58 protein-coding genes (1 of these 58 cut by a window edge) are annotated in these 53909 nt (G+C 64.7%); 34 read left to right on the top strand and 24 right to left on the bottom strand.

Annotation, left to right across the window (positions count from 1 at the left end; genetic code table 11):
• The 3 genes in view from E5675_RS15770 to E5675_RS15760 are tightly spaced (each overlapping or abutting the next) and all read left to right on the top strand, a layout consistent with a single transcriptional unit that may run on beyond the window.
• Window positions 1–760, top strand: partial view of a protein ImuA gene (locus E5675_RS15770; protein WP_210727547.1) — the 3' portion only. Its footprint begins 26 nt before the window's first position; the window shows 760 of its 786 coding nt (coding positions 27–786); the start codon falls outside the window, past its left edge; the stop codon is at window positions 758–760.
• Window positions 666–2468 carry a DUF6504 family protein gene (locus tag E5675_RS15765; protein ID WP_136175362.1) on the top strand — a complete coding sequence of 601 codons (1803 nt, stop codon included), beginning with the start codon at window positions 666–668 and terminating at the stop codon, window positions 2466–2468. Before E5675_RS15770 ends, E5675_RS15765 begins: the two co-directional genes overlap by 95 nt.
• Window positions 2465–5662, top strand: a complete 3198-nt coding sequence (locus E5675_RS15760) for an error-prone DNA polymerase (RefSeq protein ID WP_136175361.1) — start codon at window positions 2465–2467, stop codon at window positions 5660–5662. The genes E5675_RS15765 and E5675_RS15760 overlap by 4 nt, the downstream gene beginning before the upstream one ends.
• A 332-nt stretch (window positions 5663–5994) precedes the next feature.
• Here the strand turns inward: E5675_RS15760 and E5675_RS15755 are convergent, their stop codons facing one another.
• Window positions 5995–6252: a hypothetical protein gene (locus E5675_RS15755; protein WP_247594651.1), complete on the bottom strand. Its 258-nt coding sequence runs from the start codon at window positions 6250–6252 to the stop codon at window positions 5995–5997.
• 241 nt (window positions 6253–6493) lie between these two features.
• On the opposite strand from E5675_RS15755, the gene E5675_RS15750 reads away from it, so the two are divergent.
• The 3 genes from E5675_RS15750 (at window position 6494) to gntA (ending at window position 9223) form a co-directional block, all read left to right on the top strand.
• Entirely contained in the window at window positions 6494–7249 is a 756-nt protein-coding gene (locus tag E5675_RS15750; protein ID WP_136175360.1) for an SDR family oxidoreductase, read from the top strand.
• Between the two features lie 176 nt (window positions 7250–7425).
• A complete protein-coding gene (locus E5675_RS15745) occupies window positions 7426–8001 on the top strand; it encodes a DUF4142 domain-containing protein (protein WP_136175359.1) in 576 nt (191 codons plus the stop codon).
• Window positions 8002–8506: 505 nt separating this feature from the next.
• Window positions 8507–9223, top strand: coding sequence for a guanitoxin biosynthesis heme-dependent pre-guanitoxin N-hydroxylase GntA (gntA, locus tag E5675_RS15740; protein ID WP_136175358.1), 717 nt, complete (start codon window positions 8507–8509; stop codon window positions 9221–9223).
• A gap of 39 nt (window positions 9224–9262) precedes the next feature.
• Here gntA and E5675_RS15735 read toward each other — a convergent pair whose 3' ends face one another.
• Window positions 9263–11491, bottom strand: a complete 2229-nt coding sequence (locus E5675_RS15735; RefSeq protein ID WP_136175357.1) for a catalase — start codon at window positions 11489–11491, stop codon at window positions 9263–9265.
• 272 nt (window positions 11492–11763) lie between these two features.
• Here E5675_RS15735 and E5675_RS15730 point away from each other — a divergent pair, with 272 nt between their 5' ends.
• A complete protein-coding gene (locus tag E5675_RS15730) occupies window positions 11764–11961 on the top strand; it encodes a hypothetical protein (RefSeq protein ID WP_136175356.1) in 198 nt (65 codons plus the stop codon).
• On the opposite strand, the gene E5675_RS15725 is transcribed toward E5675_RS15730, so the two are convergent.
• Window positions 11958–12623, bottom strand: coding sequence for an urea carboxylase-associated family protein (locus E5675_RS15725; RefSeq protein WP_136175355.1), 666 nt, complete (start codon window positions 12621–12623; stop codon window positions 11958–11960). The genes E5675_RS15730 and E5675_RS15725 overlap by 4 nt on opposite strands.
• 204 nt (window positions 12624–12827) lie before the next feature.
• Between E5675_RS15725 and E5675_RS15720 the strand changes: the two genes are divergently transcribed.
• Complete coding sequence (locus E5675_RS15720; RefSeq protein ID WP_136175354.1) at window positions 12828–13946, top strand: glycosidase; 1119 nt, start codon at window positions 12828–12830, stop codon at window positions 13944–13946.
• An 18-nt stretch (window positions 13947–13964) separates the two neighbouring features.
• Here the strand turns inward: E5675_RS15720 and E5675_RS15715 are convergent, their stop codons facing one another.
• Both E5675_RS15715 and E5675_RS15710 read right to left on the bottom strand, forming a co-directional pair.
• Window positions 13965–14996: a sugar phosphate nucleotidyltransferase gene (locus tag E5675_RS15715; RefSeq protein WP_136176521.1), complete on the bottom strand. Its 1032-nt coding sequence runs from the start codon at window positions 14994–14996 to the stop codon at window positions 13965–13967.
• A 2-nt stretch (window positions 14997–14998) separates the two neighbouring features.
• Complete coding sequence (locus E5675_RS15710; protein WP_136175353.1) at window positions 14999–17344, bottom strand: glycosyltransferase family 4 protein; 2346 nt, start codon at window positions 17342–17344, stop codon at window positions 14999–15001.
• 421 nt (window positions 17345–17765) lie between these two features.
• On the opposite strand from E5675_RS15710, the gene E5675_RS15705 reads away from it, so the two are divergent.
• The 5 genes from E5675_RS15705 to E5675_RS15685 all read left to right on the top strand — a co-directional run bounded on the left by E5675_RS15705 (window position 17766) and on the right by E5675_RS15685 (window position 21639).
• Window positions 17766–18536 (top strand): class I mannose-6-phosphate isomerase, encoded by a 771-nt coding sequence (locus tag E5675_RS15705; protein ID WP_136175352.1) that lies wholly within the window; start codon window positions 17766–17768, stop codon window positions 18534–18536.
• 153 nt (window positions 18537–18689) lie between these two features.
• Window positions 18690–19967 carry a glycoside hydrolase family 130 protein gene (locus E5675_RS15700; protein ID WP_247594650.1) on the top strand — a complete coding sequence of 426 codons (1278 nt, stop codon included), beginning with the start codon at window positions 18690–18692 and terminating at the stop codon, window positions 19965–19967.
• A 226-nt stretch (window positions 19968–20193) separates the two neighbouring features.
• On the top strand, window positions 20194–20649 hold the full coding sequence (locus tag E5675_RS15695) for a hypothetical protein (RefSeq protein WP_136175350.1): 456 nt from the start codon (window positions 20194–20196) through the stop codon (window positions 20647–20649).
• On the top strand, window positions 20649–21128 hold the full coding sequence (locus E5675_RS15690) for a DUF421 domain-containing protein (protein WP_136175349.1): 480 nt from the start codon (window positions 20649–20651) through the stop codon (window positions 21126–21128). Before E5675_RS15695 ends, E5675_RS15690 begins: the two co-directional genes overlap by 1 nt.
• Complete coding sequence (locus E5675_RS15685; protein ID WP_168707891.1) at window positions 21109–21639, top strand: nicotinamide-nucleotide amidohydrolase family protein; 531 nt, start codon at window positions 21109–21111, stop codon at window positions 21637–21639. Before E5675_RS15690 ends, E5675_RS15685 begins: the two co-directional genes overlap by 20 nt.
• 29 nt (window positions 21640–21668) lie before the next feature.
• Here E5675_RS15685 and E5675_RS15680 read toward each other — a convergent pair whose 3' ends face one another.
• Window positions 21669–21932, bottom strand: coding sequence for a hypothetical protein (locus E5675_RS15680; protein WP_136175347.1), 264 nt, complete (start codon window positions 21930–21932; stop codon window positions 21669–21671).
• A gap of 437 nt (window positions 21933–22369) precedes the next feature.
• Here E5675_RS15680 and E5675_RS15675 point away from each other — a divergent pair, with 437 nt between their 5' ends.
• From E5675_RS15675 to E5675_RS15655, 5 genes are all read left to right on the top strand, one after another.
• Complete coding sequence (locus E5675_RS15675) at window positions 22370–23119, top strand: Crp/Fnr family transcriptional regulator (protein WP_136175346.1); 750 nt, start codon at window positions 22370–22372, stop codon at window positions 23117–23119.
• 78 nt (window positions 23120–23197) lie between these two features.
• On the top strand, window positions 23198–23818 hold the full coding sequence (locus E5675_RS15670) for a PRC-barrel domain-containing protein (protein WP_348769807.1): 621 nt from the start codon (window positions 23198–23200) through the stop codon (window positions 23816–23818).
• A gap of 65 nt (window positions 23819–23883) precedes the next feature.
• Window positions 23884–24798, top strand: a complete 915-nt coding sequence (locus E5675_RS15665; RefSeq protein ID WP_168707890.1) for an NAD(P)/FAD-dependent oxidoreductase — start codon at window positions 23884–23886, stop codon at window positions 24796–24798.
• A 145-nt stretch (window positions 24799–24943) separates the two neighbouring features.
• Window positions 24944–25447, top strand: coding sequence for a hemerythrin domain-containing protein (locus tag E5675_RS15660; protein ID WP_136175344.1), 504 nt, complete (start codon window positions 24944–24946; stop codon window positions 25445–25447).
• Between the two features lie 335 nt (window positions 25448–25782).
• Complete coding sequence (locus tag E5675_RS15655) at window positions 25783–26034, top strand: hypothetical protein (protein ID WP_136175343.1); 252 nt, start codon at window positions 25783–25785, stop codon at window positions 26032–26034.
• Window positions 26035–26064: 30 nt separating this feature from the next.
• Here E5675_RS15655 and E5675_RS15650 read toward each other — a convergent pair whose 3' ends face one another.
• Window positions 26065–26442, bottom strand: coding sequence for a response regulator (locus E5675_RS15650; protein WP_210727546.1), 378 nt, complete (start codon window positions 26440–26442; stop codon window positions 26065–26067).
• Between the two features lie 138 nt (window positions 26443–26580).
• Here E5675_RS15650 and E5675_RS15645 point away from each other — a divergent pair, with 138 nt between their 5' ends.
• Window positions 26581–28125, top strand: coding sequence for a PAS domain S-box protein (locus tag E5675_RS15645; protein WP_136175342.1), 1545 nt, complete (start codon window positions 26581–26583; stop codon window positions 28123–28125).
• A 255-nt stretch (window positions 28126–28380) separates the two neighbouring features.
• Here E5675_RS15645 and E5675_RS15635 read toward each other — a convergent pair whose 3' ends face one another.
• Both E5675_RS15635 and E5675_RS15630 read right to left on the bottom strand, forming a co-directional pair.
• Window positions 28381–28755, bottom strand: a complete 375-nt coding sequence (locus E5675_RS15635) for a PRC-barrel domain-containing protein (protein ID WP_136175341.1) — start codon at window positions 28753–28755, stop codon at window positions 28381–28383.
• A gap of 159 nt (window positions 28756–28914) precedes the next feature.
• On the bottom strand, window positions 28915–29178 hold the full coding sequence (locus E5675_RS15630; RefSeq protein WP_136175340.1) for a DUF2171 domain-containing protein: 264 nt from the start codon (window positions 29176–29178) through the stop codon (window positions 28915–28917).
• Window positions 29179–29362: 184 nt separating this feature from the next.
• On the opposite strand from E5675_RS15630, the gene E5675_RS15625 reads away from it, so the two are divergent.
• Complete coding sequence (locus E5675_RS15625; protein ID WP_247594649.1) at window positions 29363–31345, top strand: BCCT family transporter; 1983 nt, start codon at window positions 29363–29365, stop codon at window positions 31343–31345.
• 32 nt (window positions 31346–31377) lie between these two features.
• Here E5675_RS15625 and E5675_RS15620 read toward each other — a convergent pair whose 3' ends face one another.
• The gene (locus E5675_RS15620) at window positions 31378–31602 is read right to left on the bottom strand and encodes a hypothetical protein (RefSeq protein WP_168707760.1); all 225 of its coding nucleotides are present in this window, start codon (window positions 31600–31602) and stop codon (window positions 31378–31380) included.
• Between the two features lie 563 nt (window positions 31603–32165).
• Here E5675_RS15620 and E5675_RS21925 point away from each other — a divergent pair.
• Together E5675_RS21925 and E5675_RS15610 are read left to right on the top strand one after the other, a co-directional pair.
• The gene (locus tag E5675_RS21925) at window positions 32166–32297 is read left to right on the top strand and encodes a hypothetical protein (RefSeq protein ID WP_281727857.1); all 132 of its coding nucleotides are present in this window, start codon (window positions 32166–32168) and stop codon (window positions 32295–32297) included.
• Window positions 32298–32625: 328 nt separating this feature from the next.
• Window positions 32626–33648, top strand: a complete 1023-nt coding sequence (locus E5675_RS15610) for a YihY/virulence factor BrkB family protein (protein WP_247594648.1) — start codon at window positions 32626–32628, stop codon at window positions 33646–33648.
• A gap of 48 nt (window positions 33649–33696) precedes the next feature.
• Here the strand turns inward: E5675_RS15610 and E5675_RS15605 are convergent, their stop codons facing one another.
• Both E5675_RS15605 and E5675_RS15600 read right to left on the bottom strand, forming a co-directional pair.
• Window positions 33697–34059 (bottom strand): DUF202 domain-containing protein, encoded by a 363-nt coding sequence (locus E5675_RS15605; protein ID WP_136175338.1) that lies wholly within the window; start codon window positions 34057–34059, stop codon window positions 33697–33699.
• Window positions 34056–34568 carry a YetF domain-containing protein gene (locus tag E5675_RS15600; protein ID WP_136175337.1) on the bottom strand — a complete coding sequence of 171 codons (513 nt, stop codon included), beginning with the start codon at window positions 34566–34568 and terminating at the stop codon, window positions 34056–34058. Before E5675_RS15600 ends, E5675_RS15605 begins: the two co-directional genes overlap by 4 nt.
• A gap of 637 nt (window positions 34569–35205) precedes the next feature.
• On the opposite strand from E5675_RS15600, the gene E5675_RS15595 reads away from it, so the two are divergent.
• The 5 genes from E5675_RS15595 (at window position 35206) to E5675_RS15575 (ending at window position 39633) form a co-directional block, all read left to right on the top strand.
• Window positions 35206–35925: an SRPBCC family protein gene (locus E5675_RS15595; RefSeq protein ID WP_136175336.1), complete on the top strand. Its 720-nt coding sequence runs from the start codon at window positions 35206–35208 to the stop codon at window positions 35923–35925.
• Between the two features lie 10 nt (window positions 35926–35935).
• Complete coding sequence (locus E5675_RS15590) at window positions 35936–37153, top strand: zinc-dependent alcohol dehydrogenase (protein ID WP_136175335.1); 1218 nt, start codon at window positions 35936–35938, stop codon at window positions 37151–37153.
• Window positions 37146–37925 carry an SDR family NAD(P)-dependent oxidoreductase gene (locus E5675_RS15585; protein ID WP_136175334.1) on the top strand — a complete coding sequence of 260 codons (780 nt, stop codon included), beginning with the start codon at window positions 37146–37148 and terminating at the stop codon, window positions 37923–37925. Before E5675_RS15590 ends, E5675_RS15585 begins: the two co-directional genes overlap by 8 nt.
• Window positions 37926–38230: 305 nt before the next feature.
• Window positions 38231–38728, top strand: a complete 498-nt coding sequence (locus tag E5675_RS15580) for a DUF305 domain-containing protein (protein ID WP_247594647.1) — start codon at window positions 38231–38233, stop codon at window positions 38726–38728.
• A 410-nt stretch (window positions 38729–39138) separates the two neighbouring features.
• Window positions 39139–39633, top strand: a complete 495-nt coding sequence (locus E5675_RS15575) for a DUF4126 family protein (RefSeq protein WP_136175332.1) — start codon at window positions 39139–39141, stop codon at window positions 39631–39633.
• A 114-nt stretch (window positions 39634–39747) separates the two neighbouring features.
• Here the strand turns inward: E5675_RS15575 and E5675_RS15570 are convergent, their stop codons facing one another.
• From E5675_RS15570 to E5675_RS15555, 4 genes are all read right to left on the bottom strand, one after another.
• The gene (locus tag E5675_RS15570; protein WP_136175331.1) at window positions 39748–40248 is read right to left on the bottom strand and encodes a cupin; all 501 of its coding nucleotides are present in this window, start codon (window positions 40246–40248) and stop codon (window positions 39748–39750) included.
• Entirely contained in the window at window positions 40245–41054 is an 810-nt protein-coding gene (xth, locus tag E5675_RS15565; protein ID WP_136175330.1) for an exodeoxyribonuclease III, read from the bottom strand. The genes E5675_RS15570 and xth overlap by 4 nt, the downstream gene beginning before the upstream one ends.
• 114 nt (window positions 41055–41168) lie before the next feature.
• On the bottom strand, window positions 41169–43148 hold the full coding sequence (locus E5675_RS15560) for a protein-L-isoaspartate(D-aspartate) O-methyltransferase (RefSeq protein WP_136175329.1): 1980 nt from the start codon (window positions 43146–43148) through the stop codon (window positions 41169–41171).
• A gap of 16 nt (window positions 43149–43164) precedes the next feature.
• Window positions 43165–43461: a plasmid stabilization protein gene (locus E5675_RS15555; protein WP_136175328.1), complete on the bottom strand. Its 297-nt coding sequence runs from the start codon at window positions 43459–43461 to the stop codon at window positions 43165–43167.
• A 145-nt stretch (window positions 43462–43606) separates the two neighbouring features.
• On the opposite strand from E5675_RS15555, the gene E5675_RS15550 reads away from it, so the two are divergent.
• Both E5675_RS15550 and E5675_RS15545 read left to right on the top strand, forming a co-directional pair.
• Window positions 43607–43798 (top strand): hypothetical protein, encoded by a 192-nt coding sequence (locus E5675_RS15550; protein ID WP_136175327.1) that lies wholly within the window; start codon window positions 43607–43609, stop codon window positions 43796–43798.
• 45 nt (window positions 43799–43843) lie between these two features.
• The gene (locus tag E5675_RS15545; protein WP_136175326.1) at window positions 43844–44068 is read left to right on the top strand and encodes a hypothetical protein; all 225 of its coding nucleotides are present in this window, start codon (window positions 43844–43846) and stop codon (window positions 44066–44068) included.
• Between the two features lie 104 nt (window positions 44069–44172).
• Here E5675_RS15545 and E5675_RS15540 read toward each other — a convergent pair whose 3' ends face one another.
• Both E5675_RS15540 and E5675_RS15535 read right to left on the bottom strand, forming a co-directional pair.
• Window positions 44173–45138, bottom strand: a complete 966-nt coding sequence (locus tag E5675_RS15540) for a cation diffusion facilitator family transporter (RefSeq protein ID WP_136175325.1) — start codon at window positions 45136–45138, stop codon at window positions 44173–44175.
• Between the two features lie 76 nt (window positions 45139–45214).
• On the bottom strand, window positions 45215–45877 hold the full coding sequence (locus tag E5675_RS15535) for an MgtC/SapB family protein (RefSeq protein ID WP_247594646.1): 663 nt from the start codon (window positions 45875–45877) through the stop codon (window positions 45215–45217).
• On the opposite strand from E5675_RS15535, the gene E5675_RS15530 reads away from it, so the two are divergent.
• Genes E5675_RS15530 through E5675_RS15520 form a run of 3 tightly spaced genes read left to right on the top strand, consistent with a single transcriptional unit; the run spans window position 45788 to window position 49170 of the window.
• Window positions 45788–47671: a sensor histidine kinase gene (locus tag E5675_RS15530; RefSeq protein WP_247594645.1), complete on the top strand. Its 1884-nt coding sequence runs from the start codon at window positions 45788–45790 to the stop codon at window positions 47669–47671. The genes E5675_RS15535 and E5675_RS15530 overlap by 90 nt on opposite strands.
• Entirely contained in the window at window positions 47664–48110 is a 447-nt protein-coding gene (locus tag E5675_RS15525; RefSeq protein WP_136175322.1) for a response regulator, read from the top strand. The genes E5675_RS15530 and E5675_RS15525 overlap by 8 nt, the downstream gene beginning before the upstream one ends.
• Window positions 48111–48117: 7 nt before the next feature.
• Window positions 48118–49170: a response regulator gene (locus E5675_RS15520; protein ID WP_247594644.1), complete on the top strand. Its 1053-nt coding sequence runs from the start codon at window positions 48118–48120 to the stop codon at window positions 49168–49170.
• A 45-nt stretch (window positions 49171–49215) separates the two neighbouring features.
• Here the strand turns inward: E5675_RS15520 and E5675_RS15515 are convergent, their stop codons facing one another.
• The gene (locus E5675_RS15515) at window positions 49216–49752 is read right to left on the bottom strand and encodes a hypothetical protein (RefSeq protein ID WP_168707889.1); all 537 of its coding nucleotides are present in this window, start codon (window positions 49750–49752) and stop codon (window positions 49216–49218) included.
• 193 nt (window positions 49753–49945) lie between these two features.
• Between E5675_RS15515 and E5675_RS15510 the strand changes: the two genes are divergently transcribed.
• The gene (locus tag E5675_RS15510; RefSeq protein WP_136175319.1) at window positions 49946–50119 is read left to right on the top strand and encodes a DUF1328 domain-containing protein; all 174 of its coding nucleotides are present in this window, start codon (window positions 49946–49948) and stop codon (window positions 50117–50119) included.
• 213 nt (window positions 50120–50332) lie between these two features.
• Here E5675_RS15510 and E5675_RS21535 read toward each other — a convergent pair whose 3' ends face one another.
• Window positions 50333–50509, bottom strand: a complete 177-nt coding sequence (locus tag E5675_RS21535) for a hypothetical protein (RefSeq protein WP_168707888.1) — start codon at window positions 50507–50509, stop codon at window positions 50333–50335.
• Between the two features lie 198 nt (window positions 50510–50707).
• On the opposite strand from E5675_RS21535, the gene E5675_RS21530 reads away from it, so the two are divergent.
• Window positions 50708–50875, top strand: coding sequence for a hypothetical protein (locus E5675_RS21530; protein ID WP_168707887.1), 168 nt, complete (start codon window positions 50708–50710; stop codon window positions 50873–50875).
• Between the two features lie 237 nt (window positions 50876–51112).
• Here E5675_RS21530 and E5675_RS15505 read toward each other — a convergent pair whose 3' ends face one another.
• The 4 genes from E5675_RS15505 to E5675_RS15490 are packed head-to-tail and all read right to left on the bottom strand — an operon-like array spanning window position 51113 to window position 53834.
• A complete protein-coding gene (locus tag E5675_RS15505; protein WP_247594643.1) occupies window positions 51113–51997 on the bottom strand; it encodes an NAD(P)H-hydrate dehydratase in 885 nt (294 codons plus the stop codon).
• Window positions 51990–52751 (bottom strand): histidine phosphatase family protein, encoded by a 762-nt coding sequence (locus E5675_RS15500; protein ID WP_136175317.1) that lies wholly within the window; start codon window positions 52749–52751, stop codon window positions 51990–51992. The genes E5675_RS15505 and E5675_RS15500 overlap by 8 nt, the downstream gene beginning before the upstream one ends.
• A 19-nt stretch (window positions 52752–52770) precedes the next feature.
• Window positions 52771–53028: a hypothetical protein gene (locus E5675_RS15495; protein WP_136175316.1), complete on the bottom strand. Its 258-nt coding sequence runs from the start codon at window positions 53026–53028 to the stop codon at window positions 52771–52773.
• Window positions 53029–53063: 35 nt separating this feature from the next.
• The gene (locus tag E5675_RS15490) at window positions 53064–53834 is read right to left on the bottom strand and encodes a Crp/Fnr family transcriptional regulator (RefSeq protein WP_168707886.1); all 771 of its coding nucleotides are present in this window, start codon (window positions 53832–53834) and stop codon (window positions 53064–53066) included.
• Window positions 53835–53909 lie beyond the last annotated feature (75 nt).

The raw sequence follows: 53909 nt of genomic DNA, 5'->3' as shown, positions 1-53909 counted from the left end.
GCCAAGCGCCGAGGACCTTGCCGCGCTTCGCGAAGCGGTCGCGCGCGTCGCCGCGTCGCGCGGGCCCGTGCTGCCCTTTGGTATCGGACCGCTCGATCATTTTCTTGCCGGAGGTGGCCTCGACGGGGCAGGCCTCCACGAGGTTGCGGGCGCGTCGGCGAGCTGGAGCGACGATGCGGCCGCAACATTATTCACTGCCGGCATCGCCGCCCGCTTCGCGGCGGCGCCCGATGTCTCGGTCCTCTGGGCGCTGACGCGCTTCGATCTCTACGCGCCCGCGCTCGAACAAGCAGGGCTTGGCCCGGGCTCGATCCTTTATGCCCAAGGCAAGGACGATCGCGATCTCCTGATGATGTGCGAGGACGCACTGCGCGACGGTGCGCTCGCCTGCGTCGTCGCCGAGGTGAAGGCGGCCGACCAGACGGCGACGCGGCGGCTTCAGCTCGCCGCCTCGGAGGGCAGGACGCCAATGCTGCTCTATCGCCGGTACCGTCGATACGGCCAATGTCCGCTCGCCGACCCGTCGCTCGCGTGCACGCGCTGGCGCATCGCCACCCTGCCGTCGGGGCGCCTTGCAACGTCCGGCGTCGGGCGCGGGCGATGGAATGTCGAGCTTGTCCGCCAGCGCGGCGGGCCGCCTTTCTCCCTCGAACTGGAGGCGTGCGATGACCAGGGTCGCCTCGCTCTTCCTTCCGCAGCTCGCGATAGAGCGGCTGCGGATGGCAGAGCGGCATCCGTCGCGATCGAACGCGCCGCCTGACCGGGGGCGGGCTGCCCCGCGCTTTCCTGAACCCGTCGACGACAATCCCGGCACCTGCTCGGTGCCGCGCGGCGGCGGCTGGCGCCCCGGCGCGCGCTGGGCGCAGGACAGGGGACCGGCGGCTGCAATTGACTCGCTGCCGGCGCACCAGCGCCCGACGATGCGCGAGCTCGGTCGGCGCAGCGAAGCGGCGGCGCCGGTTTTCCGGAATGTGCGGTCGGACGATGGCGTCGGCGGCGGTTCTGTCGTGCCGCTGCCGCTGCTGTGGGGCGCGCGCCCGACGATCGTGATCGCGCGCACCGGGCAGCGCGAGCTCGTCACCGCGGCCTGTCCGCTCGCCTGCGACCTCGGCCTCGCCGTCGGCATGGCTGCGGCGCATGCGCGGGCGCTCGTCTCCGATCTCGACGTGCTCGATGCCGACCCGGCCGCCGACGCGGCATGGCTCGCGCGGCTCGCCTTGCACGCGGCGCGCCACTGGACGCCAAGTGCGGCGGTGTCGGGCAGTGATGGCGTGTGGCTCGATTTGACCGGGGCGAGCCATCTCTTCGGGGGAGAAGAGAGTTTCGCCGCGCGTCTGCGCGGCTTTCTCAAGCGCCTCGGCTTCAGCGCGCGTGTCGCGATCGCCGGAACAGCCGGCGCCGCACACGCGCTCGCGCGCTACGGCGGCCGCGAGGTTCAGGTCCTGCCGGAAGGGAGGGAAGGGGAGGCGCTGGCTCCTTTGCCGCTGGCGGCGCTCCGGCTGACGCCGGAGGCGCTCGCTGCCGCCGCGCGCTTCGGGATCGAGCGGGTCGCCGACCTTTATCCCATGCCGCGCGGGCCGCTTGCGCGGCGCCTCGGGCGCGCCGCGACCCTGCGGCTCGACCAGGCGCGCGGCTTTGTGCCCGAGCCGATCGTCCCGGTGGTCCCGTTCGATGTGCCACGCGCGGAGCGCGGACTCCTCGAGCCGATCGGGACCGCCGAGGCGATCGAGCAGGTGATCGCGGACCTGCTGGCCGATCTGGTGGTGCTGCTTGAGCAAAGTGGGCTCGGACTGCGATCGGCCGTGCTGACGTGCGAGCGGGTCGACGCAGCGAAGCAGATCGTGAGTGTCGGGACAGCGCGGGCGACGCGCGACGCGGCGCATCTGCTGCGCCTGTTCCGACTGCGGATCGACCGGATCGAACCGGGGCTCGGGATCGAGGCGATGACGCTCGCGGCGCCTGCGGTCGAACGCCTCGCGCCGGTGGCGCTTGGCGTTCCGCTCGATGGTGAGGCGCGCGCGCGCGACCTCGCGCCGCTCGTCGACCGGCTCGCGGGCCGCGCCGGCGCGGATGCGCTGTTCCGGCTGCGGCCGATCGAGAGCGACGTGCCCGAGCGCGCGATCGGCCGCGCCGGCCCGCTGGCCAAGCCTGCCGGCTGGCCAGCATGGCCGCGGCCCATCCGGATGCTCGCGCGGCCCGAGGCGCTGTCGGGCGTGGTCGCGCTGCTCCCCGATCATCCACCGCGCCGCTTCGCGTGGCGCGGGCGGAGCTATGCCGTAGTCGCGGGCGACGGACCCGAACGCATCCATGGCGAATGGTGGCGCCGTCCCGGCGAGATGTGGGCGGTGCGCGACTATTTTCGGGTCGAGGCGGAAAGCGGCGAGCGCTTCTGGCTGTTCCGGCGCGGCGACGCGATCGAAGACCAGACCGGCGATCTCAGTTGGTACATGCACGGCGTCTTCGGATGACGATCTATGTCGAACTCCAGGTAACGAGCCATTTTTCCTTCCTTCGGGGGGCGTCCTCGCCCGAAGAATTGTTCGCGGCCGCAGCCTGCCTGGGCCATACGGCCCTCGGCCTTTGCGACCGGGGCAGCGTCGCCGGCATGGTGCGGGGTCTTTCGGGGCAGGAGGCGACCGGCGTCCGGCTGATCGCCGGGACGCGCGTCGACCTGCGCGACGGCCGCGCGATCCTCCTCTATCCGACCGATCGGGCGGCCTGGTCGCGGCTGACGCGGCTGCTGTCCTTGGGCAAGGCGCGCGGCGGCAAGGGGCAATGCTGGCTCGACTGGCCCGACATCGCCGCCGGCTCGCAGGGCCTCGTCGCGATCCTCGTTCCGGACGCGGCGGATAACCGGACCCGGCTCGATCTCGCCGAATTGCGCGAGGCCTTCGGCCCGCGCGCGTTTCTGGCGCTCGGTCTCCGCCGGCGGCCCGGCGACTTCGCGCGGCTTCGCGCGCTCGACGATCTCGCGCGCGATGTCGGGGTGCGAGCCGTCGCCTGCGGCGACATCCTCTATCACGCGCCCGAGCGCCGGCCATTGCAGGACGTGCTGACGGCGATCCGCGAGAAGACAACGGTCGATGCGCTCGGGTTCAAGCGCGAGCGTTTCGCGGACCGGGCGCTGAAGTCGCCCGCCGAGATGGAAAGGCGCTTCGCGCTCTTTCCCGATGCGATCGCCGCGACCGCCGACATCGCCGCGATGTGCCGCTTCGACCTCGCCGAAATCCGCTACCAATATCCCTATGAGGAGGTGATGGCGGGCCGAACCGCGCAGGAGGCGCTTGCGGCGCTGACTGAAGAGGGCGCGGCCCGGATGTTCCCCGGCGGCGTTCCGCCTGCCTACCGGCAACAGATCGATCATGAGCTGCGCCTGATTGGCGAGCTCGGCTACGCGCCCTATTTTCTGACGGTAAATTCGATCGTCGCCGAGAGCCGTCGGCGCGGCATATTGTGCCAGGGCCGGGGGAGCGCGGCCAATAGCTGTGTCTGCTTTCTGCTCGGCGTGACCTCGATCGATCCGATCAAGCATGAGCTGCTCTTCGAGCGCTTTGTGTCGGGCGAGCGCAAGGAGCCGCCCGATATCGACGTCGACTTCGAACATGAGCGGCGCGAGGAAATCATCCAGTGGATCTACGAAACCTACGGCCGCCATCGTTCCGCGCTCACCGCCGTGGTCACGCGCTACCGCACCCGCGGTGCGGTCGCCGAGGTCGGTAAGGCGCTCGGCCTGCCGCGCGACCTTACCAAGATGCTGACGGGCCTCGTCTGGGGCTGGTCGATGGACGGCATCCCCGAGGAGCGCATCGCTGAGCTTAACCTCAACGCCAATGACTATCGACTTCGGCTGACGCTCGATCTAGCGCGGCAGCTGATCGGGACGCCGCGGCATCTCTCCCAGCACCCGGGCGGCTTCGTGCTGACCGAGGAGCGGCTCGACGATCTTGTGCCGATCGAGCCGGCGCGGATGGAGGACCGCCAGATCATCGAATGGGACAAGGACGATATCGACGTCCTCAAATTCATGAAGGTCGACGTGCTGGGTCTCGGGATGCTCGGCTGCATGAACCGGGCGTTCAACCTGCTCCGCGAACACAAGAGCATCGATGTCGGCATGGCCGACCTGCAGGACGACGACCCGGCGGTCTATGGGATGATCCAGAAGGCCGACACGCTCGGCGTCTTCCAGATCGAGAGCCGCGCGCAGATGTCGATGCTGCCGCGGATCAAGCCCAAATGCTTCTACGACCTCGTGATCGAGGTCGCGATCGTCCGCCCCGGCCCGATCCAGGGCGACATGGTCCATCCTTATCTTCGCCGGCGCGAGGGGAAGGAAAAGCCCGAATATCCCAAGCCCGAGCTCCGCGCCGTGCTTGAGAAAACGCTAGGTGTGCCCCTGTTCCAGGAGCAGGCGATGAAGGTCGCGATCGTCGGTGCGGGCTTCACGCCGGCCGAGGCCGATCAGTTGCGGCGCGCGATGGCGACGTTCAAGCTCACCGGCGGCGTGTCGCATTTCTTCGACAAGCTGGTCGGCGGCATGGTGGCGCGCGGTTATCCGCAGGATTTTGCAGAACGGACCTTCAAGCAGATCGAGGGCTTCGGTTCCTATGGTTTTCCCGAGAGCCACGCTGCGAGCTTTGCAAAGATCGCTTACGCCTCCTGTTGGATGAAGCATCATCATCCCGACGTCTTTTGCGCGGCGCTCCTGAATGCGCAGCCGATGGGCTTTTACGCGCCGGCGCAGATCGTGCGGGATGCGCGCAATCATGGCGTCGAGGTACGGTCCGTCTCGATCAACCACAGCCATTGGGACTGCACGCTCGAGGAAACCTACGGCCGATATCTCGCGGTGCGTCTGGGCTTTCGCCAGGTACGGAGCCTCGCCAATGTCCATGGCGCCGCGATCGTCGGAGCGCGGGGCGATGTGCCTTATGATTGCGTCGAGGATGTGTGGCGGCGCGCCGGCGTGCCGCGCGCCGCGATCGAAAGGATCGCCGAGGCGGACGGCTTCGCCTGCCTGTGCGAGGACAGGCGGCAGGGCCTCTGGAAGGTGCGGGGGCTGGGAGAGGCGCCGCTGCCGCTCTTCGCGGCGGCGGACGCGCGCGAGGCGGCTTTCTCGCCCGAGGGGCTCGAACCGCCCACTTTGCTTCGGCCGATGACCGAGGGGCGCGAGGTAGTGGAGGATTATCGCACGCTTCAGCTTAGTCTGCGTGCGCATCCCTTGTCCTTTCTGCGTGAGGAACTCGATGCGATGGGCGTGGTCCGCTGCGCGGACCTCGCGAATATCCGCGATGGCCGAAATATCGAGGTGGCGGGCGTGATCCTCGTGCGGCAGCGGCCCGGCTCGGCGAAGGGCGTGCTGTTCGTCACGATCGAGGACGAGACCGGCATCGCCAACGGCATCCTCTGGCCCGATCGGTTCGACATCTATCGGCGCCAAATCATGTCGGCCTCGATGATCGCGATGCGCGGACGGCTCCAGAAGGAAGGCGAGGTCATTCACATCATCTGCGACCGGATTACCGATCACGATGCGCTGCTGCGCTCGGTCGGCCGCAGCGATCTTCCCATTGCGCCGGGACGCGGGGATGGGGCGCGGAGCGGGGGCGGGCCGGACAGCCGCGAGAACGGTCTGCGCATCCGGAGCCACGATTTCCACTGAGACCCATCGTCTCCCGTTGCAAGAGACCTTTCCTCATCGGCTGCCTAACTGCGAGACCCGGCTCGCCCAACGCCGTCAACCCCTGCGGGGGCTCCATACAGAGGATGACGCGAGCCGGCGCATGGTGCCGCGGCCGCGGTTCAAGCTGACGGATGTCCCTGCCTGATGGAGACTCTGGCGCTCTCGCAGGCGCCACGAGCGAGGTGAGGTGATGGAGTATGCCTCCAGCGCGTTGCTCGCGCCTACTGAGGTGCGGAGCTTTGCCTCATGAATTTGTTGCGCAGTTCTGATTAGTCCCCGAGCCCACGGAACTTCCAGTTGCGGCTCGAGCCCTAATATCCTGGCGGATCGCTGGCCGGGAAGGATTCGTCCCCTGCCTGATCCTCGCGTTGCCAGGGCCGACCCACATCGTCGCGCATCGCCTCGGGACCCGCCGACCGGGTCTGGTCGAAATTCTCGGCATGCGTCTCGCCGTCGGCGAAAGCCGCGCTGTGGTCGTCGACCTTGTTCGGGGCCGGAACCTTGCGCGCGAAGTAGAACAGCGCGCCGAGCGTCGCGGCCCCCACCATCTTGCCTGCAATTCCCATCATCTATCTCCTTGCCCCGCCGAAGCTCAACGGGCCGCGTGCGGCGGGGTTGCCGGCCGAGCGGGAATAATCTGCTTATCACAGATCAACCCGGTCGAGCTCGTGAGGCTCGCAGCCCGGCAGGAAATGGGGGTTTCTATTCCCGCGCTGTGCGGGGCGTGGCCCCGCCGATCGCCGGGCCCCGGAACCATGCGCTGCGTAGAACGTCGCTCCTGCGAGGAGGGGTTGGCAGAAGGAAATTTCGATGCGCGACGAACGCGACGCTCACACCGAAAAACCAGGCCTTGACGGGCGCCGCGCCATTGTCACGGGCGGCACGACCGGGATAGGCCGCGCGATTGCCGTGCTTCTCGCGAGCTACGGAGTGCGCGTCTTCGTCTGCGGGCGCACCCCCGAGCATCTTGCCGACGCGCTCGAGCGGATCGAGGAGGTCGGCGAAGGAGACGGGATGAATGTCGACCTCGCAGTCGCCAAGGACGTCGACCGCTTTTTCGACGCCGCCACTGCCTATTTGGGCGATTTCGATATCGCGATCATTAACGCCGCGATCCCTGCGGCTGCGCTCGCCGACGGCGACGAAAGCGAGACGCGATACCAGCTCGAGACGGATTTCACCGCCTATCTCGTCTGCGCGCAAGAGGCCGCCAAGCGCATGGGCAAGGGGAGCGATATCGTCCTCATCGGTTCGATGTCCGCGGTCTCAAGGAAGCCTGGAAGCTCGGTCTATATCGCCGCCAAATCAGGGATTCAGGGCTTCGCGCAATCTTTCCGCAAGGAACTCGCCGACGAGGATATCAAGATTGGGCTGATCGAGCCGGGATTTACCGGCGCAGACTTTCAATATCCGGAGTTTCCGCCGGAGAAGCAGCGCGAACTGATCCATGCCGACAAGATGTTGCGAGCCGAGGATATCGCCGCGGCTGTCCATTTCATGCTGACCCAGCCGCGCCGCACCGCAGTCTCGCTCATGCGCGTCGAGACGCGCCTCGAACATCCCTGAGCTCGTAGTGGAAGGCCCGAAACATCCTTTTTTTGCATGATACCGGCCGTGGGGGCGATGATACAAGCGCGCGCGAGCGGTCGATGCGATCCCGGGCAGGCCTTCGAAGCCTACCGGAACTTTGCGCACAATCTGCCCGTTGCTGATGCGCGGGCGGGCATAATGGGAGACGTCCAATGAAATATCTTTTTCTTCTCGCATCCACCGCGATGCTGGGCGCTTGCAATGGCTCGGAACCTGCCCAGCCCCCGGCGGAAAACACCGCCAGCGTAACGCCCTCCGAAACCGCTGCGGAACCCGGCATGCCGACCGACGCCGCTGGATATGTCGCCAAGGCCGGCGCGGGGGATCTTTGGGAAATCGAGTCGTCGAAGGCGCTGATCGAAAAATCGGCGCGCGACGATGTGAAGGCTTTCGCGCGCATGATGATCGACAATCACACCAAGTCGACCGCGAAGGTGAAGGCGGCCGCCTCCGAGGCCTCGATCGAGGTGATGCCGCCCGCCCTCGATGCCGGCCAGCAGCGCATGTTGAACGAAATCCGAGGCGCCGACGCTTCGGCAATCGATGCCATCTATTTACGGCATCAAAAGAGCGCGCACGCGGCCGCGCTCGCGCTCCATCGCGCCTATGCGGCCAACGGCGATACCGAAAGCCTTCGGAAGGCGGCGGGCGAAATCGCGCCGGTGGTCAGCGAGCATATCCGCGAACTCGAAAAACTGGCCGGGGAGACGCGCGATGCCGGACAATGACAAGCCTCGCAGCGAGGCGGCAAACCCGAACCCAAGCAGGACTTCTGCCGCCTCCGCCACGCCGGGATCGCTGCCGCCAGAACCTGTCGAAGATCGACCCGGCGTGAGCCGGGTGCGGCCGGAGGATTATCCCCTCGATCAACGCGCCCGATTGGGCGCTGGCGAAGAGAATCGCGGGCGGCGCGCTACAAAGGGCAGCGGCCCCGCGAGCGGAAGCGGCGCCGGCGCGGGCGGCAAGGGCAATCCGGAAGATTATGATTCGGATCCGCAGGGCGGGGGCGGCGATGGACCCCCGGTTGCCGATGATGGCCCCAAGACAGGCGCCGACGCGCCGGTTGGCGGCAGTCGCTAAGCGCAGCTTGGAAACCTGGCCATCGCGCCGGTCTGTCGCTCCGCGGGTGCTGTCGGGCTGCGGTTGTGTACGGACAAGCGTGCGCCGGGCGGAAATAGCGCAACATGGATCAATCGCCGGCAACCGGCTCCCCCAAGCAATCGTTTATCAGCCATGCTCCCTGTCACGAATGAAACCGACCATCCGCTTGCCGAGCGCTTCGCAGATTTTTTGCGATCGGAGGAGTTTCCATGCGTGGGCGCGAAGTCCGCGCTCGCGCGCGATCAGGTCCACTTCGTGGTCGGCCGCGACATAAGATCGGCGTGGGACGATCTTCGCATCTACCCCAATCTTCTCGATCTTGCCTCGAGCTACGCGCGGCGCCCATCGCTATTCCACTCGCTCGTCGTCCTGTTCGAAGAGGATAGCGGCCTCGACGAAAAGGCGTTCGAGGCCTGCCTGTGGGATCGGCTCGCGTCGCTCTCGCACAAGGATGACTGGCACGGTCAGCCTCCCGACCCGCGCGTCAGCAGCGATCCGCGCGACCCTCATTTTTCGTTGAGTTTCGGAGGGGAAGCCTTCTTTGTCGTTGGCCTCCATCCTCGGGCGAGCCGGCCAGCGCGCCGGTTCGAGCGCCCCGCGCTGGTGTTCAATCTTCACGATCAATTCGAAACGCTTCGCGCCAGCGGACTCTACGAGAAGATGCGCACGACGATTATCGCGCGCGACGTCGCGCTCGCAGGCGACGTCAACCCGATGCTCGCGAGGCATGGAAGCTTATCCGAAGCCCGGCAATATTCCGGGCGCGAGGTCGGCTCCGAATGGCGCTGCCCCTTCGCGGGGCGCAATGCCGGTCGGCGCCGGCGACTGCTGGGCGGTCGCGGCGCTTGATCATTTCTCGGGGCGCGCGCGGCGCCACAGTCGGCGCCGTCAACCGGTTCCGGTAGCATCCATGTCGACCTCCGCTTCGCGCGGCCAATATCGAAGCGCGCGGCAGGCCTCGATGAAGGTCGCCGCCTCGGCGGCCTTCCCCAAAGGGATGCAAGCCTCGTCGAGGCTGTCCGCGATGCCCGCCGCCTCGAGTAGCGCGACCGCGTCCGCGCTATGGCCGATGAACTTGCAGTGCGCGAAGGCGTCGGTCACGAAATCCTTCGCAGTGGCATCGGTACCCAGCGCCCCCGCGCCTTCCTCGGACACGAGGATCGCAACCGCGTCGAAGAGCACCGAAGGGCCGCCGTCGATCTTGTGCCGCGCTGCCACCTTCGTTCCGTCGGAGAGCGTCGCGCCGCCGATCTTGGGGGCGACGATCTCGAAAAGCGCACCCTCGGTCTTCACCGCCTTGACGAGCGCCTTGAATAGCGTGGCATCGGCGCCATCGCTCAGCAAGATCCCGAGCTTGCGGCCCTTGAAGCTGCCTGGGCCATTTTTGACGATGCTGAGCGCGTCGGAGGCGGGAAGGTCGGTCTTCGGCTCGGACGCCGCGGGCGCGGCGTCGGGAAGCGCGATCCCCAGACCGTCCGCGACGCGCGCAGCCAGTTTCTCGTCGATGTTGCGCAGATGCGAAACGGTGCGGGCGCGAATGTCCGGCCGTTCCACTTTCGAGAGTTCGAAGACGAGCGCATCGCCGATATGCTTTTGCTCGATCGGTGTCTGACTGATGTAGAATTGCCGCGCCTGGCTATAATGATCGGCGAAGCTTTCCAGGCGCACGCGCTGCTTCGCGCCCTGGGCTTCTTCGGCGAAGCTGGTGAAGCCCCTGGCCGGATCCTCGCGCGGTCCCCCGATGGTCGGTCCCCAGCTATTCGGTTCGTAATTGGCGCGGCCGACGGGGTTTTTCATCGCCATATGTCCGTCCTGCTGGAAATGCGCCATCGGGCATTTGGGGGCATTGATCGGGATATGGGTGAAATTGGGACCGCCCAATCGCTTGATCTGCGTGTCGAGATAGGAAAAATTGCGCCCCTGCAGCAGCGGATCGTTCGAAAAATCGATACCGGGGGGCACATTTTGCGTGCAAAATGCGACCTGTTCGGTTTCCGCGAAGAAGTTATCGACCACCCGGTCGAGCACGAGGCGCCCGATCAGGCGCACCGGAACCCGTTCCTCGGGGATGAGCTTCGTGGGATCGAGGATGTCGAAGTCGAAGCTTTCGGCAAAGTCGTCGTCGAAAAGCTGGACGCCGAGGTCCCATTCGGGAAAGTCGCCGCCATTGATCGCGTCCCACAGGTCGCGGCGGTGGAAGTCGGGATCGGCTCCGTTGATCTTCACCGCCTCGTTCCATACGACCGACTGCAAGCCTTGCCGCGGCTTCCAGTGGAATTTGACGAACACCGACTTGCCGTCGGCATTGACGAGCCGGAAGCTGTGAACGCCGAAACCCTCCATCGTGCGGAAGGAGCGCGGGATAGCCCGGTCGGACATCGTCCACATCACCATGTGGAAGCTTTCCGGCATCAGGCTGATAAAGTCCCAGAAATTGTCATGAGCGGATTGCGCTTGCGGAAACGCGCGGTCGGGCTCGGCTTTGACCGAGTGGATGAGATCGGGGAACTTCATCGCATCCTGGATGAAGAAGACGGGGATATTGTTCCCCACAAGATCCCAATTGCCTTCTTTCGTGTAGAGCTTGACCGCGAAGCCGCGCACGTCGCGCGCGAGGTCGAAGCTGCCCTTCGATCCCGCAACCGTCGAGAAGCGGACGAATGCGGGCGTCCTTTCGCCGACGCGCTGGAAAATGTCGGCCCGGCTATAGTCCGCAAGGCTTTCCGTGAGCTCGAAATAGCCGTGCGCCCCGTAGCCGCGCGCATGGACAACGCGTTCGGGGATGCGCTCGTGATCGAAATGAAACAGCTTCTCGCGAAAGTGAAAATCTTCGAGCAGCGTCGGACCCCGAGCGCCTTGCTTGAGGCTGTTCTGATCGTCGGAGACGGGCGCCCCCTGCTGCGTCGTGAGCACGCTCGCGCCGCTGTCCGCGGTCTGGCGAGTCTCGCCGCCGCTACCTTGCGCATCGCCATAGCTATGCTCGATCGCGGCATCGGACGGAATCGGCGAGGCTTTTGCGGGGGTTTCGCCCGGATGATCGGCGCCGGCGATTTCGCTCGCCGTAATCGTCTTCGTGGATTTGCTGGCGGTACGCGGCGTCGCGGGGGTCTTGCTCATCGTCATCTCTCTTGCTGGCGAAGAAGGCGCGGCGACGCCAAAAGCGCCGCCGCGCACCGGGGGGGCGCTAGGTCAACCGGCGAGGCGCGGGCAGGTTGCCGCGCTACGAGCGAGGTTGATCTGGGTTATGACGAATCTCCGGCCGCGGTCTGCAACGCGGCGCCTCTCCGATGGTTATGCGTCGAGACCAGTCACCGCATGAATGCGCCGCGCGGACCCCCGACGGCGTTCGGCGTGCTCATGTTCCGACGCCAGGACAGGAGAGATCCACGATGGAAGGGCATGACAGCGGCCCCCTTACCGAAGCCGGCACGGCCAGCGCCGAACTTGGCATCGTTCTCCTCGACGGGCCCAATGGGGTCGCGGTCGCGATGACCCCCGACGCTGCAGAACGAACCGGCCGCTCGCTGGTTCTCGCCGCCGACGAGGCGCGCCGACAGCGGTCGGACGTCGATGCGGCGCGACCCTAGGTCGATTTGTCTTCCCCGTTCCGCCTCGGCCGGTTTGCGGTTTCGACGCGGTAGTCGATCGGTTTGAACGTTCCGCCGCAACTGTCGTAAGCCGAGCAGGCGGTAAGGCCGATCACGAGATCGCAAAGCGCGCGAAGCCGAATATGATCGCCTGGCCTGGTCGGCGGGGGGAGGACTTCGATCGTACCATTTGGCGAAACCGGCACGTTCATGAACAGGTTGAAGGCTACGGGGATCGCGTCCGGCTCGATGCCGAAAGGGGCGAGAGCTTCGGCCAGATTGCCGAAACAGCCGCGATGGACGGGCTTGGCGGGATAGAAATGCCGGAACGTCGCTTCGCTGCACGGGGTAAGCAGGAAATCGTGCACACCGACGCTATCCTCGACGATTTCGAGCATGGCACGCGAGCGGTTCGACCAGAGCCGGTTGCCTGCCGTCAGCCGGATCGTTTCCTCATAATCGAAGGTGCGCCCGTTCGAGAGCAATTCGCGGACATCGTCCGCGGCGAAGGCGAGCAAATCGCCGACCTGGCCGCCTTCGGGGTCGACGACATGAAGTATGTCGCCCTTCGCGAGCCGGAAGGCGGTGCCCGACCGCGGGCCGATGCGGTTGAAAGCCGCGGTTGACCGCGCCTCGGTTCGGGCTCCCTTATCGCTATTCATGAACATTTCCTCTCGGTCGAAATAGGAGCGCGCCTAGTTTCGGGCAGGCGACGAGGGCGCCATCTGCGCGATTGGTTTTACGACATCGGCTCGCGGCCTCGCCTTGGACCGGGACGCAGATCGCTTCTGGCGGGGAACATTGCACCCGCTCGGGGTTTTTCCCGGTAGGGCGTGATTGGCGCGCCGCGGCGAAAGGAGCCCGCCATGGAGTTCGCGGTCGACCGCCTCGTTTTCGGTCCGGACGATGTCGATCCGGCGCGTTCGCCCCTGGCGGGCGCGCTCGGGGCCGAAACCTACGTGCTGGGCGCCTTCAATCCGGGGCTTGCGCGCCTTCCGAACGATAATCTGCTGCTGCTCGTGCGCGTCGCGGAAGCGCTTCGCCATCCCGTCCGCGACGGCCATGTCCATTCGATACGCTGGGACGGCGGCCGCTATCGCCTCGACGCCTGGCCGCTCGATCTTTGCGATACCTCCGACCCGCGCAAATTCCTCGTGCACGGCGGCGCCTGGGAGGTGATGGCGCTGACCTCGCTTTCCTGGCTGCTGCCCGTGGAACTCTCGCCCGATGGCCTCGCCGTCGTTGCGGTGCACTATGAGCGCGCCATCGCGCCGCAGGCGAGTTTCCAATGCTATGGCATCGAGGATGCGCGCATCTCGAATTTGGGCGACCGCTGGCTGATGACGAGCTGCTCGGTAAGCCCCGAACGCCATTCGACGACGCTTTACAGTTCCACCAACGGGCTCGACTGGCGGTTCGAGGATATCGTGCTCGATCACCAGAATAAGGACATGCTCATCTTCGAGGGCCTGATCGGTGGGCAATATTGGGCGCAGACCCGGCCTTTGGGCGCCCTCTATTTCACCTATCCGCCCGGCAGCGAGTGGCGCGCGGGCCCCTCGATCAATCTCGCCTCGTCGCCCGACGCGCTCCACTGGAAGCCGCGGCGCGAGCCCGGTCTCCGGCCGCATGCGGGTACGGTCGCGACGGCGCGCATGGGAGGCGGGACGCCGCCGATCCTGACGCCGCGCGGCTGGCTCACGCTCTGGCACGGGGTCGAGCCGAAGGAGGTCGTCGGCATATACCGGACCTACTGGTCGCTTCTCGATCCGGAGAATCCTTCGCGCGTCCTCCACGGGGAACATGCGCCGCTGCTCGAGGCCAATCCGGCGCTCACCGCGCCGCTTGAGGATAAGATCTACATTCGCGACGTCGTCTTCACCACCGGCATCGTCGATGCCGGCGATCATTATATCGTCGCCTCGGGCGAGGGGGACCTTGCGTGCCGAATCACCCATATTCCCAAATCCCGTTTCGGACTGTGAAAACCCGGGCGCCTATCGTCATCCGCACGCCTTTGCGGCGGCGCGCACGTCCTGCGAGCGCGCAAGCGGCATGACCAGAATATCGTCGCCATCGACGATCACCGCGACGTCCTCCATGCCGACAAGCGAGACGCGCTTTCCGGGCGCGCGCACAAGACAGCCGCGGCTCTCGTGCGCGAACAGTTCGCCATCGCAGGCATTGCCCGTTTCATCGCAGCGGGCAAGCGCGTGTACCGCCTCCCAGCTCCCGAGGTCCGACCACCCCATCGAGACGGGAACCACCGCAACGCGGGCATGTTTCTCGAGCACGGCATAATCGATCGAGTCCGACGGGGCCGCGGCGAAGCTAGGTCCGTCGGCGTAGATGGCATGGGGGCTCTCGCTTGCCGCCGCGAACGCAGCCTCGGCGGCAAGGTATATCGCCGGACAATGTTCGCGCATCGCGTCGCGCATCGCACCCGCCCGAAAGAGAAAAATTCCCGCGTTCCAGCTGTACCCGCCTGCCGCCAGCATTGCCTCGGCCTTGGCGCGCGGTGGCTTTTCGACGAAGCGCTCGACCGCGAACCCCGCGTCGCCGAGCGCCGCGCCGCTCGCGATGTAACCGAAACCCGTTTCGGGACGATCGGGGGTGATGCCGAAAGTGACGATCCAATCGTCCCTGGCCAGCATTTGCGCCCTCGCCACGGCCTGCCGGAAGGCGGAGACGTCTTCGACAATATGGTCGCTCGGCATGACCAGCAGGAGCGTGTCGGGACCGGCAGCGGCGACGGCAAGGGCGATAGCGCCGGCGGTGTTTCGTGCAACCGGCTCGACGAGAAGTTTCGGGTCAAAGCCCTCTGCCTGCGCACGAACCAGCGCGACATGTTCGGCGCCGCAGATCACGAGCGGCGGAAGAAACGCCCCGTCTGCGGCGCGCTTAAGCGTCCGGCGAAAAAGGCTGTCGCCGCCCACGAGGTCGAGAAACTGCTTGGCGCGCGCACCGCGCGACGCCGGCCAGAGGCGTGTGCCCGCGCCGCCGCACAGCAAGACGGGCTGGATCGGCCGGTGCATGGTCAATCGACCAGCGCCGGACGCTTGTCGTCGGCCTGCCATTCGGGGATGGTAGGCGCAGCGTCGCGCCAGAAGATGTCCGCCATCGTGCGGTGTGCGAGGTGAAACGCGAGAATCGATTCAGCGCCGCAGTTCCGATTGACCTCGCGCGGACCGAGCCCGTCGTGGCAGCGGCCCGAGCGCAGGTCGCCGAGCGCTGCGCCGCGATCATTTCGCCCCAGAAACCAGCTGTAAGCGGTCTCGGCATGGCAGCGCCAAACTTCGCCGCTGGTGAGAGCGAAGGCGCTCGCGCAGGCATCGACCGTCGCCCAGGCTTCGAGCGGCTGCTGATCGAAGGGGAGAGCTTCGCCTTCTCGGCCGAAACTTTCGGATCCCACCGGACGGAAATGGCCTTCGGGAGCGGTCTGAAAGTCGGCGAGCCAGCCAAGCGCGTCGAGGCCAGCTTGTTCGAGGGGCAACGATCCCAATCGTCGGCCGGCCCGCATAAGCGCCTCGGCGAGCCGCGCATTGTCGTAGGCAAGACCCGGTTCGAACCAGTCCCAGCCGCTGCGTCTCGCGCTCTTCCACAGGGAAGCCAGCAACGCGCCGCCGCGTTCGATGATCGCGCGGGCAGGACGATGATCGGGCTCGTGCGCGAGATATTCGTCGGCGCCGAGTATCGCAAAGGCGAGCGCGCGCGGATTCTCGAATTCGAGGGCGATCCCGGCCGTGCGCGCGAACCAGGCCGACGCCCATTGACGCAGGACAGGGCGCGCACGCGCCGCCGCGTGGCCGAGCGCCCAGAGGGTGCGACCATTGCTGTCTTCCGAGCCCGCGTCTTCGCGCCAGCACCGATCATATCCCATGAAGTTGCGATAACAGCGAAGATCCTCGTTCCAGCCGTGCTGGATGAAGCTTGCAAAGGCGAGCGCCCGATGCTCCATCTCCGCCTGCAGGCGCGGAGGCAAGCTCGAGACGAGCATCAGCGCGCGGGCATTGTCGTCGATGCAATAGCCGTGACGACGGTCCGGCACGGTCAGGATGGCATGCTGGAACATGCCGACATCGTCGCACATCGCCCACACACCGCCCAGCGCCGGGACGCCGCGCCGGGCGGCGAGCTCAGCGGCTGGCGCCGAAACCGTTTCGATGAGCGCCGCGCATTGTTCGGCGATCGCTCCCCAAGCCGTGCGCCGGCCGCGCGCATAGGCGCGGCGCTGCAGCGCGCGCCGCTCTTCGGGGACCGCGAGCAAAAGGCGCACGGCTTCGGCGATCGCCTCGCTCTCCGCGGAGGGAAGCAAGATGCCGGCCTCCCCGGCCAGCAGTTCGCGCGCATGAACGAAGGGGGTCGAAATGACGGCACGACCGAGCGCGACGGCATAAGCAAGCGTTCCCGAGGTGACCTGCTCGAGGTTGGGATAAGGAGCGAGATAGATGTCGCAAAGCTCGATCTGGTCGAGAAGGTCTTCCGTATCGAGGAAGCGGTTCTCCCATGCGATATTTTCGGAGACGCCAAGGCTGTCCGCGAGTGCCACGAGGCCGTCGCGATAGGCCTCGCCCTCATGGGCTATCAGATTGGGATGGGTTGCCCCGACGATGCGGTAAAGGATATCGGGATATTGCGCCGCGATCGCGGGGAGTGCGCGGATCGAGGCCTCGAGCCCCTTGCCCGGCCCGATCAGGCCGAAAGTCGACAGGACCGGTCGCTCGGCGAGACCGAGCGCGCGGCGCATCTTCGATATCTCGTTGAAGCTACGGTCGGGCGTGCCATGCTCGATGAGTGCTATCTGCGCCCGGTCGGCCCCATAGGTGTCGATCAGCGTGGTCCGGGCATGTTCGCTCATGACGACGAGCGTGCTCGCGCGCGCCACGAGCCGGTCGACGACGCGGCGCTGCTGGGGGGCGGGCTCGGCGAGCACCGTATGAAGCGTGACGATGAGCGGCGCGGCAATCCTGTCGACGAGTTCGAAGATCATCTCGCCGGCAGCGCCGCCGAAGATGCCGAACTCGTGCTGCAGCCAGACGACCGTCGCGCCGCTCGCGTTAATCGCGGCCGCGGCGGCGCGATAGTCGGCTGGCACATCGTCGCGGATCGCGCGCGTCACTTCGGCGTCGGTCGCGGGGTCAGCGAGGCTCTGCATCGCGTAAATGTCGATCGGGAGATCGGGCCTCGCGGCGTCGAGGTGGCGGCATGTGTCGGCGGTGAAGGTCGCGATGCCGCATTTGCGCGGACTGTAGCAGCCCACCATCGCCAGGCGCGGCGGCGGCAACGCCGCCGAGGATGCGGCTTCGTCGGCGAGCGTTCCCACAAGCGAGAAATCTTCTTCGCCGAAACTGCGAAAGTGACGGTCCTCGCTGATATGTTTCATGCCCATCCTCATATATGGGCCGGGCAGGCGAAAACCTCGCCCTCGCGCTGCCGGGCGCAAGGGTCCGCGCTCCGCGCCTGCCGAGCCGGTTTCGAATTGGTCGTATGACGCTGCCAACGCGCCGGCGCGTGCCGTGGTTGCAGTGCAGCAAGCCCGAACGACGCATTTTCGGCGGGCGATTGATCCAGGTTATGTCGAATCTTTCCGTAGCAGGCGTCGCGGCCGGGGTCGGGACGAGGCGAGCGATACAATCTCGCGTTTCGCATTGCCCGAAAGCGGGTCTCCATGGTCGAGACGTCGCCCGGAACGATCGACCGTTCGGCGCGTCGTCGGTTGGGGAATGACAATATGCTGGGAGGCGATCCTCATGCTCGATAGTGCGGCGCGTACCGCGAGCGTTTCGAAACTTTCCAAGATCGCGGTGGAAAAGCCGTGGGGCGTCGAGAGGCTTCCACCACCGTTTTCGAGCGGGGAGTCTCAGCGTGTCGGCGAGATTTGGTTCGATCCGCCGGACGACTGCCCGCTTCTCGCCAAATATCTCTTCACGAGCGAACGCCTTTCGATTCAGGTTCATCCGGACGATGCGCAGGCCCGTCGCCGAGGCCTTCCGAACGGCAAGGAGGAGTGCTGGCTGGTCCTCGACGCCGAACCCGGCGCCCGGCTTGGCATCGGCACGATACGGTCGCTCGACCGCGAGGCGCTTCGGGCCGCCGCGATTTCGGGAGAAATCGAGACGCTCATGCAGTGGCATCCCGCCGAGGCCGGGATGTTCTTTCATATCCCGCCCGGCACCGTGCACGCGATCGGCGGGGGGCTGACGCTTGCCGAAATCCAGCAGAAGAGCGACGTCACCTATCGCCTGTACGACTATGGGCGGCCCCGCGATCTCCATCTCGACGATGGCGTCGAGGTCGCGCGCGCCGAGCCGATGGCGGCCTCAAGCCGGCAGCTCGTAGCCGCCCGGGCGAGCACAGGGCTGCTCTCGGGTTCCCGGCTTTCGCTCGCTCATGTCGCAGGTGCCGACATGACGCCATTGCCTTCGGCCCATCCGCTTCTTCTGCTGCCGATTGCGGGCGAGCTGAAAGCCGGGGGAGTGAAAGCCTCGCCCGGCGAGTGCGTCTGGAGAGCCCGATCCGATGAAATCGAGTCAGACGTCGCCGCGCGCTTCCTCGCCGCTTGGACCGAAGGATAGCCTGAAACCAGCTTCGCATTTCACGGAACGCGCGGCGGAAAGCGGCGTTTTCCTTTCTCCTTGCACCCCACCGCCGGCTGCCTATCCTGCGCCGGGGGTAGAGATCGAAAGGCATTCCCGAATATGCTGATCTGCCGGCCGGAGCAGTCCCCCTTGGAGATACTTGGCGAAAAGCTCACCGCCGATCCGAGCCGGGTTGTCCTGCGGCCCTTTCATCTCGCCTGGCAATCAAATGTCTCGGAACCGTCGCGCGCGGCGCAGCTCGTCGCGGACATATTGGCGATGGGCGACGACCAGGCCGAACTGGAGCTCGGCCTGATCTGGAAAGATTTCTCCGAGCGCCACTGGCAGATAGGTCAGATTTTCGACGAACGCTTTCGCGAGGTGGCCGAGGATCTGGCTCTTGACGAGGCGCGGGTCTCGCCGGTCAAGCGCCGCGTCATCGGCGCCTATTTCTGTCACGAATATAGCTATGCCGCCGCGGCGCTCATGAACCCGAGCGTGGTTCCGCATCCCGACCAGAGCGGCATCGCGGACGATCAGCTACGCTTCGTCATGTCGATGCGCGCGGTAGGCGAAGGCCATATCTCCTCGATCGCCTTTCGCGAGGGCATCATGGGGCCGGGCTCGCGATTTCAGCTCTGGCCCCAGTCGGGTCCAGCGATGGCGGCGGTCGCCGACGACCGCCATCGCTGCGAGACCGACGAGCCGGTCGATGTTCACCGCCTCGCGGGAAGCACGATTTCGAACTCGGTGCTCTTCCCCGTCACCGAAGCCCAGCGCAACGGGCTAGAGGATCTGCGTTTGGTTCAATTCACGCACGATGGTGGCGAAAAAGAATATCTTGGGACCTACACGGCTTATTCGGGACGCGAAATTCGGTCCGAACTTATGCGTACCCGCGACTTCGGAAGTTTCACGCTCGAACCCCTCGTTGGACGGGCCGCAAGGCACAAGGGCATGGCGCTCTTTCCGCGAAAGATCGACGGACGCTACTGCATGATCGCGCGGCAGGACGGCAAGAATATCACCATCCTTGCGTCGGACAGTCTCAATGAATGGGACGATGAAGGCGAGCCGCTGATCCGGCCGCGCTTCCCTTGGGAGCTCGTCCAGATGGGCAATTGCGGAAGCCCGATCGAATGCGACGCGGGATGGATCCTGCTCACCCATGGCGTCGGCGCGATGCGCAAATATAGTCTCGGGGCGGCGCTTCTCGACAAGGAGAATCCCGGCCGCGTCCTGGCGCGCACAGCTTGTCCGATCCTCTCGGCGGCCGAGAGCGACCGCGAAGGCTATGTGCCCAATGTCGTCTATACCTGCGGCGCAACCGCGATCGGTGACCGACTTTTCATTCCGTACGGAATCTCGGACAGCGCCATCGGTTTTGCGACCACCACGGTCGATGCGCTGCTCGCGAGCATGGGCTAGGCGGCAGATCCGCGACGCGCGGTGGGAACCCTTGATCGAGGTTAGGTCGATCGTGGCAAACGGCGGGAACTCGCATCCGACTACCTCGTTTAATTCCGCGAGCGGCCGCCGGCAGGGATATGAAGCTGCGGTCGCGTGCGAGGCTGGTAATGGCCGGAGGCGTCGGTTGAGCGAATTACCCGAAGGAATATCGGAAGGAGGCGGGGCAGGCGGCGGCGACATATTCGTGACGCCGACTTCGCTCCTTTTGATCGGCGGGCTCCTGCTGACCGCTTGCCTCGGTCTCGCCGGAGGGCAACCAAGTCCGCGCGCTAGAGCCGATTTTGCGCTCGCCACCCTGGAGGTGAAAACCCCGGGCATCATCCGGAACGGCGAATTTTTCGAGACCGAAATCGAAGTCCGCAGCAAGGCCGGGATTGAAGAAGCCGTGCTTGCCGTCGAGCCCCGCCTCTGGCGCGACATGACGATCAACACGATGATACCCGCTGCTGCGGAAGAGGAGTTTCGTCGCGGCGAATTTCGCTTTTCCTACGGTCCGCTCGAAGCCGGCGAGACCCTCCGCATCAAGATCGACGGACAAATCAATCCCCCGCTCTTCGCAGGGACGGACGGGGCGATCGCCGTTTATGACGGCGACCGCCTGATTGGCCGGCAGCCGATATCCATCCGGGTTCTACCCTGATGGATATCGTCCTGCGCGCCACCGCGATGTTCGTTTTTCTCTATGTGCTCATCCGCTTGCTCGGAAAGCGGGAGCTCGGACAGATGACGCCGTTTGAACTGGTGTTGCTGATCGTCATGGGGGACCTGATCCAGCAGGGAGTCACCCATAATGACTTCAGCCTGACCGGTGGCCTGCTTGCAATCAGCACTTTCGCTTTTTGGGCGCTTCTACTCAGTTGGGCAACCTATCGCTTTCCCCGGCTCGAAGCCCTGCTCGATGGTTCGCCGAAAATCATCGTCAAGAAAGGGGAGATCATCGCGCGAAATTTGCGTCGCGACAGATTGACGCGCGACGAGATATTGTCGGAAATGCGCCTTGCGGGCATCGCCCGCCTCTCGGACGTCGAGTGGGCAATCCTCGAGCCCCAGGGCAAGATCAGTTTTCTGGCGCGCGGCACGAATGCGGCGAAACAGCAGGATGACGACGATGCCGTCTGAGCAAATGGCGCCGCCCCGCGAGAAGCGACGACGCGCCGACGCGACGCGCCGCCTCGCGAATATGCTGGCCGAAGCCGAATTGCGCGTCGCCACGGCCGAGAGTTGTACGGGCGGGCAGCTTGCCGCCCTGTTTGCCGGAGACGCAGCGCTCGGCCCCTGGCTTGAGCGCGGTTTCATCGTCTACTCCGCCGATGCGAAATGCGAGATGCTCGGCTTGGATCGCGCGGACGCAGAGCGTGATGAAGGCGTCAATGCCGAGGCTACCCGCGCCATGGCAGCGCAGGCGCTGGCGCGAAGCCGAGCCGGTATCGCGGTCGCCGTGACCGGCTTCTGCGGTCCGCAGCAGGGCAACGAAGAAGTCGGCCTTCTCTTTATCGCCGCGGCCCATCATGAAACCCGGGTCGAAGAGCATCATGTCGGAGATATTGGACGAGCCGCAGTCCTCGAAGCCGCAGTCGACCTCGCGCTCGCGATGCTCGAAGAGGCTGCGGCGATGGTGGCAGCGCGATAGCCGGAACACAGGGTCCGGACGCGGAGAGGCTATGCGGAGGACGGCGCGGGCCGTTCGATCCTGCGCCGCGCATCGACCGTGGTAACGATCACCGCGCAGCAGAGGCAGCCCTCCGCATCGGTGACCTCGACACGGAGGGACACGGTGTCGTCGATGAGCGCGGGATCGTCGGCGAGCAAATGGCCGGCATAGCGTGCCGCCTCGAGCCGAGCGGCGGTAAGATCGGCAAGGTCGACCCCTTCTTCATCCAGCTCGGCTCGACCGCTGCTGCTGTGGAAATAGAAACGGGGCACGCTTGTTCCTCCCGCCGTTGGCAGCTGCAAGAGCCTGCCGCCGGTCCGATACGCCCCTCCCGCTTGCGCTGGACTCACCACGTCGCTTGCGTCGGCGATGATCCTCTGTGCCTATCGCTCGCGGGTCGTGCAAGGTTCCATTGCAGCCGGGGAGGAACCGAAAATGTACGCGTTGCGGTAATAGCACGACGTGGAACCGGCCCGGCCAGCGCTCCGCGCTTCAATGCTTCACCCCCTACGCGGTCTGCTGGCGTTCGAGCGTGACTTTGCCCACTTGGTCCGGGAACAAGAATGGCGTCTCGGAAGTTGGAAGCGCGGGCTTGATTAACCTGCATCATCACGATTCCGCTTCCCATAAGGGCTGCGGGGCGGCTTTCGGGAGGAAAGCAGGAGGCAAGCCCGCCCCATGCTATTCGACCTTTGAGGGACCGTCAGTCATGTATACTGAACGCTTCTTGAGAGACCGACGCGGGGTCAGCCTCGAGCCTGGCGAATACGCCCGCCTCGAAGCCTCCATCGACCGCGTCGAGACGATCGACGCCCGCCGCATCATCGCGCGCGCGGGCGACTGGCTCGACCAGAGCACGCTCCTCGTCGACGGCATCATGTCGCGCTATCTCGACGACCGGAACGGCCTTCGCCAACTCGTGGCTATCCATCTCCCCGGCGACTTCGTCGATCTCCACGCCTATCCGCTGAAGCGCCTCGATCATGACGTGGGAACGATGACCGCGGCGACCGTCGCGATCGTGCCGCACCGGGCGCTCGATGCGATCACCGCCGAGATGCCCGACCTTTCGCGCAAACTCTGGTTCGCGACCCTGCTCGATGCGGCCATTCACCGCGCCTGGCTCTTCCGCCTCGGCCGCCTCGATGCCGTCGGACGCGTCGCGCACTTCCTGTGCGAAACCAATGTCCGCCTCCAGTCGGTGGGCCTGAGCGACGGGCGCCGGTTCGCCCTCGCGCTGACGCAGGCGGACATCGGAGAAATCTGCGGGCTGACCACTGTCCACGTCAACCGCGTTCTGCGTCAACTTCGCGAGGAAGCGCTCTGCCTCGTCCGCAACGGAAGCGTCGAGATCGGCGATCCTCATGCGCTCGCTCGCCGCGGACAGTTCGACCCGGCCTATCTCTACATTGAGGGGGCCGAAGCGGCCTACACGGCGGCGCGCCGCAAGCGCGGTTGATGGCAATGACGGGGTACCGGTCGGAACGGGCAGCCGCCGCGCAGCGTTCGAACCCGGCACGGCGAAGCGACAGGGAGATTGGGTCTGGAAGACGCAGCATCGATCATTGCCCCCGCCGCGACGATGATCGCCGCGATGATGACTGCCGCCAATCTGGGCGCACGGGTTACGGGATGGGGCTTCGTGGTTTTTACCGCGGGGTCGATTGCTTGGTCGATCGTCGGGATTTCGACCAGCCAGACCAATCTCGTCGCGACCAACATCTTCCTGACGCTCGTCAATCTCGTCGGGATCTGGCGCTGGCTCGGCCGCCAACGCCGCTATGAGGACGGTGCCCGCGGCGCCGAGCGCCGAAGTCAGGCGCACAGCGCCCCGTCGCTCCTTGCCGCAAGCGGCATGCGCGGTCTGCCCGTCAGCGACATCGCGGGTGAAGAAGCGGGCCACGTCGTCGACGCCATGATTTCCTGCGACACGGCGCAAATGAGCTATCTCGTCATCGCGAGCGGGGGGATCGGCGGTATCGACGAAAGTCTGCGCGCCGTCCCCGCGACCGAAATCGATTTTCATCCGGATGGCCTCATCCTCCTCACCACCCACGCCGAATTCGGGCGACGAGCGGAGCTGGAGCCTGGCGAGTGGCCCGCCGCCGCCACTCCCTCGGCCCGCTTGCGGGCCGCCTCCGGCAGCCAGCCCGAATGAGCGCTGCGGGGTCTCGACCCGGCCATGATGGTACGGAAGGGGGCGTCGCCCCTTGCGAAGTCGCCGTGGTAGGCGCCGGCCCCGCCGGTCTCACGGCGGCCTATTATCTCGGCCGCTATCGCCGGCGGACCCTCATCGTGCACGACGGGCGATCGCGCGCCGCGGGCGCCCCGATGGCGTTTAACGTACCCGGCTTTCCGGACGGTATATCGGGGTGCGACCTTCTCGAACGGCTCGAGCGTCAAGCTCGCGAATATGATGTCGCTTTTTGTGAGGACAAGGTTGTGACGCTGACACGCGATAGTGCGAGCGGGCTTTACCGGCTCGGCCTGGGGTCGGGCGTCGAGGTCACCGCGCGCGGAGTCATTCTAGCGACCGGGGTCGTAACACACGAGGCGTCACTGACGGAAGGCGATCACGCCCGCGCGGTGGCGGCCGGCGCGCTTCGATATTGCCCGATCTGCGACGGATACGAGCATAAGGAGCGGGACATCGCCGTGCTCGGGTCCGACCTTCACGGAGCGGCCGAGGCGATGTTCCTCCGCCAATATTCGCATCGCGTCACCCTCATTCCGAAGCATCGCGTCGCGCTCGATGCACGGGAGCGCGCCGAACTCGAGAAAAGTGATATCGAGATAGTCGAACGCGAGGTCGTGCGCCTCTGCTTCGACGGGACGGCAATCATTGCGGAGTTTGCCGGCGAAACGGCGCCGCGCCGCTTCGACACGCTTTATCCTGCGCTCGGCTCCACGCCGCGAAGCGAGCTTGCGCGCAGTGCGGGCTTCGAAACCGATGCCGATGGCTGCCTTCCCGACGATGCCTTTGCGCAGTCTTTGTTGCCCGGTCTCTATGCCGCAGGCGATGTGCTGGCGGGACTCGACCAGATCAGCACGGCCACCGGACATGGCGCGCTCGCCGCGACCCGTCTTCACAACTGGCTGAGGAGCCGCGACGGCCATGTCATGCGCGGCAGGCGCTGAGGCCGCGCGCAGGCGGGAGCGCGTTGCCACGCCCAAGCCCAAAAAATGATTGATCGAAGTTAAATGAGGCCTTGTGCGGTGGTTTTGGCGGAAACTTCGGCCGGGCTCGTCGGTTCCTCCGCTCGGGGGCGCAAGGAGGATTGTCATGAAGCACGCCGAAATCGATACCGACGCCACCCATATTCTCGCCGCGGATCATCGCGCGGTCGAAGCCCTGTTCGAGGAATTCGAGAAGGCCTCGTCGAAGAGCCGCAAGGCCGAGATTGCGGAGCGCATCTGCACCGAGCTGAAGATCCATGCCCAGATCGAGGAAGAGGTCTTCTATCCGGCGCTGAAGGGTAAGGTCGAGGAGGATCTTCTGAAGGAGGCATGGGTCGAGCATGACGGCGCCAAGGTCCTGATCAACGATATTCTGGCCTCGGGTCCCGACGACGAATTTTTCGAAGCCAAGGTCACGGTGCTCTCGGAAGAAATCAAGCATCATGTGAAGGAGGAAGAGAAGCAGCAGGGCAATATGTTCCAGCAGGCCCGCGCCGCCGAAATCGATCTCGATGCGCTCGGCGAGCGGATGCTCGAACGCAAGCGCGAGCTTCAGGCGCAGGCTGAAGACGAAGGCCTTCCGCCCGCGCAGCTCGCCACCATGCAATAGCGGCGGGGGCGATGCGCCTCTCCCCGAACGTCCGTCGCGGCCGGCAACGCCATTTCTTTGTACCGGCTCGCCGGGAGGCAGTCGTCTTGCGACGCGCCGGTCGCCGATGCGCCCCAAACGTTAGCTCAGGGCGACCCGCCGCGGGCTGGTTGATCTCGATCATGCCGAATTCTCTGCTGTCCTTGGCCGCCTCATGTTAGAAGGAGGGCAGGCTGCGGTTCCCACTGATCGGCTTTTCGTGGTTCCGGCATTATCCGCGGTCGATCCGTTGCATACGGCCAGCCGATCCAACATGCCGAGAGCCTGGTAGCGCTTGCTCCCGACAAGGAGCGGTCATGCGTGTATTTTACCTCGTGCTGCAAGAGGAAGGCGCGGAGCGGCCGTGCCGTGTCGACTTCAATGCCGCGGACGATTATCAGGCCTTTCAGCAGGCGTTGAACGTGCGCCGCGGTCAGGGAGTCGAGCTTTGGGAGGGCGAAAGGCTCCTCGTTCGCATGACCAAATCGGTCGATAATCTTTGGAAGCTGCTGCCTCGCGACCCGGTCGCGTGCCCTTCGGCAATGCCATCGGTAACCGCTGCACGCTGACCTGCTGCTCTGCGGCAGGCTTCGGTACGCCTATTTCTTCGGCGAGCAGATCGCGTGGCAGGCATCGATGAGCGCAGCCGTCGCTACCGGTTTGGGAAAAAAGACGCTTCCCGCCACCTGACGGGCGCCGATCGGCACGTTCGCCGACGCATAGATCACCCCGCCTTCGGGATAGTGGCCGCGATACGCCTCCGCGAGGTCCCAGCCGTCCATGACACCCGCAAGGCGGATATCGGTGACGAGAATCCGCGGCATCGCGCCTGCCATCAGGTCGAGGGCATCTTCGGCGGTTTCTGCCTCCGCTACCCTCGCGCCAACCTCTTCCAGCGCCTCGACGAGGTCGAGTCGCACGAGCCACTCATCCTCCACGACGAGAATCTCACAATCGAGCCTGTTTTCGACGGGCAAACCTGGTCCCCTGCAACTTCGAGCTTATGCGCGGCACTCGGGCAGGGCGCATGGCAGCGGTGGGGGAACGCATCAAGCCCTCGACGGTTTCATCGCAAGCGAGGGGCGTTTCGTCGTGGGACGCGATCGGGGAGAATCATGAATAATCGGGACGTACCGCCATCGGCCGAAGTCGCGGCCTATCTCGCAGCCGTCGTCGAGGGCTCAGACGATGCGATTATCACCAAGAATCTCGATGGCATCATCACGAGCTGGAACCCCGCTGCCCGAAGACTTTTCGGCTATCATGCCGGCGAAATCGTCGGCCGATCGATCCTAACCCTCATCCCGGATGATCGCTGGGACGAGGAGAGTCGCATTATCGAACGCATCCGCGCGGGCGAACGCGTCGAGCCTTTCGAGACAGTGCGGCGCCGCAAGGACGGCTCGCCAATCCATCTGTCGATTACCGTATCGCCGGTGCGGCGTGCCGACGGGACAATCATCGGGGCATCTAAAATCGCCCGCGATATCGGCGAACGCAGGGCCGTCGAGGCGCGTCTCGCGCGGCAGGCGGAGCATCTCGCGCACCTCAACCGCGCGGCGCGCATCGTGTCGCAGGACCTCGATCTCGAGCGCATCGTCGATGCCGTCACGCAAATCGGCGTCGAATTAAGCGGTGCGCGCTTCGGCGCCTTCTTTTACAATGTCGAGGATATCGCGGGCGAAAGCTACCAGCTCTTCTCGCTCGCGGGCGCGCCGCGCTCTGCTTTCGAGCGCTTCGGCATGCCCCGCAATACCGCCCTTTTCGAACCGACATTTCGCGGCGAGACCATCATCCGCTCGGACGACATCCGCGCGGACTCGCGTTACGGGAGAAATTCGCCGCATTCCGGCATGCCGGAAGGTCATCTGCCGGTCGTGAGCTATCTCGCGGTGCCTGTCGTCTCGCGTTCGGGGAAAGTCCATGGCGGCCTCTTCTTCGGTCATGACGAGGCCGGCATCTTCGACGCCGAAATCGAGAATCTGGTCGCGGCAGTCGCGGCGCAGGCGGCGGTCGCGATGGACAATGCCCAACTTCACAAATCGGCTCACTTCGAAATTGCCGAGCGCAAACGTGCGGAGAAAGCTCTCGCCCTCACGCTTGCCGAAATGCGCCACCGGGTGAAAAACACGCTCGCGATGGTTCAAGCGATCGCCGGGCAGACTTTCCGGGCCGCGCCCGCCGAGGAACGCCGCTCCTTCGAGGCACGGCTCTCCGCTCTCTCGTCGGCGCATGATCTCCTCACCGAGAAACAATGGGGCGCCGTCTCTGTACGCGAAATGGTGGCGCGCGCTTTGCGTGTCTTCTCGGATACCCATCCCGGCCGCGTAGCGATCGGGGGCAGCGACATGGAATTGGGGGCCGCCAAAGCGTTGCTTGCCGCAATGGCGCTCCATGAGCTCGCGACCAATGCGGTCAAATATGGTGCGCTTTCGAACGACACGGGCATCGTGGATGTATGTTGGAAAAGCGATACGACAGGGGACCGCGGCTCCCTGCGCATAGACTGGAACGAGAGCGGCGGTCCCGCTGTGGCGCCGCCGACGCGAAGAGGGTTCGGATCGCGGATGCTGGAGCGTGCGCTTCGTGCGCAGGGTGGAAAGGCAGACATCCTATTCGATCCTCGCGGTGTGCGTTGTTCGATCCTGATGCCGCTCTGAACATTATAGCCGGAATTGCGCTAGCGTGAGGCGGGGAGGAGACGGCAGATATGGGCGCTCAGTTCGTTAGCGACGCTTACCTCGCAAAGAGGGCGAGAATCGCGATCAAGCCCCAGGCAACAAGGCCGCCTATGAAAATAAGACGGCGACGGCGCGTGCGGAGAATGATTTCTCCGCCGCGCGCATCGTCCGCCGCATGAGGCGGGCTTGTTTCACCCATGTCTTGATGGATGATGCCAGCCTTCCAGCGATCCATTATCGGACCAGGGGGTAGGTCAGGCCGTAGTGGCTGTAGACCCCGCGGCCATAGGCGTCGTCATAATCGGGTGCGCTGCCGGCAGCATAGTGCGGCGCCCCTTCGACCTGTTCTTTCGTGAGGTTCACGATATAGCCGCTCTTGTCGGTGTCGTACGTCAGCATGTCCCACGGGATGGGATAATGATCGCTGCCGAGACCGAAAAGACCGCCGAACTCGAGCACCGCATGCTCGGCCTGTCCCGATCTTTTGTCGATCATGACATTGCGAATCGAGCCGAGCTTTTCGTTTTCGGCATTGTAGACATTGGTGCCTTCGACCTTGTCGGATGCGATGAGACGATGGGTTTCGTCGCGTGCGATGGTGTCGGCCATGAAATTTCTCCTGGTTGGTCGGTGATGACGCACGACCGCGTGGGGGCTCAGCGTGCGTTCCCCCCTTGTCCGACCAACCGGTGAGTTGCGTCGCCGTTGCACGTTTTGCGATATTTCTTTGGGGAGTGGCGTCGGCTCACGCCGATTTGGCGCATTGCCCTACCGTTTGTCGGTAATCGGTTCGCCGCCTGCTTCCTCTTCGAGCAGCACCGCGGCATCGCCCGCGGCAGAGAGGCGCACCTGGTTGCCTTCCACGCTCGCGACGAGGCCTCCCGAAATAAAATGATGATGATCGCCATGGGAGCCGCTGTCGGCCTTTGTCATTTTGATCCGGTCGCCTTCCACACGGTCGACGGTGCCGATGTGAACGCCGTCGGCGCCGATGATTTCCATATGTTCGCTGACCTGCTTAAGATCCGCCATTGCGCTTCTCCTTGTTCGAGCCCCCGTCGAACGAACGCATGGAAGGCACGAGAGATGCTGGCAGGTCGCCGTTGGAGGCGGCCGGGCGGGGAGGCTTGCCATCATGCTATGCGCCGTCTTTCCGGGGTTGCGCGCAACCGCATGGTTCGGCGGCCGTTGGACATGGGCCGGAAGGGGAAATTATATGGACGGTCCGAAGCTCAGCCCGGCGAGGCTACGCGGCAGCATGCGGGTAAACCCGCCGGTATTCCTCATCTCCGCCGGCCTCATCGCCGCCTTCGTCCTTTTCGGCGCGCTCTTCGCGGAGACGGCAGGCCGATTGTTCGATACGCTGCAAAGCGCGATCATCGTCGACTTCGGGTGGCTGTACGTGGTGGCGGTCGCGGGCTTTCTCGTCTTCGTCCTGTTCCTCATGTTCAGCCGCTACGGCGATGTGAAGCTCGGGCCCGACGATAGCGAGGCCGAATATAGCTATCTCTCATGGTTCGCGATGCTGTTCAGCGCCGGAATGGGCATCGGGCTGCTCTTCTTCGGTGTCGCCGAGCCCCTGCAACATTATGCGGCGCCGCCCGTCGAAGAAGGCCGCAGCATTGAGGCGGCCCGGCAGGCGATGGTCCTCACCTTCTTTCACTGGGGCCTTCACGCCTGGGCGATCTACATCATTGTCGGACTGGCGCTCGCCTATTTCGCCTTCCGGCGCGGACTGCCGCTCACCATTCGGTCCGCTCTCTTCCCGCTGATCGGGCGGCGCATTCATGGACCGATCGGGCATGCCGTCGACATATTCGCGGTGCTGGGAACGATGTTCGGGGTTGCGACCTCGCTTGGCTTCGGCGTGCTGCAGGTCAACGCCGGCTTTCACCATCTGTTCGGCCTGCCGGTCGGAACCGGCGTCCAGATCATATTGATCGCGGCTATTACGGCGATGGCAACGCTGTCGGCGGCAGCAGGACTCGATGCCGGAATCAAGCGCTTGTCCGAGCTGAACATATTTCTTGCGATTTCGCTCCTCCTGTTCGTCCTCGTCGCAAGTTCGACCGTCTTCCTGCTGCAGGCCTATGTCCAGAATGTCGGAGCCTATCTCGGCTCGCTCGTGCAGCGCACCTTCCGCATGTACGCCTATGAGCCGAACGCCTGGTTCGGCGACTGGACGCTCTTTTACTGGGGCTGGTGGATCAGCTGGTCGCCCTTCGTCGGGATGTTCATCGCGCGCATCTCGCGCGGGCGGACGATCCGGGAGTTTGTGCTCGGGGTGCTGATCGTTCCATCGCTCTTCACCTTCCTGTGGATGACCGTGTTCGGGAACACCGCGATTCAGATGGACCTCGGCGGGGTCGCCAACCTCGCGGAAACCGCGACGACCGACATGCCGGTGGCGCTCTTCGAGATGCTCGAGCAATTGCCCCTGTCGATGGTCGCATCGGGGTTGGCGACGCTGCTCGTTATCACCTTTTTCGTCACATCGGCGGATTCGGGAGCACTGGTCATCGATACGATAACGTCGGGCGATGCCGAGGACTCACCGGTCTGGCAAAGGATTTTCTGGGCCATTTGCGCCGGGGTCGTTGCCGCTGTACTGCTGGTCGCCGGTGGGCTCGAAGCGCTTCAGACAGCCGCCATCGCCAGCGCCTTGCCTTTCACCATTGTCATGATCTTCATCTGCTACGGTCTCCTGCGCGCCTTGCAGATGGAGGGCAGTGGCGTCGCGATCGACATGTCGGATTCGCTCGGGGTAGCTGTGGAGCCGGCGCGGCTGAGCTGGCAGCAACGCCTGACCAGCATCACCCACTTTTATTCAAAGAGTGAAATGGAAGATTTCCTGACGCGATCGGTCCGGAAGGCGCTGGAGAATGTCGCTGGCCATATGATCGAAAGCGGCCATGCGCCCGAACTGCTACATGAAGAGGATCGCTTCAGTCTCGTCATCCCGCACGGCGAACTGGACAGTTTCCGTTACTCTGTTGCGGTGCGAGCCTATCGCTCGCCGAGCTTCGCTTTCGCTGAATTACCCAAAGGCCGCGAACGCGAACGCCTGCATTATCGCGCGATCGCGACCGCCTCCGATGGGGACGTGCCGCACGACGTCACGGGTTACGACGAGAGCCAGTTGATCAACGATCTTCTCAATCGCTATGCGCGCTTCAGACACGCCCGTCGGCTCGCGTGAGCCGCAGGCAATTTAGCCTGGCCACCCGAAGCTCAGCCGCCTGATCCGCGCCGATCGGAGCGCGTTGCCGGCTGCGGTTGAACCTCGTCGCTTTTCGTTGCGCGCGTGACGCCGGATCTCGATCCGGTTGCGCGTTTTTGCTCATCCCGCTTTCCGACATCACGTGCGAGCTCGCCGCCCGAAGCGCCGCCCTGGGTCGGCGTGGGCTCGTCGGGGAGAATATCCCCTTCCTCTCGGTGGACGTGGGCATCGATCATGATCATCTCCTTTCCCGACCAACCGATCCCGGACGCGGTTGTTCCCCTGAATTTCGAACATGCCTGGCTGGAGATAACTGCGCGGTGGGTCGTCTGCGCCGCGGTTCCATTGCACGGCGGCCGGCACGTCGGGTCGGTAGGCACGATATGCCGCGCAGCATATAAAACTCTTCTCGCGTCTGGCATCCGCGGCAGCTTACCGTGGGCGGCCGAAAGATATGACGCAGCAGTCGGGAGGCGGGCCTGGCGAGGCAGCAGCCTGACGAGCCGGTAACAGACGATGCCTAGCCAAGCGTGCAAGGCAGACATGGATCCGGTCCGCGACCTTCCGTCCTCAGCCGTGGCATCGACGCAGCGCATCATGGCTCGAAAGCCAATTCGACGCGAGGGCCACGGCAAGAGGATTCGGCGGTGGGCGAACGCCCGTAGCGTCGCGCCGACGGCTGGCGGGACTTCGCAGCTCGAAACTCCGATCTCGGTTCGTCGCAAATCCCGATCGTCATGGATAGAATATCCGTTGCGGCGCGTAGCAGGAGCAAAAGGAAGACACAGGATCTCGTTCCATGCAAACCGGTATCGCAGCGGACGGCGCCAATCGTCTCATCGCCTCGAACAAGTTCGGGGATACCGGCATCTGCAACAGCGAGGGCGGAAAACTGGGCTCGGTCTACAACTTCATGGTCGGCAAACGGTGAGGCAAGGTCGAACATGCAGTGCTACAGCTGGAGGCTTCCCGGACCCCGGCAGCAATTATCATCCGCGCGCGTGGGACGTTCTCACCAATAACGAAACGCTGGGCGGATATGCTGCCGGCATCGACCGGGAATGCCTCGAGACGGCTCCACGCCGCCGCGCCGATGATGAACCGGCCGTCGATCGCGATTAGGGCCGTCACAGGGGCATGGCCCCCGATGAGGCGGCGGCTGTGAACCGTTGCTCGCATCGAAGGGCCGCCACGCCCGCAATGCGTCTGCTCGACCGAATTCGGACCTGCGGGTGGTCTGAATGCAAGAGCTCGTCGGAATGAGCGGGCAAATCTCGCCCACGGATAGCTTGCCGTTCCATACGGAGATGGGAGTGCCGGCGGTTTCGCCGGTTGAACGCGAGCGCGGCGCGGATGCTGCTGACCCTGCCGATTATTCGTTGAGAAGCTATCGCGAGATCGCACGGCGGGCGTGGATAAAGAACAGCGAGCATAATCTGAGCCTGCTCGCTGCGGGCGTCGCCTTCTACGCCTTCCTGTCCTTCGTACCGCTCCTCGCGGCCGTGATCATGGCTTACGGCCTGATTGCCGATGCGAGCGCGGTGTCCCGGCACATGACCATGATTCTCGATCTTGTTCCGGTCGACGCGGCGCGCCTCATCAATCAGCAGTTGACCGATCTCACCCAAGCCGCCGCCGGTAAAAAGGGCCTTGCTCTGGTCGTCGCCATGGCCGTTTCGCTATATGGTGCCTCTCGCGCCTCGGGCGCGATGATCAGCTCCCTTAATATCGTCTACGAGGAAGAAGACCGGCGAAGCTATATCCGCTGGTCGCTACTCGCGGCCGCGCTGGCGGGCGGCGCGATCCTTCTTGGAGTCTCCGGATTGTTCGCGGCATCGATGCTCGGTACTGCCGAGACTTGGATACGTGCGATGGGCCCGCTCGCGGCCAGCGCGTTGCGGGTCTTCAGCTGGGCGATAGCGGCGGCGATATGCGTCCTGATGTTCGCGATCATTTACCGGTTCGCGCCCAATCGCGCCGACGCGCGCTGGCAATGGCTGAGTCTGGGGTCGGTCCTGGCCACCCTCATGTGGCTGGCAGCCACAGGCGGCTTTGGCCTCTATGCTGCGCGCTTCGGTGACTATGACGCGACCTACGGGTCGCTGGGCGCCGTCGTCGTGCTTCTGATGTGGTTGTATCTTTCGGCCTATTCCGTGCTCCTCGGCGGCCTCATCAATGCCGAGATGGAGCGCCAGACGGCACGGGATACGACGACCGGCACGCCCCGTCCGATGGGGCGCCGCGGGGCGGTCGTGGCAGATACGAGCGCGGCGCTCGATTGACTATTTGCGGTAGCGCGCGTGGACGAGCGATCCGATCAATTGTCGGAATCAGGCGATCCAAAGGGTGATGCAAAGAGCAGATGTTGCGCCGACCAGCGCGGCGGAAAGAGTGCGAATTCGCATCGGCTTGAGGCTTCGGACCTTGTGCGGCTCCAGGCGGTCGATCAATGTTCGCGCGCGATACTCGGCGGACACGAAGATGAAGATTGCGACGAGCAGAAAGATGGTGGCGATCGCCTTGGGAAGCCAATCCGGGGCTGCAGTCCGAAACAGCGCGCCGAAGCCGAGACCGATCCCGACGGCCGCCATCCCGGTGCGAACCCACCCGGCAAAACTCCGTTCGTGAGCGAGAACGGTCCGGTCTTCGGCCAAATCCGTCCGGTCCTCCGCCAGCGACGTCCGCTTTTTCACGTCCGGTCTCGCTGGCCGGGCAAAGCGGACCGTGTGATTGCCCGGTCCTTGGCGATGACGCTGAGGCTGCCGTCCGTTTCGAGTACCACGGCGGCGACCGCCTCGACGTCTCCGAGGCCCGCGCTTCTGATCGCGCTCATGATATCCTCCCGAGTTATCCGTTCGCGGCGCAATGCTTCGGTATCGAGAATGCCGTCGATCAGGAGGACGCGCGCATCCGCGCGAACCAGTCGCTCGACGATGGAGGTGCGCACACTCAATTTTGCTATGAGAAACTGCAGCAGGATCAGTATCGCAAATGCGGCGACACCTTCTGCCAGCGACACGTCGCGGCTGAGAAGGATCGTGGCGAGCGTGGAGCCCAACGCGACGGTGACCACGAGATCGAAGGCGCTGAACTTTGCCAGCGTTCGATTGCCGCTCACTCGAAGGAAGAGCACGAGAGCAAAATAGGCCGTAACGCCCATGAACAGCACGCGTCCTATATCGTCCCAGCTACCGCCCAGCATCGTTCGTTCCTTTCGGGAAATGATAGATTAATGCGTGGTGGCGGTGCGAGTTTCCCACTTTTGCCATTATCATCTCGCTTCCCGCGCTCACGGGCCGCCAAACGGACCCGACGAGAAGTCCCATAGCGGGTCGGCCGTGCCAGCGAGGAGACCGAGCGCTTCGCGCGTCGTCGAACGAGATGAAGATGATGCATAATCTGTCGTGCCACCGGGCGGTCTCTCATGCTCGGCGGGCGCACTCCCCGGACATTTCGGCTGCATTCTCGCCTTCCGCTTCGCTGTACCTCGGCAAGGGATGGCCGGTAGTTTCCCGACGTTAGGGACTCGGACCATCCGGCGAAGAACGAAGCTCTTCGCTCGGAAGCACGCGAGAAATGCGTGCCGCCCCATCTGCCGCCGGATCCCCTTGCGGTGCGAAAACGTCCGCGCGCAATTTTGTTGCTGTGCGGGGCTCTCGCTCCGTTCCTGACTTGTGACAAGATAGCGCCATTTATTGGCTCTGCGGCAACTATCGGCCTCCGCACGCGTCAATGGGCATCGGCTGCGCAGCTGAACAGCAACCCTCACCATCTTCGAGACCGCCAGTTTTTGCGGCCCGAAAAACACGCCTGGCATGCGTCCGGGCGGGGAGAAGTTCATGTCCAGCCTGACCGACCGCCTGTCCGATATTGCAGATGGCCTATTTACCACTCGCCCGTCCCGACGCGCCTCTCCCGATCCCCTCACGCTCGCCGCCGTCGGAGCGGGGCTTGCGGCGACGGGCATCGGGCTCGCTCTCTGGCGGCGCAGCCGGAAGAGAAGGGCGGCGGACGCCGCGATCGCCACCGACGCGCCGCACTGGACGCTCGACAAGCGGTCGAAACGCGCGCTGTTCGGCAAATCCGTCCTTATCAACCGTCCCCGCGACGAATTGTTTGCGGCATGGAAGGTCGAACGTTTCCCCGACTTCATGGAGAATGTCGTCGCGGTCGAAGCGCTCGGCGGTGGCACCGCGCGTTGGACGATCAAGGCGCCGCTCGGCCGCGAGGTTCATCTCGTGAACAGCATCACCAAAAGTGTCGAAGGAGAATCGATCAGCTGGCAAAGCGAGCCCGAGAGCGAGATCGCCAACAGCGGCGAGGTCCGCTTCGCCGATGCGCCCGCCGGTCGCGGCACCTATGTCACCCTGATCCTCGCCTATGATCCGCCTGCGGGCGAGGTCGGGCGCCTCGGCGCAAGGCTGCTTCAGCGCGAGCCCGAGGTGCAGGCGCGCCGCGATCTTCATCGCTTCAAGCAGCTGATGGAGACCGGCGAGGTCACCAGCAACGCGTCGCCTTCGGCGCGCTCGTCCGAGTCCCCCACCGAGCCCCATATCTGAGGAGTTTCCCATGCGAGCAGTCACCTGGCAGGGCCGCCACAAGATCAGCGTCGAAACGGTCCCCGATCCCGAAATCGTCAATCCGCGCGATATCATCCTGAAGGTCACATCGACCGCAATCTGCGGATCGGATCTTCACCTTTACGACGGATATATTCCCGGCATGCGAGCGGGCGACATCGTCGGGCATGAATTCATGGGCGAGGTGGTCGAGGTCGGAGCGCAATCGACGCTGAAGAAGGGCCAGCGCGTCGTCGTCCCCTTCACGATCAGCTGCGGCCAATGCTTCTTTTGCGAGAAGCGGCAATATAGCGCCTGCGACAACGCCAACCCCTCCGAGACGCGCGATGCCTCCGAACTGCTGATGGGTCATGCGATGGGCGCCGCCTTCGGCTACGCCCATCTGACCGGCGGCTATGCCGGCGGCCAGGCCGACTATGTGCGCGTGCCTTATTCGGACGTCGGTCCGGTCATCATCCCCGACGATCTGCCCGACGATGATGTGCTGTTCCTGTCGGACATCCTGCCCACCGGCTGGCACGCCGCGGTCAATGCCGACATCGAACCCGGCGACACCGTCGCGGTGTGGGGCTGCGGCCCGGTCGGGCTGTTCACGATCCAGTCGGCGCTGTTGCTCGGCGCGGGGCGCGTAATCGCGATCGATCATTTCCCGGCGCGGCTCGCACTGGCGCGCAACATGGGCGCCGACATTCTCGACTACACCCAGGTCGACATCCGCGAGGCGCTGAACGAAATGACGGGCGGCATCGGACCGGATGCCTGTATCGACTGCGTCGGCATGGAGAGCCATGGCTTCACCCCCGACAATATCCTCGATCAGGTGAAGGCGCAGTTCTATTCGGTTACCGAGCGGCCGCACGCGCTGCGCCAGGCGATCCTAGCATGCCGCAAGGGCGGGCGGCTCTCTATTCCGGGGGTCTATGGCGGCTTTGCCGACAAATTTCCGCTCGGTCAGCTGATGGAGAAGGCACTCACCGTGAAGAGCGGCCAGACCCCGGTCCAGAAATACACAGGCGAGCTATTGAAGATGATCCAGGAAGGGAAATTCGACACGACCTCGCTCGTCTCGCACCGCGCGCCGCTCGAGGATGCCGCCGAAATGTACCGTCACTGGCACGGCGAGCAGAACGACTACACCAAGATCATCCTGAAGCCCGGCCTCGCGAAGGGCGCCATACAAGCCAAATCGGAGATGGAACATGCCTGAGCGCAAACTCGCCCTCGTCACGGGCGCCTCGAGCGGCATCGGCCGCGAAATCGCCAAACTTGCCTCGGCGGATGGTTATGACCTGATCGTCGCCGCCGACGAGCCCTTCGTCGACGCGGCCATCGGACTTGGCGAAAGCGGCGTCGAGGTGCAGTCGGTCGAGGCCGATCTTTCGACATCGGCCGGCGTCGAAGAGCTGCTTGCTGCCGCCTCGGGTCGCTCGATCGATGTGCTGGTTGCCAATGCGGGTCATGGCCTCGGCCAAGGCTTCCTCGATCAGGAGGTTGCGGCATGGCGCCATGTGATCGACACCAATATCAACGGCACCCTGCTTCTGCTTCAGCCGGTCCTGCAGCAGATGGTGGCGCGGCGCGAGGGCAAGGTGCTGATTACCGGCTCGATCGCCGGACATCTCGCAGGCTCGTTCCAGGCGGTCTACAACGGGACCAAGGCCTTCATCGACAGTTTCGCCGCCGCGATCGGTAATGAATTGAAGGACAGCGGCGTCACGATCACTTGTCTGAAGCCCGGGGCGACCGAGACCAATTTCTTCGCGCGCGCGGGCATGCTCGATACCAAGGTCGGTCAAGCCGATAAGGACGACCCCGCCGCGGTCGCAAAGACCGGTTGGGAAGCAATGAAGAATGGTGAGCATTCGGTCGTGCACGGTCTCAAGAACAAGGCGCAGGTGCTGGCGTCCGGCGTGCTGAGCGAAGCGACCACCGCGGAGATGCACCGCAAGCAGGCCGAACCTGGATCCGGCAACGCGTAAAGACTTCGCATCTATGAGCGGATCCATCCCGGATCTCGCAGCGGCTTTGGACAGGGCCTGTCCCTTTCGCGGTTTTGGGAAGGTCACCTATTGGACGAATGCTTCCCCTTGGCGAATTGTGAAAGCCGTCGATCACCAGCTGTCGCCGTAACTGTTCGACGCCGCGCCGATGAACGATGCTGCGGGCCATCCATCTTTTGCACGCAGGAAAGGAGAGGGCGATGGAAATGCGCGAGACGCCGAGCATGGGGTGGGGCCGGTTCGCCGCGATGGTCGCAACCTCGACGGCGATCATGTTCTTGTTGATGAACCAGCTCGTCTACGGTTGGGACCATGCGCTGTTCAGCTTGACGCGCCTGATTTCGTCATTCGTGATGGGCTGCGTCATGGTGGCCGTCATGCTTGCGTTCATGTGGCCGATGTATCGACCGCGGGTGGCGAAGCTGTCGGTTCTCGCGGTCGCGGTTGTCGGGGGCGCGGCCTTGCTCGCGGTGAACCGTGGTCAGCTTCTGATCGACGATTCCTCATTTATGAAGGCGATGATCCCGCACCACTCGATTGCGATCAACAATGCCCGAAAGGCCGATATTCGCGACCCCCGCGTACGATATCTGGCTGACCGGATTATCCGCGATCAGGTCAAGGAAATCGCCGAGATGAAGATGCTTCTCGCCGACATCCGGCGGCATGGCCGACGGGCCGATGCAGCTCTCCAGCCGGGCTCTGCTGAGCTGACCCCCGAAGGAGTAGCCGAGGCGCGCGGCTTGGTTAGCGGCAAATTGCTTGCGGAGGAGCCGCTTTGACGTCCGGCCCCCCGCCGGCGGTCGGGTCGGATTCCACGCCCCTGCAGGCTCGCTGATTGATGGCCCGGTCCGTCCGGACCAGTGAGAGGATGCCCATATCGATATCTTTCAATGCGACTGGTGCAGGGCGAGCTTTCGGGGAGCGCGCTTCTTGACAGGCGAGCCGGTTTCCGGCCGTGTCTGAAATGCGTAAACCCGGCCGCATTTCTGCAGGGGGGCTTCTCCGGCCGGCGTCCGGGGATTTCGACTGAATTCTGTCCTTCTTTCGATTGGACAGGTCGATGGACGCACCGCGCGATCCGGTTTTCTTCTCTTTGCGTCCTCTGAATAAAATATGCTTGGCTCGCACCTATGCGGACCCTTTCTGACCTTGCGTCGTTGGTTCGAGGACTGACAACAAGGAGAAGACGATGTTCCGGTCCTTCCTGCTCGGCGCGATCGCCGGAGCCCGTTCGATGACGCCGCTCGCCGCGGTGAGCGATGCCGCGAAGCAGCGCATTCTGCCTGCGAACAATGGCGGGCTCCGCGCTCTGGGCCATCCGATCGTGGCGGCTGGGACCAAGGCGCTCGCCGCGGGAGAGCTGGCCGGCGACAAGATGGATTCCGCGCCCGATCGTATCGTCGCGCCGGGTATTGCAGCGCGGATCGTCGCGGGGGCGATCGTCGGCGCCTCGATCGCGCCGCGCGAACAGCGCATGCTCGCCGCGCTCCTCGGCGTTGCGGGAGCGGTAAGTGCGGCCTTTGTCACCTTCGATTTGCGCATGCGCGCGATCCGGCGCTTCGGTCAGAAGCCGACGGGGCTCGTCGAGGACGCGCTCGTGCTCGGTGCGACCCACTTCACTATGAAGGGGGCCACCCTTCCTCGCGCGCAGCCCGTGCAAGCGTCCGTGCCGCAACCTGCCTGAAGAGGTCGCGCCGTCCCCGACCATATCGATCGGCCGGAAAGGGGGAAGGCGCGGAAAGGTGGCACCCGGCCGCGGGCGGCCGTCGGCGCCGGTCTCCCTGTGCGCCCGTCCTGCTCAGGGAGCTTCCCCTGTCCGCGGGAAGACGGCGCCTCCGGTCACCGGATCGCGGGCGGGCGGGGGCAGATCGCGCATGCGTTGGAATGCTTCTTCGCTCGGGGCCTCGGTGCAAATGTCCCACTCGGACCCTTCGGGATAAGCGCCGACGACCGCGAAATCGCCGCTCGCGTGCGCGCAGCTGTGGCCCGTGCCGACGGGAAGGACGAGCGCGTCGCCCGCGATGACGTCGACGAGTTCGCCGTCGGGACCGCCGAGACGAAGCGTTGCGCTGCCGGCGAAGACGCCGAGCGCTTCGTGCGTCGTTGAATGATAATGGTCATAATCATAGACGCTGCCGCGCCATTGCGGCGGCCAGCCATGATCGGCGAAGCGCGTCTCGAAGGTCTCGGCTGCCTTCTTGCCTTCGGCCTCGACCGCGCCGCGGTAGATCAGGACGGGAAGCCGGGGATTGTTGGGCACCCAGCCTTTCTGTTCGAGCTGAAGGGTTTCGGTTTTCATCGTCGCCTCTTTGTTTTTGTCGATCCTGCCGGCGCCGCGTCGAGCTCGATCCACACCGGTGCATGATCGCTCGTCTTCTCCCAGCCGCGCGGGCGGCGATCGACGCCGGCCGCCTTGAGTGTCTCCCGCGCCGCCTTGTTCAGCAGCATATGGTCGATGCGAATGCCCGCATCGCGCTCGAACGATCGACGCCAATAAGCCCAGAAGCTGTAGAGGCGCTCGTCGGGGTGGAGATGGCGTATGGCGTCGGTCCAGCCCCGGTCGAGAAGACGCCGATAGGCGGCCTTCGCTTCGGGTGCGAAGAGCGCGTCGCCCTTCCAGTTCTCGGGCTTGTAGACATCGAGATCGGTGGGGATGACGTTGAAATCGCCGCAGGCGACAACGGGGGCCTCGAGATCGAAGAGCGTCTCGAGATGCGCGTCGAGGCGCGCCATCCACCTCATCTTGTAATCGAATTTGGGGCCGGGCGCGGGATTGCCGTTCGGCAGATAAAGGCCCGCCACGAGGGTGCCGCCGATCGCGGCTTCGATGTAGCGGCTCTGCTCGTCCGCCGGATCGCCGGGAAGGCCGCGGCGCGTCTCGTGGATTTTGCCGACGCGCGACAGCAGGGCGACCCCGTTCCACCGGCTCTGGCCGTGCCAGACGACATCATAGCCCGCGTCGCGGATCGCATTCTCAGGGAATTTTTCCTGCGGCGCCTTCAACTCCTGCAGGCAGACGATGTCGGGCTCGGCGAGCGCAAGCCACTGGAGGAGGATCGGCAAGCGGCCGCCGATCCCGTTCAGATTATAGCTGGCGATCTTCATGGCGCCGCATTTCCCGGCCGCGGCCTGCCGTCGAGGGCCGGCGGGGACGAATGAGGGAGGTAAGCGTATCGCGTCACGCCAAATAGACCGTTTGCCGCCGCATTCGTTCCGATCCTATTGGCCCGATGGAAAGAGATCCTTTTCGCCCTGGGCGGAGTGAGCGGGAAGCGCCTGCACCGCCTCGGTGTGGTCGAACCAAATCCATCCGTCATATTGCTTCGCGAGCGCGGCGTTCGCATAATGGCTCCAGCGCTCGGTGTCGGACCGATAGATCACGCCGATGAAGCGTTCGAGACGCTCCGCCCGCAGCGCCGACCTGAGATCGGGATGGACACCTTCGCGCAAGTCGAGGAAAAAACGCTCGATCTCGGTGTCGTGGAACAGACGTTCGTAGCTGCCCGGCAGCGATGGTTTGACCTGATTGATTTCCATTGCGCCGCCCCAGTCGGTCGCGGCGGCGACGGTCCCGTCATGGGTGCCGAAGCCGATCAGCCGCGCGCGGTCGCCATGCGCTTCGCGGCACAGCTGGCCGAGGTTGAGTTCGCCGCGGATGCGGCCCATGTCGGTCGCGCGCGCATCGCCTATATGGCTGTTGTGCGCCCACACCACGGCCTTGGCGCTCTCGCCCTTCGCCGCGAGCAGCAGCTCGAGCGTCTCGGCCATATGTTTGTCGCGCAGGTTCCAGCTCTCGGCGGCGCCATAAAACATCGCGCGGTAATAGGCCTCGGCATTGGCAATGAGGCGCGCATTCTGCGCCGCGTCGAGGAAATCGTCGCCATCCGATGCCGCATAGTCGCGCGCGTTCCCGAAAAGGTCGCGAAGCTGATCGATCACCGCCGCTTCGCAGCGGGCATAGCCTTCGCTGATCGCCATGCGGCCGTAACTGGCAGGATCGCTGCCGTACGGCGCCAGGCAGGCGTAACGCTCGCGGGCGATGCCGGCGGCTTCGGGGTCGACCCTGTCGAGATAGGAAAGCACCGCCTCGATTGAAGCGGTGAGATTATAAAGATCGAGGCCGTAGAAGCCCGTCTGCGCCACTGGCTCCCGCTTCGCATTATGGTCGCGTAGCCAGCCTATGAAGGCGGCAACCTCTTCGTTGCGCCACATCCAGGTGGGAAAGCGCTGGAAGGGCGGCTCGGGCGCGCGCGTCGGACGACCGCGGACATGGCGGTCGATCGCCGCGGCATCGGGCCAGTCGGCTTCGACCGCTACGATGGTAAAGCCGTGCCCCTCGACGAGGCGGCGCGTGATCGCCGCGCGGGCGCGATAAAATTCCGAAGTCCCGTGGCTCGCTTCGCCGAGCAGGACGATCCGCGCGCCCGCGAAGCGGTCGACGAATTTCGCGAAGTCGGGATGGTCGATTCCAGGCAAGGCCTCGGCGTGCGCCGCGACGACTTTCACCGTCCGCTCGTCTTCGCTGCCGCCGCCATGCGTCGCCGTACGTCCGGCATTCGTCCATCCGTGTGCCCCGACGAGGGGCACGAAACGGACCGCGCCGAGATCGTCTTCGACGAAACTTTCCTCGTCGATGCGGGTCAGGCGCATCAGCCGCTGCTCCCCGGCGTCGCCGACGGGGATGACAAGGCGCCCGCCGAGCGCGAGCTGCTCGCGAAGCGGCTCGGGTACCGCCGGCCCGCCGGCGGCGACGAGAATGACGTCGAACGGGGCATTTTCAGGCCATCCCTGCGTGCCGTCCCCCGAGCGGATCACGACATTGTCATAACCCAGATCGGCCATGCGGCTGCGCGCGAGATTGGTGAGTTCCTCGTGCCGGTCGATCGCATGGACCCGGCGGGCGATGCGGCTCATCACGGCGGCGGCATATCCCGAGCCCACGCCGATCTCGAGGACGCGATCCTCGGGCTGGATTTCGGCCGCCTCGAGCATCAGAGCGACGATATAGGGCTGCGAGATAGTCTGTCCCGCCTCGATCGGCAGCGGTGTATCCTCATAGGCGAATTCGGCGAGCGGCTCGGGAACGAAGCGCTCGCGCGGCACCTCGCGCATTGCGTTCAGTACATGCGGGTCGCGGACGCCGCGCGCGGCGACCTGATAGTCGACCATCGCTTCGCGGCGATCCTTCTTGCCCGCCATCGCGTCCTCCTTGCGCTCAGTCCTTGTTCCGGCGCCGGCGCGTCTCCCAGCCCTTCTTCGCGGCGGCCGAGCGATCGGCGTGACTCTGGCTCGATCCGCCCTTGCGGCCGCCCTTGCGCGAGGACTCATGTGTATCCTTCTTGCCGCGGCCCGAGCCCGACTTGTTGCCGCCGCCCGATTCCTTGTTCACCGTGGCCCAGGCGCGGCTCTCGGCCTCTTTCTTGCTCACGCCGCGCTTTTCATAGCCTTCCTCGATATGCTCGGCCTTGCGCTTCTGCTTGTCGGTATAGCTGGACTTGTCGCCGCGGGGCATGATCCGTCTCCTTCTTTCCCGTTCGAGTAACCGGTGCGGCGCGTGAGAGTTCCGTGCCCTGGATCCCGTGCCTCGGTCCCGGTTGCCATCTGGCATGCAGCCTTTGCGCTTCCTGGCGGTTGCAAGAATGCCACCACAGGAGAAGATGATGGAATGGACTCTCATGACGATCGTCGGACCGATCCTGCTCGCGCTGGTCTTGATCTGGGCGATGTTGAACAATCGGCGTAGCCGCGCCGAAAAGGAGCGAACCGAGGAAGCGACACGGATCCGCCGCGCCGAAGAGGATGCCGCAAGCAAGGCGAGCCAGGGCAAGGCTCCCGGCGATTATGACTAGGGCCTCCTCGCGCGGCCTCGGTTCCCCGCGGGGGCGACCATGCGCGTGATGGATCGCTTTCTCGACGACACTCGCAAGCAACTCGCTTTCTTGAGCGACCTGCGCGCCGACCTCGAGGATGGAATTCTTTCGCTCGACGGCAACTCCGCCGCCGCCGCGACCGCAGCGCTCGACGGCCGGATCGCAGAATGCCGTGAGCGCATCGAGCGGCTTGGCTGTTATTCGTCCAATGCGGTGCCGCCGCCCGCCAATGAGGTCCCGAGCCGATAGGGTGGGGGGCAGGCGCTGGTCACGCTGCCGCTTGGCGGGCGATCAGTGCCCGAGACAGCTGCATTAACCCCGATCGCGGAAAATGTGGGGGTTTCCTTCCAGCCTTATCGAGTCCCGAGTGCCTGCGGCGGCGAATGTACGAGAGCATCGGCACGCTTCTCGGGGCGGATGTAGATCGAACTCAGCGACGGGATGGCCGCGCGAAGCGATGCCTCGATCTCCTCGATGAGGGTTTCGCCTTCGCCCAGGGTGAGGCTGTCGACGAAATCGGCGCTGACCGCCACGAAGATCGCCTCCGGGGCCGTATGGATCGTCCGGACATGGTTGACCCAACTGATCTCGGGTCTCGCTTCGACGATCTCCCAAATCTGCGCGGTCAGTTCGGGGTCCGCGCTTTCGCCGATGAGGAGGCCCTTTGCCTCGCGCGCCAGCAGGACCGCAACCGCAGCGAGCACCAGTCCGATAGCGATCGAAGCCGCGCCATCGATCCTTGGATCGCCAACGGCGTGGCTGGCGTAGACGCCGATGGCGGCGATGACGAGGCCGGCCAGCGCCGCGCTATCCTCGAAGAGCACGATAAATCCAGCCGGATCCTTCGAGCGGCGAACCGCCTTCCACCAGCTCTGACCGCCGCGGCGCCGATCGAACTCGCGGACCGCGATGAACCAGGACGCTCCTTCGAGGAAGAAGGCGATGCCAAGCACGACATAATTGATGGTGGGATCGCGGAGCGGCTCGGGCCGCCGGATATGCGCGACGCCCTCGTAGAGCGACACGCCCGCACCGATCGCGAATATCAGGATGGCGACGACAAAAGCCCAGAAATAAAGTTCGCGGCCATATCCGAAGGGGTGTTTGCCATCGGGCGGCTTTGCCGATTTGGCCTGTCCGTAGAGCAGAAGAACCTGGTTGCCGCTGTCGACGAGCGAGTGAACGCCTTCGGAAAGCATCGAGGACGAACCGCTGATTGCAGCGGCGATGAATTTCGCGACCGCTATGCCGAGATTCGCAAACAATGCCCCGTAAAGCACGACGTTCGTCTTGATATGCTGGACCGCGCTCCGGCTCATGCTGCGCTCGAGCATTCGGCGATGTGCGCCGCGATCGCCAGGCCGGCGCGCAATGGAGGGTGAGCGGCGACGGGCATCACGCCTGCTGGGGCCGGATGGCGAAGGCGGTGACCGCCTCGTCGGCGGTCCATTCCGATCCGAGCGCCTGCGCCCGCTCTTCGCTATAGCCATCGACGATAGCGCCGAAGCCGCGCGCATCGCCCTCCAGCCGCTGGTCCATCGTGATCGCCTTCAGTCGGTGCCGCGTCAGCATGGCTTCAAACGCCGCGAGCGTTACCGGCGCGTCGCGGCGCAGCGTCAGCTTGATATGCGCGATGCGCCGCTGCGGCGCCCAGCGTTCCGTCACCGCGACCGCGGCGAGGACGAGAAGGGTGGCGCCGCCGCCGAAAATCGCGAGTTCATAGAAACCGATGCCGAAGAGCATGCCGAGCGTCGCGGTCGTCCACAGCGAGGCGGCGGTCGTTAGGCCGCGCACGTTGAACCCCTCGCGAAAGATGACGCCGCCGCACAGAAAGCCGATGCCCGTCAAGATTCCGTGCGCCATGCGCACCGGATCGATGCGGATCACCTCGAGCGGGGCATCGTTTAGCCAGGCCATCTGGTGCACCGCAGACAGCATGAGTAGGCAGCAGGAAAGTGCGACAAGAATATGAGTCCGAAGACCAGCCGGGCTTGCGCGATATTCGCGCTCGGCGCCGATGGCGGCACCGGCAAGGATCGAGCCCGCTATGGGCCACAACAGCTCCGGGGCGATCAGATTCAACGCCCCGCCCCCCCGAAGGCGCTGCCGCGGCTTAGACTCTCCTGTCCTCTCCGTGAGAGCACCAAGATTGGCCGTGCAGCGGCGAACCCCTCATTCATATGCGGTCTTCATCCTCTTAACTTAGGTTCTTGCTCAAACGACCCGAAGTCTGAAAAGGATGCCGCTTGCGACGATGTCGCTTGCGCGGCGCGGGCCTTGCGGCCCGGCGCCGCGCTTGCCATGACCGGCACGCGGTCCGATACGGTTGGCTGCCGGGAAGAGGGGGTTATGGAATCGGCCAGAATCGGGGCGCTTGGGCGCGACGCGCGCGCCAACAGGCTGATCTTCGCGATGCTCGCTCTCGGCTTTGCTGCGCTCATCGCGGCGGCCGCCACCGCCTTTTGGGTGCAGCGCCAGAATGAGGCGGACGCCGAGCTTGTTGCGCATACGCTTTCGGTCGAGGCAAGCCTCGGCGCCTTTGCAAGCGCGATCGAGCGCATGGAGACGGCGCGGCGCGGCCAGCTGCTGACCGGCAGCGCGGCATTTGCGCGCCTCATCGACGACACCGAAGCGACCGCGCGGACGAGGCTCGCCGAACTCGAGGGGCTTGTCGCCGACAATCCCGAGCAGCGCGAGCGCGTGTCGAGGCTCCGCGTGCTGATGGACGATTATGCGGACTACCGGCAGAAGGCGCTTGCGCTGTCGGGCGCCGCCCGCAGCGAAATGATCTCGGGTTTCATGGACGATCCAGCGGTGCTTCGGATCCGAGAAATGCGGCGAATCGTCGAAACGATGGTGGCCGAGGAAGTCGGTCTCCTTCGCTCCCGCGAGGCGCAGCAGCGCGATACGCGGCGCCTGTTCGGCGCGGTGTTTGTCGCAACGGGGCTCCTCATTCTTTCGGTGGCAATAGCGACCTTGTGGCTGGTTCGCCGCAATCTTGCCGAGCTTCGTGCCTCGCGAGCCGAGCTTCGATATCTCAACGAGGGGCTCGAGCAGCTTGTCGATGCGCGCACGGGTGAACTCAAGCGGGCCAACGCCGAGATTCAGCGCTTTGCATATATCGTCAGCCACGACCTCCGCTCGCCGCTTGTCAACGTCATGGGCTTTACCGCCGAACTCGAAACGGCGCGCCAGGCGATCGCTGGCTATGTCGCGAAGAGCGACGAGAGCGGCTGGACTGCACCCGATACCACGACGCGGCTGGCAATCGAGGAAGACCTGCCCGAAGCGATCGGCTTCATCCGCTCCTCCACGCAGAAGATGGACCGGCTGATCAACGCCATCCTCAACCTGTCGCGGCAGGGGCGCCGAACACTCGCACCCGAGCCGCTCGATCTTGGCGAACTCGTCGCGGGCGTCGTCGCCAGCCTGCAGCACCGCATCGACGAAACCGGAACCGCATTACGTGTCGGCGAGCTCCCCAGGATCGTCAACGATCGTGTCGCGGTCGAGCAAATCCTTTCGAACCTCATCGAAAATGCCCTCAAATATTTGCAGCCCGGTCGGCCCGGATCGATCGAAGTGGCGGGCGGCAGCGAGCATGGCCGTGCCTGGGTTTCGGTTGCCGACAATGGCCGCGGTATCGAGCCCCGCGATCATGAGCGCATCTTCGATCTGTTTCGGCGCTCGGGCGCACAGGATCAGCCGGGCGAGGGGATCGGGCTTGCGCACGCAAGGGCGCTCGCATATCGCCTCGGCGGCTTTATCGAAGTCCGATCGGAATTGGGTGCAGGATCCACCTTCCGGTTGATCCTGCCTGTCGAATGGCAAAGCGGAGAAGAAGATGCCTGACCAGCAGCCCGTCAATATCGTGATGATCGAGGACGACGAGGGCCATGCGCGCCTCATCGAGAAAAATATTCGGCGCGCCGGCATCTCGAACACCATCCATCATTTCATGGACGGGACCTCGGCTCTCGCATTTCTTTACGATGCCGAGGACGGTCCGGTGCGCAACGGCCCGGCGCTGATCCTCCTCGACCTCAACCTCCCCGACATGAGCGGGACCGATATTCTCGCCAAGATCAAGGCCGACGACAGTCCGCTGCGTCGCACACCGGTGGTCGTGCTGACGACGACCGACGACAAGGTCGAAATCCAACGCTGCTATGACCTCGGCTGCAACGTCTATATCACCAAGCCGGTGAATTACGAGAATTTCGCCGATGCGATCCGCCAGCTCGGTCTCTTCCTGTCGGTGATCCAGGTCCCCGATCCCGATCCCGCCTGAGGCTTGCTTGCCCCACATTCTTTATATCGACGACGATGACGGCATAAGGCGCCTCGTTTCGCGTGCGCTCACCCGCAAGGGTTTCGAAGTCAGCCTGGCGGCGAACGGCCCCGAGGGCGTCGCGATGACGCAGGAAGGCTGTTTCGACCTTATCGCTGTCGACCACTATATGCCGGGGCAGGACGGACTCGCGACGCTGGAGGCGCTGCGCGCGCTGCCGGATTGCCCGCCGATCGTCTATGTCACCGGATCCGAGGAAAGCCGCATCGCGGTCGCGGCGTTAAAATCGGGCGCCGATGATTATGTGGTGAAGTCGGTGGGCGAAGATTTCTTCGACCTGCTTGCGAACAGCTTTGGGGCGGTGCTCGAGCGTGCCGAACTGCGGCGCGAGCGCGAGCGCGCCGAAGAGGAGCTTCGAGCCAGCAATGCGCGGCTCGAGGCCCTGCTGAAAGAGGTCAATCACCGGGTCGCGAACAATCTGCAGATGGTGATGTCCTTCATAGCGCTTCAGGCGAAGACCCTCGGGGACAGTGCCGCGCGCGAGACGTTGCAGAAGACGCAGGCGCGGATCGCGACGATCGCGGAGGTCAATCGCCGACTCTATACAACCGACGACGTCGAATATGTCGCGATGGACGATTATCTTTCGGGCCTCGCTTCCGATCTCGGCGCGAGCTGGTCGAATGGATCGGCACGCCGCGATATCGAGGTCGCCGCGGACCCGGTGAAGCTGTGCACGGACAAGGCGGTCGCGCTCGGCATGATTACCAATGAGTGGGTGAACAACGCCTGCAAATATGCCTATGGGGATGCCGAGAGCGGGACCATCCGCATCATTCTCCGGCAGCAGGATGATGGCCTCCTCGAGCTTGCGGTCGAGGATGACGGGGTCGGCATGCCCGCCAATGGCGCGGTCAAGGGAACGGGTCTCGGAACGCGCCTGATCGAGGCGCTTGGGCGCACGCACAAGGCGGTCCTTTCCTATGGTGCGAATGGTTCCGGCGGAGCGGGTACGCGTGCGGTGATACGGCTGCCGTTACGTGCCGGAGATCTCGCTTAGGGATCGGGTGCCCGAGAACCGGGGATCGGGGCTCGCACGCGAAAGTTAGGGCTTGGGCCGGGGAGCAAGGGCGGGTTCGGATGCCGGATGGCGCCGTACGACCAGCTCGAGGCCGTTGCTTTGCGGCGGCTCATGATCGCCGCCTGCGAGGCTGATCCGCGCCTTAACTATACCGCGCTCTTCCAGAAACCGGCCGAGCTGCTCCGCGCGGCGCGCAGCAAGACCGCCGGTTTCGTCGGCGCGCAGTTCGATCCGCGTGTCGGGCGCCGCCTTCAGAATGTCGGCGAACCGCGCCGTGCGGCCCAGGGCTGCCGGCGAAAGCGCGGTGCGATCCGGACTGAACATCGCGTCCGAAAGAGCGACGACAGTTTCTTCACCCTCGCGCCTGCCGATCCATTCGGCAAGAGCGCGCTCGGGACTGCCGCTGCGCGCGATCATGGTCGCACCGTCGGGGAGAATGATGAGATCGGTGGTCGGGCCGACCGGCTCGGGCTCGGGCGGCGGCGTCTTGCAAGACTGGAGCGACAGGGTCGCCGCGGCGGCTGCGAGGATGGTCATGAGGAAAAGAAGGAAGCGCGCCATTGGGACTCCGGTCGGCGAGGCCCCCGTTCGACAACGTGCAAGAAGGGAACGCGTTGCCTCGAACAGGGCGGGAACTTTGTCCGGACACTGGCGTTGGAAGCTCATCCTCGCAGGATGATGCTACGGCCGACGAGGCCGGGGCCCGGGACGGCGTTCCGGCGAGCGGAAACTTGCGCTTGAAAGGGAGAATGACATGTTCCGCTACGCTATCATTTTTGCGGTCATCGCGCTCGTTGCAGCGCTTCTGGGCTTTGGCGGCATCGCCGGCTTGTCGGCAGATTTTGCGAAAATCCTTCTCGTGATCGCCGCAGTGCTGTTCGTCGTCGGTTTCCTCTTTGGGCGCGGCGGGCGCCGCACCCTGCCCTAGTCCAGGGACGAAGGTTTCAGGATGGCCGGCCTCCCGGCGATCCTTGAGCGGGGTGCCGGCCTCGCCCCCCCTCTGATGTCGGCACCCCTACCCAAGTGCGGCCCTCGGCCGCTTTTTTTTTGTCTGCGCGCCGGGGTGAAGCGCAACAAAAAAGGCCCGCCGGAGCGGGCCCAGGATCGGGGTGCCTGGCGGCGCCCCGGAGGGGTAGGGTGGTCAGTTCTCGGTGCCGGGGGTGGTGGTCTTCGGCGGCTTGCCGTCTTCGATCCGGCCCTCGTTGCGAAGATCGCGGCCTTCTTGGGCCTTACGGCGGCTTTCGGGGGAGTCGCCATTTTCATAGGCTTCTTCCTTCACATAGCCGGCCGCTTCCTTGGCTTCGCCTTTGATGCTCATTTCTTCCTCCATTGACATGGCATGAAAGCAACCGGTCGTTGGGCCGGGAGTTCCACGCCATTGCCTTGCGCGGGAGCAATTTTCGCAAAGTGCACAACATGGATTAAGTGGGTGCTTTTTTGGCGGAACAAAGCGCCGTGACGCTGCGTCTCGAGATCGCTTGCCCCCCAGCAAGTTTCATCATGAGAGGATGTAGAAATGGCTCAGAACCAGCAAGGCAGCCAACCCAATCAAAACCCTGGCCAGGCACCGGGTCAGGACCGCCAGCAGGAACAACAGGACGGCCAGCGCCGCCAGCCCGGCCGGGACCAAGGCGACCGCCAGCAGGCCGACCGCGAAGACGGCGACGACCGTCAGAACCGCTGAACAAAAGCCGCGTTTCCTCGCGCGCTTTTGGCCGGACCGTGGCATCGCCGCGGTCCGGTTTTTGCCAAGGGCGCGACTTAACAAAGGTTGTGTCGGGTCGGTCGGTGCCGGTGTAGCAAAGGCGCGGGCAATCGTTCGTACGCGACCCACGGGCGAGTGTCAGGGGGACTCTTGCTCGCGGCTCCCGCCCGCAGAGGCCCGAAAGGCTCCGCCCCACCAGGCGGAGCCTTTCGTTTGTCATGAGGCCCCGCGCATGAGGCCCGGAACGAGCGGCGATAATTCGCGCGCGAAATAGCCGATCGGTCCCATCGTCTCGGAAAGGCGGCGGCCCGCTTCGCCATGTAGCCAGATGCCCCACGCCGACGCTTCGAGCGGGTCAAGGCCCCGCGCGCCGAGGCCGGCGATCAGACCGGCGAGAACATCTCCCGAACCGCTGACCGCGAGCCCAAGACCGCCGCCGGCATAGGCAAGGCAAGTATCGCCCGCGATGAGATGGCTGGTCGACCCCTTCACCATCACCGCGCAGTCGAAGGTCGAGGCGGCCTGTTCGAGCGCCGCCAATGGATCGGCCGCAACCGCCGCGCGCTCGATATCGAGCATGGCGGCAAGCTCGCCCTCATGGGGGGTGAGAACCACATGCGCGCCGCGCGACTTGATTGCATCGACATGATCGGCGGCGGCGCGGAGGGCGAACGCATCGAGGAGGAGGAAGATGTCGCGCGGTAGCTGCGGGAGAAGATCGGCGAGAAGCGTGCGCACGCCCGCTTCGTCGATCATAGCGGGTCCGAAGACGATCGCGTCGTGACCTGCCATTTCCGCGACGATGAGCGCGGCGCTGTCTGGTGAGATCTCGCCGGTCTCCGTTTCGGGGAGCTCGACGACGGCACAGGCCGGGATGGCGACGCCGACCGGAATTGCTGCCGAGGCGATGGTCGCGATCGTCACTTTTCCGGCGCCCGCGCGGAAGGCGGCTTCGGCGGTGAGCAGCATGCCGCCGGGCACGCGCCGCGAACCGCCGACGATCAGAAGACGGCCGCGGCCGTTCTTGTCGATATTGTCGTGATGGTCGGGGAGCGGGTTCGCCTTCAGCCAGGCGGAATCGAGCGCGGCGGGCTCAGCCACGCGCGGCGACCATCGCATCGGGCTCGTCCGTCACGGGGATCTCGCCCGCCATCGGCGCGGTCACATTATAGCGCGCAAGGACGAGGTTGCCGTCGCGGCCCCCGTCGGGATCGAAGCGATATTCGGTGATCGCGCAATTGGCGACATCGCCTTGCCGGTCGATCGCGAGGATTTCTTTCTCGCCCAGATTTTCGATGATGGTGCGCAGGCACAGCACGACGACCTGATGCGCGACGATCATCACGCGGCGGCCGCCATAATGGAGCGACACGGTGTCGAGCAGCGAGCGCAGGCGCAGGATCACGTCACACCAGCTCTCGCCGCCCGGTGGGCGGTGATAGAATTTGCCGAGCAGCGCGCGATATCGAGCCTGCTCGGGCTGCGACGCTTCGATGCCTGCCCGCGTCAGCCCGTCGAGGATCCCGAACTCCTTTTCGCGCAAACGCTCGTCGACGCAGATTTTCTCTTCCGGCGCGCATCCGCCGGCTCCCCGAAAGATTTCGGCGGTCTGCAACGCGCGCAAATAGGGGGAGGCGAGCATGACTTCGGGACGCCCGTCCTCCTCGCCGCTCGCGAACCACTCGCCGAGCGCTCTCGACTGCTCTTCTCCGAGCTTCGACAACGGCACATCGACATCGCGGTGGTCGAGCCCGATGCGGAGATCGCCAGCGGCATCGGCTGCATCGCGCGCTACATTGCCGGCGCTTTGGCCATGGCGCACGATCCATAGGATGGAAGGCCAGCGAGGCGTCATCGGCTGCGCCCCAACCTCATTAGCCGGGGCCCCCTTGTTGGGGCTGCCATCCGGCATCGACCGCCAGCATGACGATCGCGAAGCGAAGCTTCCGCTCCTCGTCGGTGACATTGATCCTCAAATTCTGATCCGTGAGCAACAGCGCGGGGTCGTCCTGGATGAGACCGCCGCCATAGCGAATGGCCTCAAGCCGGGCAGCATCGTCGTCGGGCAGCTCATGGCCCTGCTCGTCGATTTCCTCGGTGCCATCGCAGAGATGGAAGAAGTAGCGCGGCATCGCGGCTGGTCTCCTCTTCGCTGTTCGCGTCTCTGCTAAACCGCCGAGACGCTGTTTCGATGCAGATAAAGGTCCGAAAAATCGGCCATTTTCTCGAGCGTCGCAAGCTCGCCGATCGTGAGGCGCCGCGAGATGCGCCGGACCGCGCCGGCTTGCTCGAGAATCTTGATCGTCCGATTGATATGAACCGGCGTGAGGCCCAGAAGATCGGCAAGCTGCTCCTGGGTCAGCGGGACTTCGAGCCCGCCGATATCCTCGCCCGAGATTTGCCGGACGCGACAGAATATTTCGCAGAGCAGGTGCGCGAGCCGGGCGAGCGCGTTGCGGCGGCCGATATTGAGCAACCATTCGCGGCCGATCGAAGCCTCGATCAAGATGTCGACGATCACCGCGCGGGCGAGATTGGGGCGCGCGGCGACCAGCCTCTCGAAATCCTTGATCGCGAACATCGCGACTTCGACCTGACTGAGCGCTTGCAGGTTATGATCGGCGGTCTCGACGTAGAGCGACTGGAAATCGAGCGCATCGCCGGGGATTTTGAGCGCGACAATCTGCCGGCCGCCATCGGCAGAGGTCTTCTGCCGATACGCATAGCCTTGGAGAAGAACCGGACAAATCTTGGCTTTGTCGCCTTCGCGCAGGATATGGTCATTGGGATCGAAGCGGCGAAATTGGAAGGGAAGCGACCGAAGGGCCTCCTGGTCGTCCGCCGAGAGCCGGCTGTGACTGAGTAGCTTGCGGATGAAGATACCGAGCGGATCGTCCCGCGTCATGACGGGGTCGTCACCCATCCAGCGCACCGACATGGGCATCGTCTCTGCCAAATCCATTCCAGAAAATTGGGTGACGCATGCGCTCAGAACATCGAAAGGCGACGATGG

The organism is Sphingopyxis sp. PAMC25046 (assembly GCF_004795895.1).
GTDB lineage: Bacteria > Pseudomonadota > Alphaproteobacteria > Sphingomonadales > Sphingomonadaceae > Sphingopyxis.
This window is presented reverse-complemented; position numbering and strand designations above follow the sequence as displayed.

Excerpts from the sequence above, each read along its gene's own strand:
- E5675_RS15730 (WP_136175356.1), top strand. The coding sequence starts at position 11,764 with ATGGAAGGGCATGACAGCGGCCCCCTTACCGAAGCCGGCACGGCCAGC.
- E5675_RS15765 (WP_136175362.1), top strand. The coding sequence starts at position 666 with ATGACCAGGGTCGCCTCGCTCTTCCTTCCGCAGCTCGCGATAGAGCGG.
- E5675_RS15725 (WP_136175355.1), bottom strand. The coding sequence starts at position 12,623 with ATGAATAGCGATAAGGGAGCCCGAACCGAGGCGCGGTCAACCGCGGCT.
- E5675_RS15515 (WP_168707889.1), bottom strand. The coding sequence starts at position 49,752 with ATGGCGCGCTTCCTTCTTTTCCTCATGACCATCCTCGCAGCCGCCGCG.
- E5675_RS15750 (WP_136175360.1), top strand. The coding sequence starts at position 6,494 with ATGCGCGACGAACGCGACGCTCACACCGAAAAACCAGGCCTTGACGGG.
- E5675_RS15500 (WP_136175317.1), bottom strand. The coding sequence starts at position 52,751 with ATGACGCCTCGCTGGCCTTCCATCCTATGGATCGTGCGCCATGGCCAA.
- gntA (WP_136175358.1), top strand. The coding sequence starts at position 8,507 with ATGCTCCCTGTCACGAATGAAACCGACCATCCGCTTGCCGAGCGCTTC.
- E5675_RS15590 (WP_136175335.1), top strand. The coding sequence starts at position 35,936 with ATGCGAGCAGTCACCTGGCAGGGCCGCCACAAGATCAGCGTCGAAACG.
- E5675_RS15675 (WP_136175346.1), top strand. The coding sequence starts at position 22,370 with ATGTATACTGAACGCTTCTTGAGAGACCGACGCGGGGTCAGCCTCGAG.
- E5675_RS15570 (WP_136175331.1), bottom strand. The coding sequence starts at position 40,248 with ATGAAAACCGAAACCCTTCAGCTCGAACAGAAAGGCTGGGTGCCCAAC.
- E5675_RS15660 (WP_136175344.1), top strand. The coding sequence starts at position 24,944 with ATGAAGCACGCCGAAATCGATACCGACGCCACCCATATTCTCGCCGCG.
- E5675_RS21925 (WP_281727857.1), top strand. The coding sequence starts at position 32,166 with ATGCAAACCGGTATCGCAGCGGACGGCGCCAATCGTCTCATCGCCTCG.
- E5675_RS15710 (WP_136175353.1), bottom strand. The coding sequence starts at position 17,344 with ATGAAACATATCAGCGAGGACCGTCACTTTCGCAGTTTCGGCGAAGAA.
- E5675_RS15610 (WP_247594648.1), top strand. The coding sequence starts at position 32,626 with ATGAGCGGGCAAATCTCGCCCACGGATAGCTTGCCGTTCCATACGGAG.
- E5675_RS21535 (WP_168707888.1), bottom strand. The coding sequence starts at position 50,509 with ATGAGCATCAAAGGCGAAGCCAAGGAAGCGGCCGGCTATGTGAAGGAA.
- E5675_RS15490 (WP_168707886.1), bottom strand. The coding sequence starts at position 53,834 with ATGTCGGTGCGCTGGATGGGTGACGACCCCGTCATGACGCGGGACGAT.
- E5675_RS15495 (WP_136175316.1), bottom strand. The coding sequence starts at position 53,028 with ATGCCGCGCTACTTCTTCCATCTCTGCGATGGCACCGAGGAAATCGAC.
- E5675_RS15735 (WP_136175357.1), bottom strand. The coding sequence starts at position 11,491 with ATGAGCAAGACCCCCGCGACGCCGCGTACCGCCAGCAAATCCACGAAG.
- E5675_RS15755 (WP_247594651.1), bottom strand. The coding sequence starts at position 6,252 with ATGATGGGAATTGCAGGCAAGATGGTGGGGGCCGCGACGCTCGGCGCG.
- E5675_RS15555 (WP_136175328.1), bottom strand. The coding sequence starts at position 43,461 with ATGCCCCGCGGCGACAAGTCCAGCTATACCGACAAGCAGAAGCGCAAG.
- E5675_RS15635 (WP_136175341.1), bottom strand. The coding sequence starts at position 28,755 with ATGGCCGACACCATCGCACGCGACGAAACCCATCGTCTCATCGCATCC.
- E5675_RS15600 (WP_136175337.1), bottom strand. The coding sequence starts at position 34,568 with ATGCTGGGCGGTAGCTGGGACGATATAGGACGCGTGCTGTTCATGGGC.
- E5675_RS15655 (WP_136175343.1), top strand. The coding sequence starts at position 25,783 with ATGCGTGTATTTTACCTCGTGCTGCAAGAGGAAGGCGCGGAGCGGCCG.
- E5675_RS15595 (WP_136175336.1), top strand. The coding sequence starts at position 35,206 with ATGTCCAGCCTGACCGACCGCCTGTCCGATATTGCAGATGGCCTATTT.
- E5675_RS15690 (WP_136175349.1), top strand. The coding sequence starts at position 20,649 with ATGGATATCGTCCTGCGCGCCACCGCGATGTTCGTTTTTCTCTATGTG.
- E5675_RS15550 (WP_136175327.1), top strand. The coding sequence starts at position 43,607 with ATGATGGAATGGACTCTCATGACGATCGTCGGACCGATCCTGCTCGCG.
- E5675_RS15715 (WP_136176521.1), bottom strand. The coding sequence starts at position 14,996 with ATGCACCGGCCGATCCAGCCCGTCTTGCTGTGCGGCGGCGCGGGCACA.
- E5675_RS15745 (WP_136175359.1), top strand. The coding sequence starts at position 7,426 with ATGAAATATCTTTTTCTTCTCGCATCCACCGCGATGCTGGGCGCTTGC.
- E5675_RS15620 (WP_168707760.1), bottom strand. The coding sequence starts at position 31,602 with ATGATCGATGCCCACGTCCACCGAGAGGAAGGGGATATTCTCCCCGAC.
- E5675_RS15575 (WP_136175332.1), top strand. The coding sequence starts at position 39,139 with ATGTTCCGGTCCTTCCTGCTCGGCGCGATCGCCGGAGCCCGTTCGATG.
- E5675_RS15530 (WP_247594645.1), top strand. The coding sequence starts at position 45,788 with ATGAGTCCGAAGACCAGCCGGGCTTGCGCGATATTCGCGCTCGGCGCC.
- E5675_RS15625 (WP_247594649.1), top strand. The coding sequence starts at position 29,363 with ATGGACGGTCCGAAGCTCAGCCCGGCGAGGCTACGCGGCAGCATGCGG.
- E5675_RS15630 (WP_136175340.1), bottom strand. The coding sequence starts at position 29,178 with ATGGCGGATCTTAAGCAGGTCAGCGAACATATGGAAATCATCGGCGCC.
- E5675_RS15585 (WP_136175334.1), top strand. The coding sequence starts at position 37,146 with ATGCCTGAGCGCAAACTCGCCCTCGTCACGGGCGCCTCGAGCGGCATC.
- E5675_RS15720 (WP_136175354.1), top strand. The coding sequence starts at position 12,828 with ATGGAGTTCGCGGTCGACCGCCTCGTTTTCGGTCCGGACGATGTCGAT.
- E5675_RS15525 (WP_136175322.1), top strand. The coding sequence starts at position 47,664 with ATGCCTGACCAGCAGCCCGTCAATATCGTGATGATCGAGGACGACGAG.
- E5675_RS15760 (WP_136175361.1), top strand. The coding sequence starts at position 2,465 with ATGACGATCTATGTCGAACTCCAGGTAACGAGCCATTTTTCCTTCCTT.
- E5675_RS15560 (WP_136175329.1), bottom strand. The coding sequence starts at position 43,148 with ATGGCGGGCAAGAAGGATCGCCGCGAAGCGATGGTCGACTATCAGGTC.
- E5675_RS15645 (WP_136175342.1), top strand. The coding sequence starts at position 26,581 with ATGAATAATCGGGACGTACCGCCATCGGCCGAAGTCGCGGCCTATCTC.
- E5675_RS15685 (WP_168707891.1), top strand. The coding sequence starts at position 21,109 with ATGACGACGATGCCGTCTGAGCAAATGGCGCCGCCCCGCGAGAAGCGA.
- E5675_RS21530 (WP_168707887.1), top strand. The coding sequence starts at position 50,708 with ATGGCTCAGAACCAGCAAGGCAGCCAACCCAATCAAAACCCTGGCCAG.
- E5675_RS15580 (WP_247594647.1), top strand. The coding sequence starts at position 38,231 with ATGAACCAGCTCGTCTACGGTTGGGACCATGCGCTGTTCAGCTTGACG.
- xth (WP_136175330.1), bottom strand. The coding sequence starts at position 41,054 with ATGAAGATCGCCAGCTATAATCTGAACGGGATCGGCGGCCGCTTGCCG.
- E5675_RS15510 (WP_136175319.1), top strand. The coding sequence starts at position 49,946 with ATGTTCCGCTACGCTATCATTTTTGCGGTCATCGCGCTCGTTGCAGCG.
- E5675_RS15540 (WP_136175325.1), bottom strand. The coding sequence starts at position 45,138 with ATGAGCCGGAGCGCGGTCCAGCATATCAAGACGAACGTCGTGCTTTAC.